At 68.4% G+C, this 42046-nt stretch carries 44 protein-coding genes and 1 pseudogene; 22 read left to right on the top strand and 23 right to left on the bottom strand.

Going from position 1 to position 42046, the window contains the following annotated elements; genetic code table 11:
• Nucleotides 1-283: 283 nt before the first annotated feature.
• The 3 genes from ON27_RS02595 to ON27_RS02585 are packed head-to-tail and all read left to right on the top strand — an operon-like array spanning nt 284 to nt 1866.
• Complete coding sequence (locus ON27_RS02595) at nt 284-1186, top strand: T3SS effector HopA1 family protein (protein ID WP_157227063.1); 903 nt, start codon at nt 284-286, stop codon at nt 1184-1186.
• A 27-nt stretch (nt 1187-1213) separates the two neighbouring features.
• The gene (locus ON27_RS02590; protein ID WP_043718713.1) at nt 1214-1477 is read left to right on the top strand and encodes a hypothetical protein; all 264 of its coding nucleotides are present in this window, start codon (nt 1214-1216) and stop codon (nt 1475-1477) included.
• Nucleotides 1477-1866, top strand: coding sequence for a YbaB/EbfC family nucleoid-associated protein (locus tag ON27_RS02585; protein ID WP_043718710.1), 390 nt, complete (start codon nt 1477-1479; stop codon nt 1864-1866). Before ON27_RS02590 ends, ON27_RS02585 begins: the two co-directional genes overlap by 1 nt.
• Before the next feature lie 62 nt (nt 1867-1928).
• On the opposite strand, the gene ON27_RS02580 is transcribed toward ON27_RS02585, so the two are convergent.
• The gene (locus ON27_RS02580) at nt 1929-2846 is read right to left on the bottom strand and encodes an AraC family transcriptional regulator (protein WP_043718708.1); all 918 of its coding nucleotides are present in this window, start codon (nt 2844-2846) and stop codon (nt 1929-1931) included.
• 96 nt (nt 2847-2942) lie between these two features.
• Between ON27_RS02580 and ON27_RS02575 the strand changes: the two genes are divergently transcribed.
• Entirely contained in the window at nt 2943-3992 is a 1050-nt protein-coding gene (locus tag ON27_RS02575; RefSeq protein ID WP_043718706.1) for a saccharopine dehydrogenase NADP-binding domain-containing protein, read from the top strand.
• A 31-nt stretch (nt 3993-4023) separates the two neighbouring features.
• Nucleotides 4024-4434, top strand: a complete 411-nt coding sequence (locus ON27_RS02570; protein WP_043718703.1) for a cupin domain-containing protein — start codon at nt 4024-4026, stop codon at nt 4432-4434.
• Nucleotides 4435-4440: 6 nt separating this feature from the next.
• On the opposite strand, the gene ON27_RS02565 is transcribed toward ON27_RS02570, so the two are convergent.
• The 3 genes from ON27_RS02565 to ON27_RS02555 all read right to left on the bottom strand — a co-directional run bounded on the left by ON27_RS02565 (nt 4441) and on the right by ON27_RS02555 (nt 7031).
• On the bottom strand, nt 4441-5259 hold the full coding sequence (locus tag ON27_RS02565; protein ID WP_043718743.1) for an MBL fold metallo-hydrolase: 819 nt from the start codon (nt 5257-5259) through the stop codon (nt 4441-4443).
• Between the two features lie 168 nt (nt 5260-5427).
• Nucleotides 5428-5760: a hypothetical protein gene (locus ON27_RS02560; RefSeq protein WP_043718701.1), complete on the bottom strand. Its 333-nt coding sequence runs from the start codon at nt 5758-5760 to the stop codon at nt 5428-5430.
• Nucleotides 5760-7031 (bottom strand): 3-ketosteroid-9-alpha-monooxygenase, oxygenase component, encoded by a 1272-nt coding sequence (locus ON27_RS02555; protein ID WP_245559760.1) that lies wholly within the window; start codon nt 7029-7031, stop codon nt 5760-5762. The genes ON27_RS02560 and ON27_RS02555 overlap by 1 nt, the downstream gene beginning before the upstream one ends.
• 198 nt (nt 7032-7229) lie before the next feature.
• Between ON27_RS02555 and hsaA the strand changes: the two genes are divergently transcribed.
• The 6 genes from hsaA to ON27_RS02525 are packed head-to-tail and all read left to right on the top strand — an operon-like array spanning nt 7230 to nt 11516.
• Nucleotides 7230-8393 carry a 3-hydroxy-9,10-secoandrosta-1,3,5(10)-triene-9,17-dione monooxygenase oxygenase subunit gene (hsaA, locus tag ON27_RS02550; protein ID WP_043718698.1) on the top strand — a complete coding sequence of 388 codons (1164 nt, stop codon included), beginning with the start codon at nt 7230-7232 and terminating at the stop codon, nt 8391-8393.
• Nucleotides 8394-8402: 9 nt separating this feature from the next.
• Complete coding sequence (hsaD, locus tag ON27_RS02545; RefSeq protein ID WP_043718696.1) at nt 8403-9281, top strand: 4,5:9,10-diseco-3-hydroxy-5,9,17-trioxoandrosta-1(10),2-diene-4-oate hydrolase; 879 nt, start codon at nt 8403-8405, stop codon at nt 9279-9281.
• Nucleotides 9281-10186 carry an iron-dependent extradiol dioxygenase HsaC gene (hsaC, locus tag ON27_RS02540; protein ID WP_043718694.1) on the top strand — a complete coding sequence of 302 codons (906 nt, stop codon included), beginning with the start codon at nt 9281-9283 and terminating at the stop codon, nt 10184-10186. The genes hsaD and hsaC overlap by 1 nt, the downstream gene beginning before the upstream one ends.
• A 20-nt stretch (nt 10187-10206) precedes the next feature.
• Nucleotides 10207-10779 carry a 3-hydroxy-9,10-secoandrosta-1,3,5(10)-triene-9,17-dione monooxygenase reductase subunit gene (gene hsaB / locus ON27_RS02535; protein WP_043718739.1) on the top strand — a complete coding sequence of 191 codons (573 nt, stop codon included), beginning with the start codon at nt 10207-10209 and terminating at the stop codon, nt 10777-10779.
• A 60-nt stretch (nt 10780-10839) separates the two neighbouring features.
• Nucleotides 10840-11115, top strand: a complete 276-nt coding sequence (locus ON27_RS02530) for a type II toxin-antitoxin system Phd/YefM family antitoxin (protein WP_043718688.1) — start codon at nt 10840-10842, stop codon at nt 11113-11115.
• Nucleotides 11112-11516, top strand: coding sequence for a type II toxin-antitoxin system VapC family toxin (locus ON27_RS02525; RefSeq protein ID WP_043718686.1), 405 nt, complete (start codon nt 11112-11114; stop codon nt 11514-11516). The genes ON27_RS02530 and ON27_RS02525 overlap by 4 nt, the downstream gene beginning before the upstream one ends.
• Nucleotides 11517-11605: 89 nt before the next feature.
• On the opposite strand, the gene ON27_RS02520 is transcribed toward ON27_RS02525, so the two are convergent.
• Nucleotides 11606-12463, bottom strand: a complete 858-nt coding sequence (locus ON27_RS02520; protein WP_043718684.1) for a 3-hydroxyacyl-CoA dehydrogenase — start codon at nt 12461-12463, stop codon at nt 11606-11608.
• A 201-nt stretch (nt 12464-12664) separates the two neighbouring features.
• Here ON27_RS02520 and ON27_RS02515 point away from each other — a divergent pair, with 201 nt between their 5' ends.
• Together ON27_RS02515 and ON27_RS02510 are read left to right on the top strand one after the other, a co-directional pair.
• On the top strand, nt 12665-13228 hold the full coding sequence (locus tag ON27_RS02515; protein WP_043718682.1) for a YdeI/OmpD-associated family protein: 564 nt from the start codon (nt 12665-12667) through the stop codon (nt 13226-13228).
• Between the two features lie 203 nt (nt 13229-13431).
• Nucleotides 13432-14571: a baeRF10 domain-containing protein gene (locus ON27_RS02510; protein ID WP_043718680.1), complete on the top strand. Its 1140-nt coding sequence runs from the start codon at nt 13432-13434 to the stop codon at nt 14569-14571.
• Between the two features lie 171 nt (nt 14572-14742).
• On the opposite strand, the pseudogene ON27_RS41050 reads toward ON27_RS02510, so the two are convergent.
• Nucleotides 14743-14954 (bottom strand): annotated as a pseudogene (locus tag ON27_RS41050) (4-hydroxy-2-oxovalerate aldolase family protein); the annotation flags it as partial.
• Between the two features lie 194 nt (nt 14955-15148).
• Here ON27_RS41050 and ON27_RS42630 point away from each other — a divergent pair.
• Together ON27_RS42630 and ON27_RS42625 are read left to right on the top strand one after the other, a co-directional pair.
• Nucleotides 15149-15745 carry a hypothetical protein gene (locus ON27_RS42630; protein WP_157227062.1) on the top strand — a complete coding sequence of 199 codons (597 nt, stop codon included), beginning with the start codon at nt 15149-15151 and terminating at the stop codon, nt 15743-15745.
• A gap of 22 nt (nt 15746-15767) precedes the next feature.
• A complete protein-coding gene (locus ON27_RS42625) occupies nt 15768-16175 on the top strand; it encodes a hypothetical protein (RefSeq protein WP_157227061.1) in 408 nt (135 codons plus the stop codon).
• A 101-nt stretch (nt 16176-16276) separates the two neighbouring features.
• Here the strand turns inward: ON27_RS42625 and dmpG are convergent, their stop codons facing one another.
• From dmpG to ON27_RS02485, 4 genes are read right to left on the bottom strand one after another with little or no spacing between them, the layout of a single operon-like run.
• On the bottom strand, nt 16277-17314 hold the full coding sequence (gene dmpG, locus ON27_RS02500) for a 4-hydroxy-2-oxovalerate aldolase (RefSeq protein WP_043718676.1): 1038 nt from the start codon (nt 17312-17314) through the stop codon (nt 16277-16279).
• A gap of 12 nt (nt 17315-17326) precedes the next feature.
• On the bottom strand, nt 17327-18232 hold the full coding sequence (locus tag ON27_RS02495; protein ID WP_043718737.1) for an acetaldehyde dehydrogenase (acetylating): 906 nt from the start codon (nt 18230-18232) through the stop codon (nt 17327-17329).
• 16 nt (nt 18233-18248) lie between these two features.
• Nucleotides 18249-19034 carry a 2-keto-4-pentenoate hydratase gene (locus tag ON27_RS02490; RefSeq protein ID WP_043718672.1) on the bottom strand — a complete coding sequence of 262 codons (786 nt, stop codon included), beginning with the start codon at nt 19032-19034 and terminating at the stop codon, nt 18249-18251.
• Nucleotide 19035: 1 nt separating this feature from the next.
• Nucleotides 19036-20661, bottom strand: a complete 1626-nt coding sequence (locus tag ON27_RS02485; protein WP_043718671.1) for an FAD-binding protein — start codon at nt 20659-20661, stop codon at nt 19036-19038.
• A 105-nt stretch (nt 20662-20766) separates the two neighbouring features.
• Between ON27_RS02485 and kstD the strand changes: the two genes are divergently transcribed.
• Nucleotides 20767-22470 (top strand): 3-oxosteroid 1-dehydrogenase, encoded by a 1704-nt coding sequence (gene kstD / locus ON27_RS02480; protein ID WP_043718730.1) that lies wholly within the window; start codon nt 20767-20769, stop codon nt 22468-22470.
• A gap of 192 nt (nt 22471-22662) precedes the next feature.
• Complete coding sequence (gene chsH3, locus ON27_RS02475) at nt 22663-23529, top strand: enoyl-CoA hydratase ChsH3 (RefSeq protein WP_043718670.1); 867 nt, start codon at nt 22663-22665, stop codon at nt 23527-23529.
• Nucleotides 23530-23642: 113 nt separating this feature from the next.
• Here the strand turns inward: chsH3 and ON27_RS02470 are convergent, their stop codons facing one another.
• The 6 genes from ON27_RS02470 to zapE all read right to left on the bottom strand — a co-directional run bounded on the left by ON27_RS02470 (nt 23643) and on the right by zapE (nt 28996).
• Nucleotides 23643-24104: a hypothetical protein gene (locus tag ON27_RS02470; RefSeq protein ID WP_043718669.1), complete on the bottom strand. Its 462-nt coding sequence runs from the start codon at nt 24102-24104 to the stop codon at nt 23643-23645.
• Nucleotides 24101-25375, bottom strand: a complete 1275-nt coding sequence (locus ON27_RS02465) for a DUF58 domain-containing protein (protein WP_043718667.1) — start codon at nt 25373-25375, stop codon at nt 24101-24103. The genes ON27_RS02470 and ON27_RS02465 overlap by 4 nt, the downstream gene beginning before the upstream one ends.
• The gene (locus tag ON27_RS02460; protein ID WP_043718665.1) at nt 25372-26334 is read right to left on the bottom strand and encodes an AAA family ATPase; all 963 of its coding nucleotides are present in this window, start codon (nt 26332-26334) and stop codon (nt 25372-25374) included. The genes ON27_RS02465 and ON27_RS02460 overlap by 4 nt, the downstream gene beginning before the upstream one ends.
• Nucleotides 26335-26363: 29 nt before the next feature.
• Nucleotides 26364-26852: a hypothetical protein gene (locus tag ON27_RS02455; protein WP_043718656.1), complete on the bottom strand. Its 489-nt coding sequence runs from the start codon at nt 26850-26852 to the stop codon at nt 26364-26366.
• A gap of 34 nt (nt 26853-26886) precedes the next feature.
• Complete coding sequence (locus tag ON27_RS02450; RefSeq protein WP_043718654.1) at nt 26887-27804, bottom strand: DUF4129 domain-containing protein; 918 nt, start codon at nt 27802-27804, stop codon at nt 26887-26889.
• A 178-nt stretch (nt 27805-27982) separates the two neighbouring features.
• On the bottom strand, nt 27983-28996 hold the full coding sequence (zapE, locus tag ON27_RS02445) for a cell division protein ZapE (protein WP_043718651.1): 1014 nt from the start codon (nt 28994-28996) through the stop codon (nt 27983-27985).
• A 62-nt stretch (nt 28997-29058) separates the two neighbouring features.
• On the opposite strand from zapE, the gene ON27_RS02440 reads away from it, so the two are divergent.
• On the top strand, nt 29059-29637 hold the full coding sequence (locus ON27_RS02440; RefSeq protein ID WP_043718728.1) for a TetR/AcrR family transcriptional regulator: 579 nt from the start codon (nt 29059-29061) through the stop codon (nt 29635-29637).
• A gap of 5 nt (nt 29638-29642) precedes the next feature.
• Here ON27_RS02440 and ON27_RS02435 read toward each other — a convergent pair whose 3' ends face one another.
• The 7 genes from ON27_RS02435 to ON27_RS02405 form a co-directional block, all read right to left on the bottom strand.
• Complete coding sequence (locus ON27_RS02435; protein WP_043718649.1) at nt 29643-30080, bottom strand: NUDIX hydrolase; 438 nt, start codon at nt 30078-30080, stop codon at nt 29643-29645.
• Nucleotides 30081-30164: 84 nt separating this feature from the next.
• The gene (locus tag ON27_RS02430) at nt 30165-31343 is read right to left on the bottom strand and encodes a lipid-transfer protein (RefSeq protein ID WP_043718647.1); all 1179 of its coding nucleotides are present in this window, start codon (nt 31341-31343) and stop codon (nt 30165-30167) included.
• Nucleotides 31336-31755: a MaoC family dehydratase gene (locus ON27_RS02425; protein WP_245559758.1), complete on the bottom strand. Its 420-nt coding sequence runs from the start codon at nt 31753-31755 to the stop codon at nt 31336-31338. Before ON27_RS02425 ends, ON27_RS02430 begins: the two co-directional genes overlap by 8 nt.
• Before the next feature lie 70 nt (nt 31756-31825).
• Entirely contained in the window at nt 31826-32761 is a 936-nt protein-coding gene (locus ON27_RS02420; protein ID WP_043718722.1) for a bifunctional MaoC family dehydratase N-terminal/OB-fold nucleic acid binding domain-containing protein, read from the bottom strand.
• Between the two features lie 18 nt (nt 32762-32779).
• On the bottom strand, nt 32780-33940 hold the full coding sequence (locus ON27_RS02415; protein ID WP_043718645.1) for an acyl-CoA dehydrogenase family protein: 1161 nt from the start codon (nt 33938-33940) through the stop codon (nt 32780-32782).
• Nucleotides 33925-34989 (bottom strand): acyl-CoA dehydrogenase family protein, encoded by a 1065-nt coding sequence (locus ON27_RS02410; RefSeq protein WP_043718643.1) that lies wholly within the window; start codon nt 34987-34989, stop codon nt 33925-33927. The genes ON27_RS02415 and ON27_RS02410 overlap by 16 nt, the downstream gene beginning before the upstream one ends.
• Nucleotides 34990-35011: 22 nt before the next feature.
• The gene (locus ON27_RS02405) at nt 35012-37162 is read right to left on the bottom strand and encodes an acyl-CoA dehydrogenase family protein (protein WP_043718641.1); all 2151 of its coding nucleotides are present in this window, start codon (nt 37160-37162) and stop codon (nt 35012-35014) included.
• 145 nt (nt 37163-37307) lie between these two features.
• Here ON27_RS02405 and kstR point away from each other — a divergent pair, with 145 nt between their 5' ends.
• The 4 genes from kstR to ON27_RS02385 all read left to right on the top strand — a co-directional run.
• Nucleotides 37308-37958 carry a cholesterol catabolism transcriptional regulator KstR gene (gene kstR, locus ON27_RS02400; protein WP_043686038.1) on the top strand — a complete coding sequence of 217 codons (651 nt, stop codon included), beginning with the start codon at nt 37308-37310 and terminating at the stop codon, nt 37956-37958.
• A 257-nt stretch (nt 37959-38215) separates the two neighbouring features.
• Nucleotides 38216-40789: a trehalose-phosphatase gene (gene otsB, locus ON27_RS02395; RefSeq protein WP_043718639.1), complete on the top strand. Its 2574-nt coding sequence runs from the start codon at nt 38216-38218 to the stop codon at nt 40787-40789.
• A gap of 158 nt (nt 40790-40947) precedes the next feature.
• Nucleotides 40948-41829, top strand: a complete 882-nt coding sequence (locus ON27_RS02390) for a metal ABC transporter solute-binding protein, Zn/Mn family (protein WP_051046146.1) — start codon at nt 40948-40950, stop codon at nt 41827-41829.
• A gap of 4 nt (nt 41830-41833) precedes the next feature.
• On the top strand, nt 41834-42046 hold a 213-nt coding region (locus ON27_RS02385), incomplete at its 3' end, for an ATP-binding cassette domain-containing protein (RefSeq protein ID WP_043718637.1).

The raw sequence follows: 42046 nt of genomic DNA, 5'->3' as shown, positions 1-42046 counted from the left end.
CACCACACCCAAGCCCAACGAACCCGAACCCACCACACCCAAGCCCAACGAACCCGAACCCACCACACCCAAGCCCAACGAACCCGAACCCACCACACCGAAACTCGACGAGAAGACACCGCCTCCCCAGCATCCGGACAGCGATGGGGACCCGGCGGACCCGAGCAGGTCACCGCGGACCGAGGAGGAAACTTCCCCGTCGGGTGAACAGCGCGGCGTGTCCCCGTTCGCGTGGCATCCGGATGCGGCGGCACTCGATCGTGCCGTCGCGGAGTTCCCCTCGGTGTTCGACCAGCCGCGCACGCTCGCCGAACTGCGGGCGGGATTGAGCCACGACATGTCTTTCGACGACTTGATGGCGGTGCGCGATTTCTCCTATCAGCAGCATGGGCTGGAAGCGCCCGATCTCTCGGTGGAGAACCTGAATGGATTCCTCCAGAACATCTGGGACAACGCGGACATGATGACGAATCAAAACGAGGTGTACCGGGCCTATGGTGCGGCGACCGAGCCGAACACGATATCGAATCCACAGGCCTACATGCGGCAACTTGCGGATATCCTGGCGTCGCGAGCACCGGAGATGCAGATGGCGTACATCCAAGGCATCCGCTTTGGAGACAGCCCCTTGATGCTGGCTCCGAATAATGCGGACCGGGTCGAACCCAAGTTCGTCCATTTCGTCCATTTCGGGCGAGAAAATCCCGATCCGAATGTCGGCTACCGCGTGTACGTGAACGCACGGGCTGCCGCGGTACCCGATCTGATGCGCGGTGTGGTGCACGAGATCGTGGACCGCCCGGACCGTTTCCCCGGTATCTACAGTGCCAAAGTCGTCGGCGCACGGTCCGTCCGATCGGATGCCATGGTCATCTATACGAACGACCTGGCCGACGCTCACCGGGTGGTGGACTGGCTACGCGAATATCAGACGCGAGAACCAGATGCATTTCTGTGGACCGCGCCCGCGATGACACAGCAAGTGATGGAGGGCGTCGGTATCGGAGCCGAGCCGGTGCGCGAGAATTCGAGTTTCGGCTCGGTTCGCGCCGAGGCCATCCATGATGCGCTGCAATCGACCAGGAGCGAGAACGGCGATTTCGCGATGTTCCGTGAACGAGTTCTCGCCCGGCTCGCGGATCTGAGCATCGATCCCGATCATCCGCACCTCAACCAGTCCAGATGAGATACCGGCAGACCATCGGAGGATCCTATGAAGGACCAGGACAAGATCGCGGCAGCGCGGGATGCCGTGACCAGGTTCCTGCGTGGCGAGATCGATCCCGAAAGGCACCCGCAGTGGTTCGAGGACGATATTCTCCTGTTCGCTGTTGTGCGCCTCGATCTGCAGGACCCGCAGTGGCTGCTCGACCAGCTCGGGAACGGCGAGTTCGCCCGGGAATTGCGTGCGTGGCTCATTCCGATGATGCACAAGCACGGCGCTGAAGGCCAGGCGTTACTCGACGGAGAAAGCTGATGGACGAATACGAGCAGCAGCGATCGGAGCTCGCCGAAATCGGCGAACAACTGCAGGACGTGCGCGGCGAGGCCAGTGCGCCCGACGGATTCGTGACAGTGACAGTGGATTCCTCGGGAGTGGTCACCGATGTGCGATTGGACCCGAAGGCGCTGCGCACGCCGCCCGAAGATCTCGCCCGGATCGTGACCGAAACGGCGCGGGCAGCGGCGCGTCTGGCGCATCAGCAGGTGACCGATACGATCAGTCCGATCACGGACATCGTGGGCAGCATGCCGGAACTCGCCGAACTGCTGCCGGGCGCTCCGAGCTTGCGGGAACAGGAGTCCGCCGTTACCACCGAGCCCGAAGACGTCCCCGAAGACGAGTACGACGAGTACGACACCTGAACCTGTCGCGTCGCAGCGCCGGATACGTCGAGGTCCAGGCGCGCCCATTCGGTTGCGAGCGTTCAGACGGCTACCACGGCCGGGCTGTCGGCGGCCCGGCGGTATTGCCCTGGCGCCAGGCCGTATTCGCGTTTGAAGGCTTTCGCGAAGGCGAATTCGGAGGTGTAGCCGACGCGGCGAGCCACGGCGCCGAGGCTGCTGTCGGTGTCGCGGAGCAGGCGGGCGGCGGTCAGCATGCGCCAGCGGGTGACGTAGGCCAGTGGCGGTTCGCCGACCGTCGCGGTGAAGCGGCGGGCGAGGGTGGCGCGGGAGACGCCCGCGATGTCACCGAGATCGGCGACGGTCCAGGCTCGCGCGGGTTCCTCGTGCACGGCGCGCAGCACCGCCGCTACGGCTGGATCCGCGAAAGCGCCTGCCCAACCGGAGGACTGTACGTCGGCCTGCTCGTCGAACCAGGCGCGCAGGATGAACAACAGCAGCGTCTCCAGGATCGCGGGCACGGCCGCGTCACTGCCCGGGCGCGGCTCGGCTATCTCCGCGGCCAGCAGATCGACGGCGCCGCGCAACGCGGGATGACGCCCTGGGCGCGCGGGCAGGTGAATGAACTCGGGCAACTCGTCGAGTATCGGATGGCTGCGGCCGCGGCCGAGCTCGTATGCGCCGCACAGCAACGCGGTCCGAACGCCGGGGCCGACGATTTCCCTCGGCTCCCCGGGCATCGCGCGCTCGGTGACCGGAGAGTCCAAGCTGTCGACCAGGTCGTGATCGGCGCCGCGCGGCATGAGCAACACGTCACCCACGCCGAGCGCCATCGGCCGTCCGTCCGGCGGCACCACCCAGCAGGACCCCTGCAAGACGACGTGGAATCCCGCGCCGGGCACCACGGGATAACGGCGACCCCACGGAGCGTGCCGAATGAACAGACCCGAGGTCGGGCTACCGGTACGGATGGCGGCGATGGCCTCGCTGAGGATGTCCACCGATTAACAGTATCACTCTGCTTGTGAGCGTTTGAGACAAAGTATCGAGATTCATAGGCATTGGTCGACTCACAAACAGGCCGTAGATTTCTTCTCATGACATCAACCGAGAACGCTCCCGCCATCGCCGTCTACGGCGCCACCGGCCACACCGGCGGCTATCTGCTCGCCGAACTGCGCCGCCGCGGTATCACCCCGATCCTGGTGGGCCGCGACGCCGATCGCATCCGGGCCGCCGCCGATGCCGTCGACCTGCCGCACGCCGACATCCGGGTAGCGGAACTGACCGACCACACGGCCCTCGTCACCGCGTTCACCGGCGCGGATGTCGTGATCAGCAGCCTGCCCGCCTACGTCGAACACGGGGCGGCGGTGGTCGCGGCGGCGATCGACGCGCACGCGCACTACACCGACATGTCCGGCGAACAACTGTTCGCGCGGCGGGTTTTCGACGAGTTCGGTCCGCGCGCCGAAGCGGCGGGCGTCACCGTGGTCACCGGCATCACCGACAGCAATCTCCCCGGCGACCTGCTCGCTCACCTCACCACCCGCCGGGTGGCCGGACCGGCCGAGGTGGTGTTGAGCCACCTGAGCAAGAGCGGCGGTCACGGTTCGAAAGGAAGCGCGAAGACGGTGTTCGCCAGCCTGGACTGGTTCCGCACCGGTGGCTGGCACTACGCGGACGGCGAATTCCGCATCGGCGCGACGGCGCGCCACGACAAGATGACCTTTCCCGGCCAGACCGAACCGACCGCCGTCGCGAAGTTCCCGCAGCCGCCGGTTCTCACCATCCCCCGGCACTCGGAGGTCGCCTACGTCGAAGGCGTGCTCGCCACGTCGATCCTCGACGCGCTCAGCGGTTTCACCGCCGAGCTGATCGACGCCCTGCCCGACGAGCCGAGCTCGGATCTGCGCTACGACCTCGTGGTGGACACCTTCGGCGTGGACGGTCGCCAGGTCCGCGGTGTGGTGAGCGGGGTCGACTCCTATCGCGATTCGGCGCTGATGGCGGTGGAGACGGCGGTCCGGCTGACCGAGGGCGCGGCCGCGCCGGGCGCGCTCGCGCCCGCCGAAGCGTTCGACGCCGCCGATTTCCTCGACGCGCTGGCGCCGTTCGGCATCACCTGGCGGATCGAGGAGAGCTGAACGGCCCGCGCGGATGGGGCATAGTCGAACGATGACCGACAACCGACCGCCGCTCGCCGTCGCACTCGATCTCGCGCCACATCCCGAGGGCGGCTGGTATCGCGAAACCTGGCGCAGCGCGGTCGAATTCACGCCGGAGGGCTACCCGGCCCCGCGCGCCGCCGCCACGGCGATCCATTTCCTGCTGCTGCCGGGCGAGCGATCGGCCCCGCACACCGTGCGCTCCGACGAGCTGTGGCTCTGGCATCGCGGCGGCCCGCTGGAGCTGGAGATCGGCGGCGAGGTGGCGCTGCTCGGCCCCGACCTGGAGCGCGGTCAGGCGCTCCAGGTCGTGGTGCCGGGCGGCGTCAGCCAGTCGGCGCGACCGGCGGGCGCGGAATACGTGCTGGTCAGCTGCATCGTCGCGCCTGGATTCGACTTCGCGGACTTCCGGTTGGACTGAGCGGGTTCAGCGCACCGGCACCGCGGCGAACTGGGCGAGTTCGTGCGGATCGTGCGCGCTGAACATGCGCACCCGGTCGCCGTGGTCGGCGTGCAGGGTGCGCAGGCGTTCCAGGTTCTGCACCCGCGCGCGCCCCAGCGTGCTCGCCAGCACCTCGAAGACGCCGAGCCCGACCGGCGGACGCGCCTTCCCCACCGCCAGCTGCCGGTGGTGGAAGTAGGCGTCACCGCAGTGCAGCAGCCACCCGTCGCTCTGGCGGACCGCGACGCCACTGTGCCCACGAGTGTGCCCGATCAGCGGGATCAGCATGATGTCCTCGAGCACCGGCACGGCGTCGAAGCCGAACCAGGTGTCCGCGCCGATCTCGTGGGCCAGCCAGCGGGGCCCGTGCTCCCACTGGCGGGGCTGGTAGCGCAGTCTCTCCCCGACGGTGAGACGCTGGGTGGCCGCGTCGAGCTCGTCGGCGAAGACGTGCACCGTGGCGTCGGGAAAGTCGGCCAGTCCGCCGGCGTGATCGACGTCGAGATGGGTCAGCACGATGTGCCGCACGTCCTCGCGCCGATAGCCGAGCCCGCGGATCTGGTGCAGCGCGGTCAGTTCCGGACGCAGCCGCGGTCGCAGCAGCCGCGCGGTACCGACGCCGAGCCGGCCGCGGTCGAGCACGTCGGCCATGCCGAAACCGGTGTCGACCAGCACCAGCCCGTCGTCGGACTCGACGAGCAGGCAATGGCCGACCAGCCCGCCGGTCAGCAGCCCACCGCTGCCGAGCAGTGCGCGCCCGCCGACCGGGCACATGGTCGCGCAGTCCAGATGCCGCACCAGCATCGCGGAAACTCCCTCCTGCGGCGCCGGATCGGCGTTGATCCGAGTCGGCGCCAAGGTCTTTCTGTTCCCGTCAACGTAGTCCGAGCACGGCGCGCCCGCGACAGCGCGGTCACCGCCGTGGCGACCGGTGAGCGAACCGATCGCCGCGGCACACCGCGCAATGCCCTGTCAGTCAGGTATTTCGAGCAATCCCTCGGTCACGGCCCAGGCGATCGTGCGCTCGAGGTCGGGGCACGAGTCCGGGCGGCCCGGCCCGTGACCGCTCGCGCTCAGCTCGGCGAAAACCGGGCAGCGTTCGGCCGGGTCGCCGGTCCACTGCACCGAGGTCTGATGCGTGCTGCTCTTGCGCACCCGCACCTCGCTCTGGCAGGCCTGACACCGCAGGGGGGTCAGGCCGTCCTCCAGGTACCGCTGTTTGTCGACCACCGTCTGGGCGCGCACTTCGGCTCGCCGCGCGGGCTGGTCGGCGAAATCGGGTGCCTTCGCCCAGGTGGCCGCCATCAGACGCCGGCCTCGGCTTCCTCGGACTCGCGCTTGCGCCGCAGGTTCTCGGCCACCTCGGCCTCCCACGCCTCGTTCGCCTTGGTGGTGTCCACCTCGAACTCGAAGCGCTGCGTCATCTTGTCGGTGACGTCGGCCAGGTCGACGTAGAACTGGTCGTACCAGCGACGCAGCTGGTAGACCGGCCCGTCCTCCTCGCACAGCAGCGGATTCTCGACCTTGGACTTGTGCTTCCAGATCTCGACGTCCTGCAGGAAGCCGACGCTGATGCCCTCGGTCATCTTCTCCGCCAGCCGATCGGCCATCTCGCCCTCGACACCCTGCGGCTTCTCCAGGGTGATGCCCCATTGCAGGACGAAGGAGTCCTGCGTGACCGGGTAGTGGCAGTTGATCAGGACACTCTTGACCTCGTAACCGCTGTAGATGTTGATCAGCGGGTTGATCATGTACGAGGGTCCGAAATACGAGGCCTCGGACTTCAGCAGGGTGTCACCGCCGTACTTGGAGGCCATACCGATGTCCGGCCTGCCCTTGGTCTCCAGGAACTGGGTGGCGATGTGCCCCTCGAAGACGTTCTTGAAGTACGTCGGGAAGGCGAAATGGATGTAGAAGAAGTGGGCCATGTCGACCACGTTGTCGATGATCTCGCGGCAGTTGGCGCCTTCGATCAGCATCGAGTTCCAGGTCCAGTCGGTCCACCCGCTGTCGAGTTGCTCGGTGGGGTTGCCGTCCGCGTCGGTGTAAGGGCCCTTGATGTGCGGAATCGTGATCTCCGGCGGCGGCTGGCTGCCCTCGTGGTCGTGCCAGACGAACAGCTGACCGTTGCGCTCCAGCGTGGTCCACTTCCTGGTGCGGGCCAGCGGCGGCACCCGGCGCGCGTACGGAATCGCGGTGCACTTGCCGTTGGTACCCGACCAGCGCCAGTCGTGGAACGGACAGGCGATGTCGTCGCCCTTGACCTCGCCCATGCTCAGATCGCCGCCCATGTGCCTGCAGTAGGCGTCGAGCACCCGCAGTTCACCGTTGCTGTCGGCCCAGACGACGAGCTTGGTGCCGAAGACGTTCACCGCGTGCGGCTTGCCGTCCCGGAACGTCTTGGCCAGACCCAGGCAATGCCATCCCCGCGCATAGCGGGTCGGTACGGAGCCGACATCCAGCTCGCGGACCTTCGTACCGCCCTGTGTCGATCGAGCCGCCTCCCGGGGCCCGCCGTGGTTACGCACGCTGCCGCCTCCGTGCCCGTCGCTCGGCGGCGGTGGGGTAACTGCCATCGCGTTTCCTCCTCCATCTGTACTAGAACACGTTACAAAACTGGCGCCCTGGACGCCAGCGATTCCCTTCACTTCCTGCATGAGCGCATGTCCAGGCAAGGGTGGACACCGGTTCTCGACAGAAATAGGAACCTGTTCTAGTCTCAGAGGCAAATGAGATTCCCGACATCAACCGACCAGGCAGGAGCAGGTCCCGAGATGACGCAAGAAGTGACCGAACGGGTCGAAGCGCTGTTGCCGACGTTGCGCGAACGCGCACAGGAGGCCGAGGACCTGCGGCGCATCCCCGACGAAAGCATGAAAGCGTTGCAGGAGACCGGCTTCTTCCGGTTGCTCCAGCCCAAGCAGTGGGGCGGTCACGCCGCCGATCCGGTGGTCTTCTACGACACGGTGCGCAAGATCGCCAGCGCGTGCGGCTCCACCGGCTGGGTGGCGGGCATTGTCGGCGTGCACAACTGGCACCTCGCGCTGTTCGCGCAGCAGGCCCAGGAAGACGTCTGGGGCGAGGACACCGAAGTGCGGATCTCCTCCTCCTACGCCCCTATGGGCGCGGGCACGGTGGTCGACGGCGGCTACCTCGTCAACGGCGCGTGGGCCTGGTCCTCCGGCTGCGATCACGCCACCTGGGCGGTGCTCGGCGGCCCCGTGATCAAGGACGGCAAGCCGGTCGACTTCGGCAGCTTCCTCATCCCCCGCGACGACTACCGCATCGACGACGTGTGGAACGTGGTGGGCCTGCGCGGCACCGGCTCCAACACCGTCGTGGTGAAGGACGTCTTCGTGCCGTCGCACCGATTCCTGAGCTTCCGCGCGATGAGCGAGCTGAAATCGCCCGGCCTGGAGCAGAACACCGACCCGGTCTACAAGATGCCTTGGGGCACCATCCATCCCACCACCATCTCCACCCCGATCGTCGGCATGGCCTACGGCGCCTACGAGGCGCACGTGGAGCACCAGGGCAAGCGGGTGCGCGCCGCCTACGCGGGCGAGAAGGCCAAGGACGACCCGTTCGCGAAGGTGCGCATCGCCGAGGCCGCCAGCGACATCGACGCCGCGTGGCGACAGCTGTCGGGCAACGTGGCCGACGAATACGCGCTGCTGGTGGCGGGCGAGGAGATTCCGTTCGACCTGCGCGTGCGGGCGCGGCGCGACCAGGTGCGCGCGACCGGCCGCTCGATCGCCGCGATCGACAAGCTGTTCGAGAGCTCCGGGGCCACCGCGCTGTCGAACGGCACGCCGCTGCAACGCTTCTGGCGCGACGCGCACGCCGGCCGGGTGCACGCTGCCAACGATCCCGAGCGCGCGTACCTGATGTACGGCACGCACGAGTTCGGCCTGCCGGTCACCGACGGCATGGTGTAGGGGGCGACCGTGACATCGACCGTGGAACTCACCGCCGAATCGACCTCCCGCTACGCGCAGGTGCGGCCGGATCTGCGGCTGCACTACCACGAGGCGGGCGTCGGCAACGGGCCGACGATCGTGCTGCTGCACGGCGGCGGGCCCGGCGCGTCCTCGTGGTCGAACTTCGCGCGCAACATACCGGTGCTCGCCGAGCACTTCCACGTGCTCGCGGTGGACCAGCCGGGATACGGCCGCTCGGACAAGCCCACCAAGCATCCGCAGTACTTCGTACACAGCGCCGCGGCGCTGAAGGACCTGCTCGACCATCTGGAGATCACTTCACGTGTGCACCTGCTGGGCAACTCGCTCGGCGGCGGAGCGGCGGTCCGGTTCGCGCTGGACTACCCGGACCGGGCCGGAAAGCTGGTCCTGATGGGACCGGGCGGGCTGAGCACCAACCTGTTCGCGCCGGACCCGACCGAGGGCGTGAAGCTGCTCTCCAAATTCAACTACGAGCCGACCAGGGAGAACCTGGAGGCGTTCCTGCGCATCATGGTCTTCGACCAGTCGCTGGTCACCGACGAGCTGATCGATGAGCGGTTCGCCTCGGCGAGCACGCCGGAGGCGCTGGCCGCGACCCGGGCGATGGGCAAGTCGTTCGCGAGCGCGGACTTCGAGCAGGGCATGCTCTGGCGCGACGCCTACAAGCTGCGTCAACCGGTGCTGTTGATCTGGGGTCGCGAGGACCGGGTCAACCCGCTCGACGGCGCGCTGGTGGCGACCAAACTGATCCCGCGCGCGCAGTTGCACGTCTTCGGCGGGTGCGGACACTGGGCACAGTTGGAGAAGTTCCACGAGTTCAACCGCCTGGCCATCGATTTCCTCGCGGGCGTCAAGGAGAAGTGATGGGAATCCGTTCACTGGGATATCTGCGGATCGAGGCGACCGACATGGCCGCCTGGCGGGAGTACGGCCTGAAAGTCCTCGGCATGGTCGAGGGCAAGGGCGCCGACCCCGAGGCGCTGTATTTGCGCATGGACGAATTTCCGGCCCGGCTGGTGATCGTCCCCGGCGAGAAGGATCGGCTGCAGATCTCGGGCTGGGAAACCGCCAATGCCGAAGAGTTGCAGGACATTCGCAACCGGTTGGACGCGGCGGGCGTGCCCTTCAAAGAGGGCACCGCCGCCGAACTGGCTGATCGCCGGGTGTACGAGCTGATCCGGTTCGACGATCCCTCGGGCAACACGCTCGAGGCGTTCCACGGCGTGGCGCTGGAGCATCGCCGCGTGGTCAGCCCCTACGGGCATCGGTTCGTCACCGAGGAGCAGGGGCTCGGGCACGTGGTGCTCAGCACCAAGGACGACAAGGCGGCGCTGGAGTTCTACCGCGATGTGCTCGGCTTCCGGCTGCGCGACTCGATGCGGCTGCCACCGCAGATGGTCGGCCGCCCGGCCGACGGCGAGCCGGCCTGGCTGCGCTTCTTCGGCTGCAACCCGCGCCACCACTCGCTGGCGTTCCTGCCCATGCCGACGCCGAGCGGCATCGTGCACCTGATGATCGAGGTGGAGAACGCCGACGACGTCGGGCTGGCCCTGGACCGCGCGCTGCGCAAGAAGGTCAAGATGTCGGCTACGCTCGGACGGCACGTCAACGACAAGATGCTCTCCTTCTACATGAAGACGCCGGGCGGATTCGACGTCGAATTCGGCTGTGAGGGCCTGGAAGTGGACGACCACGACTGGATCGCGCGGGAATCCACCGCCGTGAGCCTGTGGGGCCACGACTTCACCGTCGGACAGCGGCAGCAGTGACCGAGAGGGCGAGCGAGACGATGACCGCGGACGGATCCGAGATCGATCCACGGCAGTTCCGGAATGTGCTGGGGCAGTTCTGCACCGGCATCACCGTGATCACCACTTTCGACGGCGAGCAGGCCCCGATCGGCTTCGCCTGCCAATCGTTCGCCGCCCTCTCCCTCGAACCGCCGCTGGTGCTGTTCTGTCCCACCAAGGCGTCCCGATCCTGGGCGGCGATCGAGAAAACCGGGCGCTTCTGCGTGAACGTGCTCGCCGAACAGCAGCGCGAACTGTGCGCCCGCTTCGGCTCCCGTGAACCCGACAAGTTCGCCGGCGCCGCCTGGCACACCTCCGAACTGGAACTACCGGTTCTGGACGACGCCCTGGCCACCATCCAGTGCGAGGTCGACAGAGTCGTGGACGGCGGCGACCACTACATCGTGATCGGCCGCGTCCGAGCCCTCTCCGAGACCACGACCACCGGCCGCCCCCTGCTGTTCTACCGAGGCCAGTACACCGCCATCGAACCGGAGAAGACCACCCCGGCCCCGTGGCGCGCCGACTTGGAGCACTTCCTCACGACGACCACGTTGGACACCTGGTTGTAGCGGCGCTAGCCATGGAGTAGTGCCGTAGCTCCCCGTGCTACGGCACGCTACACTGACGGCATGAAGGTGATCACGCAGCGCGAGTTTCGCAACAACTCAGCGGCGGTCATGGACGCGGTCGAAGCCGGGGAGACCTTCCGGGTAACTCGAAATGGGGTCGAGGTCGCCGAAGTGCGGCCGGTCGACCGTAAGCGCCGCCTGACGACGGAAGAACTCGTTGAACGGCATCGCAAACTTCCGCGTGTCGACTTCGCCCGCATGCGACAAGAGGCCGACGAACTCTTCGGAACAGAAGATCGAATCGGCGACGACGATGCCTGGGACTTTCGTTCATGACCGAGCGACACGCATCGGGCGTATTGAATACCTGCGCCTACATCGATCTGGGCACGCTGGATCCCGCTTCTTTGCCGGAGTTGTGTGAGATAACGGCGATCACGCTCGCCGAATTGCACCAAGGCGTCGCCATGGCGAAAGACACTGTCACCCGAGCCGCACGAACCGAGCAACTCGGTGCCGCCATCGTGGATTTCGATCCGTTGCCCTTCGACGAGGACGCCGCGACACGCTACGGCACCCTGGTGGCACTCACCCTGGCAGCGAAACGCGACCCGCGGCCCCGCCGGATGGACCTGCTCATCGCGGCGATCGCGTCAGCACGTGGGCTACCGCTGTACACCCGCAACAGCGCGGATTTCCGCGGGCTGGAAAGCATGCTCGAGGTCGTCGCGGTGTAGCGCATGAAGTTCTCGACCTCGATCGGCCGCCCCTTGCTCACCCGCTGGTGGATGAGCGCGGCGAAAATCGAGAACACCGGTCTCGCCGGTCAGTACTTGTAGAACCCCTCGCCGGTGGCGATGCCGAGCTTGCCCTTATCGATGTAGTTCTCCTTCAACCACTTGGCCAGCCGTTGGGAGTCCTCGTCCTCGTTGTTGACCAGGATGTTGTACGGCGTGGTCAGACCGATGATGTCGAGGATGCGGAACGGCCCGGCCGGTGCGCCGGTGCCGATCTGCCAGGTCTTGTCCACCGCTTCGGGATCGGCATAGCCACCCGCCGCCAGGCTCATGCCCGCGTTGAGCAACGGCACCAGTAGCGAGTTCAGGACGTAACCGGCCTTCTCCTTGTGGATTTCGATCGGCACCATGCCGATCTTCGAGGCGAAGTCGACCACCGCTCGGTACACCGCCGGGTCGGTGTCGGCTGTGCCCATGATCTCGGCCGTGTTGAAGTGCCACACCTGATTCGCGAAGTGCAGCGCCAGGAACCGGTCCGGGCGGCCGGTGAAGTCCTTCATGGCGCTGGGCAGCAGTGTGGAGGAGTTGGTGGCGAAGATGGTGCGCTCCGGAGCGACCCGGCCGAGTTCCTCATATGTCTGCTGCTTGATGCTCAGCACCTCCGGGATGGCCTCGATGACCAGGTCCGCGTCCTGCACCGCTCGAGCCAGCTCGGAACTGAGCGCGATGCCCGCCGCCGTCCGCTCCGCCTTGCCGTCCCCGCCGCCGGGTACCTGCTCGCGGTAAACCGCCGCGAGCCTGCGCAGTCGCTCCTCGGCGGCGGCCAGCGCCTTGTCGTCGATGTCGTAGGCCGTCACCTCGAAACCTCGAAAGGCGGTCTGGAATGCGATCTGCGACCCGAGCACTCCGGTGCCGAGAACGGTCACCTTGCGAATATCGATGGTCATTCGCCAATCCTCTCGACTGTGTGGCCCGGTCATCGGCCGGGATGCGGCGGCAAAGACACTACGCCGCCGATCGCTCGGCGATCACCGCCGCCACGGACGCGTCCAGTTTCGCGGTAAGTACCGTCGCTAAAAGTGCTCATATGGTGAGTAGTTTCAGTCGGATGATGGTGTGAGACCAGCACCGCGGCACGGGAGATCACCATGGACCAGCTCGAAGGCACCGAAATGCTCGCACTGACCCACGTCACCGAGTGGGAGAGCTGGCTCGCCGCCAACCACGACCGGGCCGCCGCCGTATGGCTGAGGATCGCCAAGAAGGGGGCCAGGGGTACGACGATCAGTATTGCCGAGGCGCTCGACGGGGCGCTGTGCTTCGGCTGGATCGACAGCCATCGGCGCGGCCTCGACGCCGACCACTACCTCCAGCGGTACTCCCCGCGCCGCCCGAACAGCCCGTGGTCGCAGGTCAACGTGGCCAAAGCCGAAGCGCTGATCGCCGCGGGCCGCATGCGCGCACCCGGCTTCGCCGCCATCGCCGCCGCTCGAGCCGACGGCCGCTGGTCGGCCGCCTACGAACGTCAGCGCACGGCCACCTGCCCGGCCGACCTGCGTGACGCGCTCAGCCTGAATCCACGCGCCCAGAACACGTTCGAGCAGCTCGACCGCACCGCGCGGTACGCGTACTTCCTGCGGCTGATGAAGACTCGGACTCCGGCGGGGCGCGCCGATCAGCTGCGGCGGATGATCGCCGAGCTGGCGGTGTAGCGGCCGTTCGCGTCGGCCCGGCCGGGTGATTTCGGGTCACATTCCTGGACCCGGCAGGTCGAGGTGCGCGCACCCGTCGCCGAGAACAATCGAGGTCGAGCAAGACGTCCGGGCCGGACGGAGGTTCCGCATGCCTTCCTGCCAGCGGCACCGTGGCGTGCGAGGCGTCGCCGACCAAGTACAGACGGTGGAAGCGAGGAACGATGATCACAGCCGAGACGATCGGCCGGATCCGCCGGATGGGGGGTGACGGGATTCCTGTCGTATCGATGTACGCGCACGTTCCGGTCGATCCCGGCGAGCGCTCCGGGCTCCTGAGCCGGGTGAACAGCATGGCCGACGAGGTCAATCCGGTGGTGAAGGACAGATCCTCCGATCACGCGGCCCGGCTGTCGGTCCGCGACGACCTCGAGCGCATGCGCGCGACGGTGCAGTCCGACAACTGGCAGCCCGGCGCGGTAGCGATGTTCGCTTGCGGCGGCAAGGACGTGTTCGAGGCGGTGCAGTTGCCGCGCGCCGTCCGGGACCGGGTCGTGGTGGACGCTGTCGCGTGGACGCGCCCGATGCTGGCCGTGCTGGAGGAGTACGCGCGCTGCTGCGTCGCGGTGGTCGACCGGGCGACCGCGGTGGTATGGGAACTGTTCGCCGACGAGATCGAGGAGGCGCGCCAGATCCGGGACCCCGCGCTGCGCGATCCGAACTACGCGGCGAACCGCCTGGAGAACAAGGTGCACCACAAGGTCGAGGAGCTGGTCAAGAAGCACTATCGCCGCACCGCGACGGAGCTGGCCGAGCTGTTCGGCGCCGACGACTACGACCTGCTCGCGGTCGGCGGTCACCGCGACGAGATCCCGCACTTTCTCGACACGCTGCCACGCGAACTCCGCGAGCGCGTAGCGGGCACGTTCACCATCGACACCGGCGCGGCGACGCTGGGCGAGGTGAAGCAGAACGCCGCCGAACTCGTCACCCGCTACGAGCGGGACATCGATGCCCGCCGGGTCGGCGAGGTGCTGGAGCGGATGGCGACCGGCGCCCCCGCCACCCTGGACGTCGCGAACTGCCTGCGCGCCTGCGGCGTCAAGGCGGTGGACACTTTGCTGCTCCAAGACGGCGCGATGGTGCACGGTGTGGTGTGTGACAGCTGCGGCTGGCTCGGCCTCGCCGGTGACGAATGCCCGGTCTCCGGCGATCGGGCCCGGCCGACCGAGGACATCCTCGACGAACTCGCTCAGGAAGTCATCGACCAGAGCGGATCGGTCCGCCACGTCAAGGCCGACACCGAACTCAAGGAACACCTGGCCGCCGCATTACTGCGTTTCCCGCTCCCGCCGCTGCCATAGGCGGCCGTTGTCCACAGTCGTCCACAACCACGCCTGTGAGTTCGAGCAACCCTTACGCGTCGGCGGGGCCTCGCCGGTGTCCGGCAGGCGATGCGCCTCGGTCCCGCGCCGTCGGTCGAAGTGTCGAAACTCCGACCGATCGGCGGCGCGAGACCGGCCATTCAGGAACGGTCAGGCGGTGACGGTCGCCTTCTCTCGCTGCAATTCCAGCGCGATGTCGATGAGCTGGTCCTCCTGACCGCCGACGAGCTTGCGCTTGCCCGCGCGGACCAGCACCTGGGCCTCTGAGACGCCGCAGCGCTCCGCTTGCCGTTCGCGTGCTCGAAGAAGCGGGAGTAACCGCCTTCCCAACCCATCATCAGGGCCTGGCGCTCGAGCGCACAGAGCTTGTACCCACGATTCGACCGCCGTCTGAACGAGAGCCGGTGCGCTCGAGTCCGGCAGGTACCTCGCCGACGATTCCACGCAAGCGTTATGGACGACTCCGAAAGTTCGAGATTGATGGAACCGCGCCCGGGTTCTAAGCGTCAAAACCTCACAGAGAGAGAAGCTTTCGAACTTCAGCAAGGAACACATGATGAGTCACCTATACAAGACTGTTGCTGCGCGGTCGAACCTACGCACCTCCACAACCACTACGCCGGTGGCGGTTGCGCCAGTAGGGGCCGGGCTCAACTCGGGGATCAGCCGCCGCATCAAACCAGCGTCCCGCGACGAAATCGGCAGGACAGGCCTTCGCCAGCGCTGGCGGCCACTGGCAATGTCGGTGATGGCGATTGCCTGCTTTTTCGCCGGTCAGGTCACACTCCCCGCTGTCGCAGAGGCTAGCCCTCCACTGTGTCTCGACTACAAATTGACAACCGAGCATGGAACTCTCAAATCTGAGATCAGGCCATATAACGGCGATCCAATCGGCTACTACACATGGTGGTGGTTCATCAACGATGCAAGTCACCGACCTGGTGAATACGAGTGGCATTTATTCGTCAATAAGTCACCCGTAACCAAAATACAAAAAGCAGAGAAGGACGACATGCTCCATTTTGGACAGGCACGTTATCGAAACGGCAAGAATATCTGGAAGAGCGGCGACGTGCTACACGTGGACGGCCTTCATACGGCGCCGGATGGGACCATCTATATCACACCGCTCAATGAATGCACAGTACCGTAACAGCCGTGGCAGGATAGAGGACGTGGACATAGATGACGCCGTTCGAGGCGCAAGGCTACTCGCCTCCGACATCGAAACTTCGCTCGGATTTGCGGTGGATGTAGAGACCGGAAGTACCGATAAATGGCACAGGTTCGCCGAGCGGACCGGGCGCCCAGAGCCGAAGGCCCTGGTGCGAATTGCTGTGCCTGATGTCGGCACTGCCGCGGCCCTCGACCCCACGGAACCAGGCAGCGCGACCGCAGAGGAGTTCGCGATGGAACTGGCTCTGATTCTGCAGGATGATATCCAGATCCATATTCGGGAGCCGTGGCCCAAGGACCCGACCACGAGTGGCCGGTCATTGGAACCGACCGAACGCGGTTGGCGAAGTTTGACGGACAGGGCCTATCTCGTCCAGTACGGACAGCTGGGACACTCAGCTGATTAGCCCCAGCCGCACGCCGACGTTGCGACGGCACACAACTCGGCTTTGTGGGCAGACCGGGCCGCGAGCGGTATTTTTGTTCGCGGCCCGCTTCGTCTGTCCGGTCAGGCGGTGACGGTCGCCTTCTCTCGCTGCAATTCCAGCGCGATGTCGATGAGCTGGTCCTCCTGACCGCCGACGAGCTTGCGCTTGCCCGCGCGGACCAGCATCTCGGCGGCCGAGACGCCGTAACGCTCGGCTTGGCGTTCGGCGTGCTTGAGGAAGCTGGAGTAGACGCCCGCGTAACCCATCATCAGGGCCTGGCGATCGAGCAGGCATTCCTGCGGCATGGCGGGGCGGACGACGTCTTCGGCCGCGTCGGCGATGGCGAAGAAATCGATGCCCGTCCTGACACCCAGCTTGTCGCACACCCCGACCAGTGCTTCGACGGGCGTGTTGCCCGCGCCCGCGCCGAAACGCCTTGCGCTGCCGTCGATCTGCTTCGCGCCCGCGCGGATGGCGTAGATGGAGTTGGCGACGGCCAGGTCGAGGTTCTCGTGGCCGTGGAAACCGACCTGCGCGTCGTCGCCGAGTTCCGCCACCAGCGCCGCGACCCGGTCGGAAACCTGTTCCAGCACCAAGGCTCCGGCGGAGTCGACGATGTAGACGCACTGGCAGCCCGCGTCCGCCATGATGCGCGCCTGCCCGGCCAGCACCTCCGGCGGCTGGGTGTGCGACATCATCAGGAAGCCGACCGTCTCCAGCCCGAGGTCCCGCGCGAGACCGAAGTGCTGGATCGACACATCGGCCTCGGTGCAGTGCGTCGCGATGCGGCAGATCGACGCGCCGTTGTCCTGCGAGATCTTGATGTCTTCCTTCACCCCGACGCCGGGCAGCATCAGCACGGCGATCTTCGCCCGCTTGGCCGTCTCGGCCGCGATGGTGACCAGTTCCTGCTCGGGCGTCTTGGAGAAGCCGTAGTTGAACGACGAGCCGCCGAGGCCGTCGCCGTGGGTCACCTCGATCACCGGGACGCCCGCGCCGTCCAGCGCGGCCACGATGTCACGGACTTCGGTGGCGGTGAACTGGTGGCGCTTGTGATGGGATCCGTCGCGCAGCGAAGTGTCGGTGACGCGGATGTCGAGTTCTGCTGAGTAGGCCATTCCGATAGCTCCTTACACCCGGGCCGCAGTGATCTGTTCGGCGATGACCTCGCCGACCTGTGTCGCGGCGGCGGTCATGATGTCGAGGTTGCCCGCGTACGGGGGCAGGAAGTCGCCCGCGCCCTCGACCTCGACGAACACCGACACCTTCGCCATGCCGCCGGACACCACCGACGGTTCGTCGAACTGCGGCTCGTTCAGCAGCCGGTAGCCGGGCACGTACTGCTGGATGTCGGCGACCATCCGGTGGATGGAGTCGGCGATCGCGTCGGTGTCGGCGTCCTCGGGGATGGCGCAGAAAATGGTGTCGCGCATGATCATCGGCGGCTCGGCCGGATTCAGGATGATGATCGCCTTGCCGCGCTGCGCTCCGCCGATGGTCTCGACGCCGCGGCTGGTGGTCTTGGTGAACTCGTCGATGTTCGCCCGCGTGCCGGGGCCCGCCGAGACCGACGACACCGACGCGACGATCTCCGCGTACGGCACCGGGACCACCCGCGAGACCGCGGCGACGATCGGGATGGTCGCCTGGCCGCCGCAAGTGATCATGTTGACGTTCGGCGCGTCCAGATTCGCGCCCAGGTTCACCGGCGGCACGACGGCGGGGCCGACGGCGGCGGGTGTCAGGTCGACGGCGCGGATGCCCGCTTCGGCGTAGCGCGGCGCGGCGGCGCGATGCACGTACGCCGAAGTCGCCTCGAAGATCAGGTCGGGCAGTTCGGACTGCCCGAGCAGCCAGTCCACGCCCTCGTGCGAGGTTTCCAACCCGAGCCCGCGCGCCCGCTTCAGGCCCTCGCTGTCCGGGTCGATTCCGATCATCCAGCGCGGCTGGATCTTCTGCGAGCGCAGCAGTTTGTAGAGCAGGTCGGTGCTGATGTTGCCGGACCCGACGATCGCGGCGGTGACGGTCCCGTTCACGGACACGACAGCCTCCCTAGGTGAATTGCAGACGGACAGAACCGAGTCCGGCGAACTCGGCGTGGAACGCGTCGCCCGGACGGGCGTCGATGGCGCGGGTGCAGGAACCGGGCAGCACGATGTCACCGGCCTTCAACCGGACGCCGAAGCTCGCGACCTTGCGCGCGAGCCAGGCCACCGCGATCACCGGATCGCCCAGCACGGCGTCGCTGCGGCCTTCGGCGACCACTTCGCCGTTGCGGGTGAGCACCGCGTCGATGGCCTTGACGTCGATGTCCTTCGGCGCGACGCGCTCGGCGCCGAGCACGAAACCGGCGGAGGACGCGTTGTCGGAGATGGTGTCCGCCAGGCCGATGTTCCAGTCCTTGATCCGCGAGTCGATCAGTTCGATCGCGGGTGCGAAGGCGACCGTGGCGTCGAGCACGTCCGCTTCGGTGCACTCCGCGCCGGGCAGGTCGGCGCCGAGCACGAACCCGACCTCCACCTCGACGCGGGGGAACAGGTAGCGGCCCGCCTCCACCGGAACGTCCTCGTAGACTTCCATTTCCGCGAGCAGGTGCCCGTAGTCCGGCTCGTCCACGCCCATCATCTGCTGCATGGCCTTCGAGGACAGGCCCACCTTGTGCCCGACCACGCGCGCGCCCGCGTCGAGCCTGCGCCGGATGTTGATCAGCTGGATCTCGTAGGCGTCGACCACGTCGATGTCGGGGTGGCGGGCGATCAGCGGATCGATCGCCACCCGTTCGCGCTCCGCGCGCTCGAGTTCGTCGGCCAGTTCGGTTCGTACCGCGTCGGACAGCACGCTAGTTCCCTTCCACAGTTGCGTTTTCCAGTGCCGAGACCTGCTCGCCCGCGGCGGACCGGCCTGCCCTGCGGCCGGAGAAGATGCAGTCCGACAGCGACAGCCCGCTGACGTAGGACTCGGAGCAGACGCCGAGCGCGGTGCGCCCGGCCGCGAAAAGCCCGGGGATGTCCTCGCCCTCGGCCGTCTTGACCGCGCCGGTGCGCTCGTCCACGACGACGCCGCCGAGGGTGAGCATGGGGCACGGGTTGGTCAGGCTCGGTTTGATGCCCACATCCAACAGCCAGAACGGGCCGGTGCGGACCGGTTCGGTGAACTCCGCGGGCTTGCCGACCGGATCGGGCGCTCCGGTCTCGATCGCGGTGTTGTGCGCGTCGACCGTCGCGCGCAGCCCGGCGGGGTCGATGCCCGCCTTCGTCGCGGCCTCCTCCAGGGTGGCGCCGCGGATCGCGGTGCGCCGCATGGTCTCGAACTGCCCCCGCTGGAACCATGCGCCCTGCTTGCCGATCTGGCCGACCGCGGTGCGCATGAGCGGGTCGTCGGCCAGCAGCCAGCCCTTGCCGTCGCGCTCGGTGATCAGCGCGTGGCCCACCGCGGCGCCGTAGCGCGTCTCGTCGATGACCCGGCGACCGGCGGCGTCCACCAGCAGCGCGCCGGTGAAAGCGCTGGGCGGGAGCAGGAAGCGCCACGCGGAGACGTTGTCCATGCGGTCGACGGCCGCGCCGACCTGCTGGGCCATCAGGATGCCGCTGCCGTCGTCGGCGGTGGTGCCCAGCGCGAGACCACCATGGAAGGCCGGCGCGTACTGCTGGATCATCTCGCGATTGGCGATGAACCCGCCCGCGCACAGCACCACCCCGCGCCGCGCGAGCACGCGAATCGTGCTGCCGTATCGGCGTTCCAGCCGCTCCAGCCGCTGTTCCAGCGCACGCCGCAGCGGGGGATAGTAGATGCCCGGCTTGGCCGCGACCTTCGCCATGCGCGTGTAGCGGTCCCGGACCCGGCCCGGGGCGTCGCGCAGCGTGTGGCACTCCACGCCGATCACCGCGCCCGCGCCGTCGGTGATCAAGCGTGTTACCCGGGTGAGGGTTTCGACCCGTACTCCGGCCCGCGACGCCGCGGCGGCCAGCGGGCCGGTGAGTTTCTTGCCGGACGTGCCCCTGCCCTTCACCCGATGGCCGCGCTGCGCGGCCGGGATGTCGCGGAACGCGCCGGAGATCTCGCTACCGGAGTAGTACAGGTAGTAGCGGTCGTTGGGGTAGGAAGTCTTGTACGGGCACAGCGAGGCTTCGAACGGGACGCCGTGCGCCTTCAGCCACTCGATCAGCTGCGGGCTCTCGTCGACGAACCTGCGCAGCGTCTCGGGGGTGACCGCGTCGCCGACCTCACGCTCGAGATAGGCGTACATCGCCTCCGGGGTGTCCTGCACCCCCGCCTCTCGCTGCACCGAGGTGCCGCCGCCCGCGTAGATGATGCCGCCGGACAGCGCCGACGTGCCGCCTCCGGCGAAGCGTTCCAGCACGAGCACCTGCGCGCCCGCCGCGGTCGCTTCCAGCGCGGCGGCCGCACCCGCGGCGCCGTATCCGACCACGACAACGTCGGTGGCCAGGTCCCATTCGAGGCCCATGTTCTTAACTCCGGTCCGAAACTGAAACAAGTTTCCTCGACAAATGGAACGTCGAGCAAGTCTTCTGCCACACAACATAGACCAATGGCGCGTCCATTCTATAACGTGTTCTACATGACTGATCGGGAATACGACGTGGTGGTGGTCGGCAGCGGCGCCGCCGGCATGACCGCCGCCCTCACCGCGGCCCAGCACGGGCTGAGCGTGGTGGTCATCGAAAAGGCCGCGCACTACGGCGGGTCGACCGCGCGCTCCGGCGGCGGCGTGTGGATCCCGGGCAACAAGGCGCTGCGCGCGTCCGGTCGGCCCGACGACCGCGAGGACGCGCGGACCTACCTGCACAGCATCATCGGCGACGTCGTGCCCAAGGAACGGATCGACACCTACATCGATCGCGGCGCCGAAGCGCTGGACTTCGTGCTCGATCATTCGCCGCTGAAGATGACGTGGGTGCCGGGCTACTCCGACTACCATCCGGAGGCGCCGGGCGGTCGGCCCGAGGGCCGCTCGTGCGAGCCCAAGCCGTTCGACACGAAGATTCTGGGCGACGAACGGTTCAACCTGGAGCCGCCGTACGCCAAGGCCCCGCTGAACGTCGTGGTCATGCAGGCCGACTTCGTCCGGCTCAATCTGATCCGGCGTCATCCGAAGGGCATGCTCCGGGCGATGCGCGTCGGCGCGCGCACCTACTGGGCCAAATTCACCCGCAAACACATCGTCGGCATGGGGCAGGCCATCATCGCGGGCATGCGCAAGGGGCTCATGGACGCGAACGTGCCGCTGTTGCTGAACACACCGATGACCGACCTCGTCGTGACGGACGGCGTCGTCACCGGCGTCCGTGCGCTGCACGAGGGCGAGCCGGTCACGTTCACCGCCCGCTACGGCGTCGTCCTCGGCAGCGGCGGTTTCGAGCACAACGCGGAAATGCGCAGCAAATACCAGCGCGAGCCCATCACCACCGAGTGGACCACGGGCGCGGCCGCCAATACCGGCGACGGCATCCAAGCGGGCATGGCGGCGGGCGCGGCCATCGGTTTCATGGAGGACGCGTGGTGGGGACCGACCATCTTCAAAGGCGGCAAACCGTGGTTCGCGCTGGCCGAGCGGAACCTGCCCGGCAGCATCATGGTGAACGCCGACGGCAAGCGATTCGGAAATGAGTCCGCTCCTTACGTCGAGGCAGTGCACACCATGTACGGCGGCGAGTACGGGCAGGGTGAGGGGCCGGGCGAGAACATCCCCGCGTGGCTGGTGTTCGACCAGCGCTACCGGAACCGCTACATCTTCGCCGGACTACAGCCCGGTCAGCGCTTTCCGTCCCGGTGGATGGAAAACGACTTCATCGTCAAGGCCGACAGCATCGAGGAACTGGCGGGCAAGATCGGCGTACCCGCGGGCGATCTGGCCGCGACCGTCGCCCGGTTCAACGGCTTCGCCGAGACCGGCAAGGACGAGGACTTCGGCCGCGGCGACAGCCACTACGACCGGTACTACGGCGATCCCACCGTGCGGCCCAACCCCTGCCTGGCCGCGCTGGTGCAGGGTCCGTACTACGCCGCCAAGATCGTCCCGGGCGATCTGGGAACCAAGGGCGGGCTGGTGGCCGACACCGCAGGACGGGTACTGCGCGAGGACGGCAGCGTCATCGAGGGGTTGTACGCCTCCGGCAACTGCTCCACACCGGTGATGGGCCACACCTACGCCGGGCCCGGAGCCACCATCGGCCCCGCGATCACCTTCGGTTACCTCGCGGTGCTGGACATCGTCGAGCGCAAGAAGGAGCAGCCCGCCACCGCGGGAGCGTGAGACGAGATCGCGGTGCGGGCCACGTCGCAGGCGAGCACCGGCGGGCACCGCGATCCATCCACAGGCCGATGACCAGCCGTGGAACGATCCCGCGGAGCGGACGACACACTGGCGAGCCGGTGTCCGGACGCGCAGGATCGAACCGGCGCTGCCGAGTCCGGATCGATCCACAATCATGCACAAGGAGAACTGATGCCCATCGACCCGAAGATCGCGCTCGGAGCGGAACTGCCGAGCCGGGAGTTCGCCTGGACACCCTCGGACGTGCAGCTCTACCAATTGGGCCTGGGCGCGGGTACGCGCTGGACCGACCCGGCCGAGCTGCGCTATCTCGATGATCGGCAACCCCAGGTGCTGCCCAGCTTCGCCACCGTGGCGGCGACGGTGCACGAGACCGAGCCGCCGAAGGTGAGCTTTCCCGGCATCGAGATCGACTTGGCGAAGGTGGTGCACGGTCATCAGGAGGTGGAGGTGCACCGGCCGATTCCGGCCGCGGGCAAGGCGACCAAGGTGAGCCGAATCGCCGAGGTCTGGGACAAGGGCTCGGCAGCGGTCATCGTCCAGGAGCACATCGTCACCGGCTCCGACGGAGCCCCGCTGTGGACCGAGCGCTCATCGATCTTCGCCAAGGGCGAGGGCGGCTTCGGCGGCGAGCGCGGCCCCAGCAACAAGTCCACATTGCCCGATCGGGCTCCGGACTTCGAGGTCACCACGCCGACGCTGCCGCAGCAGGCGCTGCTCTACCGGTTGTCCGGCGACCGCAACCCGCTGCACTCCGACCCCGAATTCGCGCGCGCGGCGGGCTTTCCCGCGCCCATCCTGCACGGGCTGTGCACCTACGGCATCGTGTGCAAGACCGCGACCGATACCGTGCTCGACTCCGACGCGAGCCGCGTCACCGGTTTCCGCGCCCGATTCGCCGGCGTGCTCTACCCGGGCGAGACGATCCGCACCCGGATCTGGCGGCAGGACGACGAATTGACCATCGCCGCGACCGTGGTCGAACGCGACGACGCACCGGTTCTCAGCGACGTCACGCTGCGCTTCCGGCCCGCCTGAGGCGGCTGTCGGCGATTACCCGACCGTTCCCGGATCGCCGCCGATGGCCACTGTGCGGCCGGACCTCGTCCGGCCCGGTGCCGTCGGGGCGGTCACGCCCAGAAGCGGCGGTCTCAGACTCTGCCCGACACGGGAAGTTCGCGGTCGCCGCGCCCGCGGCGCGCGGCGACGCCCTGGATCACCAGCGCGTACAGCACCACGACCACTATCGGCGCGGCCAACGGCGCCCAGGCCAGGCGAACCGGGACGAGGGCCGCGCAGACGGCGACCGCGGCGAAGCCGACGGCTCCGGTCACCGAGGGGATCGTGGTGGGCACCACGCCGTGCGGTGCGGTCACCGTCGCGGCGTTGAGCAGATAGGTGGTGGCCACCAATCCCGTCGCGGCGGAGGCGAGCACCCCGGCGTCGGCGATCGCCAGCACACCGAGTGCCAGCAGCACGGCGCAGACCGCGAGCGGACGGAACCACCAGCCGAGCGCGACGAGCAGCAGCGCGGCAATACCGATCCACGGCTCCAGCAGCGCCACCGACGCCACCAGCAGCACCCCGGAGAGCACGGCGAGAAATCTGGTCATCGGCGCACCCGTACCGTTCTGCGGTGCTCGGGCAGCACCCGCATGATCTGGTCGAGGCGGGCGTCTTGCGGCCACGCCACGATGTCGACGCCGACGGTGCCCATGTCCCGGTACATCGCCGCGCGCTCGAGCTGCCACATCTTGGCCAGGGTCGGGTCGAGGTCCGCGTGGAACGGCGTGCCGCGCAGGACGTCCACCACGACCACGACGTGCCCGCGCTTGCGCAGATCGATCAGCGCGAGCGCGAACTGGGTGTCCAGCAGCGTGGAGAACGCCACCACGATCGCGCCGAGCGGCACGGCCGCGTGCGGCGCGAGCGTGCCGGTGGTCGGAATGTGCTCGTCGCCGACGTCGAGCACGGTGTCCACGATGCGGTAGAACTGGCGGCGTCCGATGTCCGGCCGCAGCCAGCGCGGCGCCTGGCCGAGGCAGACGACCGCGGTCCGGTCGCCCGCCTGCAAGGTGGACTGCACCACCTGCGCGGCGCCGCGCACCGACAGCTCCAGCGAGTCGGTGGCCGGTCCCGGCGCCTGCTGGGAGGTGTCCACCAGGACCACGACGTCCGCGGAGCGGTTGGTCAGCCGCTCGGTGACGTACAGCCGCCCGCGCCGCGCGCTCACCGGCCAGTTCACGATGCGCAACTGGTCGCCGGGCGCGTAGGCGCGGATGTCGGCGTACTCCACGCCCGGACCGTGCCTGCGGGTCAGGTGGGTGCCGAGCCGCTCGGGAAGTTCGGTGCGCGGCAGGCGCATGCGCTGCGGATCGGTGATGGGGTACACGAACAGCTGGCCGGCGGGCAGCACCGCGGTGGCGACCGCCAGCCCGGCCGGGCTCAGCGCCGAGACCCGCACCGACACGGGATAGCGCCCCCACCGGCCCGCCGAGAGCGCGAGCCGCAAACCGGCGGGCGCCGCACCGGAATCGCTGGCCTCTTCGACCTCGATGCCCAGCCCCGTCGTGCTCTGCGGTTTCAGGCGCAGCAGCGCGTGCCCCTTCTCCACGAAGGCGGCCACGGTGAGCACCACCTCCTCGGTCTCGAAACAGCGCAGCGTGCCGCCGCCGTCGACCTGGATCCTGGTCGAGGAGTGCTGCCACGGCGCGGTGGCCAGCACGCCGAGCAGCGGAGCGGCGAACACGACCAGCTGCCACCTGCCCAGGATCACCGCCAGCACCAGGGCCGCCGCGGCGCAGCCCGCGAGCATGAAGACCAGCGGCGCGGGCCGCCACCGCAATTCGGCGTCGACCGCGGAGCTGGCGTCGCGGTGCCTCATGTCACGGTGGCGCGCGGGACCGGCAGACGGCGCAGCAGTTCGGTGATCACGTCCTCGCCTCGGATGCGGCGCACCCACATCTCCGGCCGCAGCGTGATCCGGTGCGCCATGGCGGGCACGGCCAGCGCCTTGACGTCCTCGGGAATCACGTAGTCGCGGCCGAGCAGCAGTGCCCGCGCCCGGGACATCTGCACCAGGTCCAGTTCCGCGCGGGGGCTCGCGCCGACCTCGACCTGCGGATGCCCCCTGGTCGCCGACGCCAGCGCGACGACATAGCTGACCACGTCGGGGTGCACGGTCACGTATTCGACGGATTGCCGCATCTCCAGCAGTCCATTGGCGTCGACGACCTGGTTGACCTGCGGTTGTTGCGCGCCGCGCTCCAGCCTGCGGCGGATCATCTGCGTCTCGTCCTGCTCGGACAGGTACCCCAGCCGCAGCTGGATGGCGAACCGGTCGAGCTGGGCTTCGGGCAGCGGATAGGTGCCTTCGTACTCGATCGGGTTGTCGGTGGCCAGCACGACGAACGGCTGCGGCAGCACGAACGTCTCGCCGTCCATGCTGACCTGGCCCTCCGCCATCGCCTCCAGCAGTGCGGCCTGCGTCTTCGGCGGGGTGCGGTTCACCTCGTCGGCCAGCAGCAGGTTGGTGAACACCGGCCCGCGGCGGAAGGTGAACCGGCCGGAGGACATGTCGTAGATCGTCGACCCCAGCAGATCCGCGGGCAGCAGGTCGGGAGTGAACTGCACGCGGTTGAACTGCAACCCGAGCGCGGCCGCGAACGATCGCGCGATGAGCGTCTTGCCGAGGCCGGGTAAGTCCTCGATCAGCACATGCCCACCGGACAACACGGCGATCATGATCAACTGCAACTCGTCCTGCTTGCCGACCACGACCCGGGACAGCTCCCGGAGCACGGCCTCGCTGCGCTGGATGGTCACGTCCATCGGCATGGTCATTTGTGTACCCGCACTTGCCTCAACCCATTTCACATTCTCTGCAGGCGGCTCAGGATCTCGTCCAGCGCCGCACGTCCCGGTGCCCTGCTGGTCTGATCTCGAAGGGCCGAATTGGCCGGATCCACCCACCGCCACAGTTCCGGCCCGAACTGGTGGATACCCGCCGTCTCGACCGCTCTGCGGTTCTTCGCCACCCGCTGGCCGCTGGACAGCTCGAACTCCTTGGCGAGCAGCGGACGCAGGTGCCGGTCCCAGTCGGCGCGGGTGCCGTCCGCGCGGTCGGCGAGCATCTGCGCCCTGGCGTGCCAGCGTCGCAACATCTCCGCAGGGCCGTTGTCCATATCGTCGATCTCGTCGCCGTCCCCGGCCTCGGCGCGCTCCAGCAGCGACCAGATCAGCCAGCCCAGCGCCACCGCCACCGGAATCCCGGCGACGACCAGCACTAGCCCGCGGGCGCGCTCGACGGCCGCCAGCTCGATCACCCCGACGACGAGCACGCAGGTGATCACCACCCCCATCCGGTTCACGCCGTGTCCTCTCTCGCCCCACCGGTCATGCGGGCACCTCCCCTTGCAGGTCGGCGAGCACGATGCGCAGCAGTTGCTCGGCCCGCATGCGCTGCCATTCGAGCATGGCGTGCGGACTGAACCTGGCCTCCTCGAACAGGGCGACCAGCTCGCGGGCGGACGCGTCGTGCAGCGCACCGCGTTCGAACGCGCGGGCCAGCACCTCCATCGGGGTGTCCGAGATCAGGGGGGCGGCGGCGCGGTCGGAGGCCAAGCCACGCTCCATCGCGACGTAGCAGGCGATGATCGCGGTGCGCGGGTCCTGACCGGGCGCGCTCATCGCGGCCAGGCCCATCTCGGCCGCGCGTGCCAGCGAATCCGCCACCGTGGGCGCCGCCGCCACCGCGGGCGCCTGCGTGGGCACGGGCTTGCGCCGGGCGGACACCGCGACCACGACCAATCCGCTCAGCGCCACCGTCACCAGGCCCGCGGCCGCGATCCCGGCCAGCACCAGCGCCGTCCCGGTCAGCTTCGCCGACTCGGGATCGTATTCGGCGGGCGGTTGGGTTCCCGGCTCCGGCACGGCGCCCGTGGTGGTGGCGGGCGCCGCAGGGCGCGCCGGTTCGCTCGGCCCGCGCCCGCCGACGAAGTAGATCGCCGACGCCGCCGCGATCAGCAACGCCAGCAGAGCCAGCGCGCCGAGCACCGCCAGACCGGCCCGCCCGAGACTCCATTGCTCGCGCTCGTCCTCGCGTTCCGGTTCGGGCATGGCCAGCGGCAACCGGTGCTGGCTCGCGATCACGCCCGCCAGCAGGATCACGATCGACACCGAGAGCAGCACCGGCATGAGTGCGACCGACAAGGCGGACGGGGCGTGCCTGCGCGGCTCGGATTCGGTGATTCCTGGGATGTATCCATGCAGGGTGATGGCGGCAAAAGCCAGCAGCGTGATCAGCACGATCACGCGCGATATCGGCGCTCGCGCCCAGGCCACTGCATACCACCAAATCTGAGTACTGCACAAAACAGCCACATAGTTACATGCCGGGTGGTCCGCTCGGGATGGAATGGAATACTTCGGAGTCCCTCCTCTTAAACCGCGACTGTGCCCGGCCGTCACCTGGCGGCTGTCCCGACGGCGGCTACCGGGCGATTTCGGGCGAGGATTGGGACAATTCACAAAGCCGACTGGCTAAACGTGAGATATCCGGCACCTCGTCAACGCCCTGTATCAGCTCGCCGAGCGAGGTAGACGCGACGACGGTGAGTTCCCGATCGGCGTCATAGAGGACATCCACGAGGTTCACCAAACGCATGGCCCAGTCGGGCGGAACTCTGTACAGCGGCGGCACATCTCGGATTTCCCAACGGTGAAAATATTGGGCCAGCACAACATAATCCGCGGCGGAGGTTGGGACACCGCACAATGCGAAGAAGTCGATGACGAGCCTGCCGCCGTCCGTCGCAATGGCGCGCAAACTTCGAGCGCCGACGGATATCTCGACAGCTGATTCGTTCTCGCTCTGTGCCGCATCGGTATTGCGCGTGCCGACCACCGAAATCGAAGGGGCGTGCCGCTGCGGCGCGACGACGTATCGCCCTGCCGCGAATCCCGTTCGGACGCCGCGGGAACCGAGGGTTCGATAGTCGACAACGCCGTCGACCGCCACCACGTCCAGGTGCGCGAGGATGCGCTCGATCGTCGGCACGAAGCGTTCGTGGAACAGCGGATTGGGCAGTAACTCGGCCGGCGGGTAGTTCGAGGTCACCACGAGCAGGACGCGGCGGGCGAACAGCGCGTCGAGCAGGCGCGCGATCAGCATCGCGTCGCCGATGTCGTGCACGTGGAACTCGTCGAAGCACACCAGCCGGGCGTCACCGAGCAGCGCGTCCACGGCGGCATCGATCGAGCCGGATTCGTGCGCGGCGGCGTGCAGGCCGGTGAAGAACTGGTGGAAGTGATACCGCCGTTTGCGTTCCGTGGCCACCGCCGCGAAGAACCGGTTCAGCAGCATGGTCTTGCCGCGCCCCGGCCTGCCGTAGAGGTAGACGCCCCGATGACGCCGCACCGGCCGCCCGCGCCGGTCGACCAACTCCCGCAAGCGCGCCGCCGCCCGCAGCTGAGCGGAATCCCACCGCACGACATCGGGTTCCATGACACCTCCTCGTCCTCTACATTTGTAGAGGACGGGCCGCGCTGCGGCCAGGAAGGGTGATCATGTCCACAGGCGACCGGCGCGCGCTCCTCGTCGACACGGCCATCGAACTGATCGCGGCGCGCGGACTGCGGGCGCTCACGCACCGGGCGCTGGATACCGAGCTGGGACTGCCCGCCGGATCGGCCTCCTACTACTTCCGCACCAAACGCGCGCTGATCGAGGCCGTCGTTGACCGGATCACCGCCCGCTCACGCGACGATTTCGCCGTCGCCGAGTTCGGACCGACCGACGGCGCGGAGACCGAGGCGATCGCGCGGTCCATCGCCGCCTGGCTCGACCGGCTGCTGGCCGAGCGCCGCGCGCACCTGATCGCCCGCCACGCCTTGCTGCTGGATCTCTTGGACGATCACGACCTGCGTTCCCGGCTGGCGCGCAGCCTGTTTTCCACCGAGCGCGCCCGAGACCTCTTCCGTGCCATGCGGGCACCCGATCCGGACACCCGGGCGGCCGACTTCGTCGCGGTCGTCGAAGGAGCCGTCTTCGACCGCTTCGCGGGCAACCGCGCCGCACTGCGCCCGGACACGCCGGAAAGCGTGCGGCAACTCGCCCGGCTACTCGTGCCCTATCTGAGCGTGTGACCGGCTCAGCTCGGCCAACCCCGCTGGCTATAGGTCACGCCGGTGAGATGACCGCGGATACCCGCCGCCGCATACGGGATCAGCGTTTCCGGCAGATCCCCGATCGGAAACCAGCGCAGCTCGTAGGACTTGTCGGGTTCGCGGTTGACCGGCTCGCCCGACCAGCGGCGCGTCTCGAAGAACAAACCGACCCGGGCCTCCCGCCCGGAACCCACCACGTGGGCGGTGTGGACATGCAGCAGATCGGCCTGGTCGATCGCCACCCCGATCTCCTCGCCGGCCTCGCGGACCGCCGCGGCGAGCGCCGACTCCCCCGCCTCCAGCTTCCCGGCCGGCAGGTGCCACAGCCCGTCGAACTCGTCCGCGCTGCGCCGCCTGCTCAGCAACAGCTCCGCGCCGCGCAGCAACAAAACGTGCACGTCCACCACATGCCGGTCCACCACCGCCCCAACCTACGCGCCGACCCGTTCACCCGAAGCGGCCGACCGGTCCGCGCGCCCCGCGTGAAGCACCGCGTGGAAAGCGGCTCAGCCGGCGGTGAGGACGAGGCCGGAGGTGGGGACGCCCGTGCCCGCGGTGACCAAGATGTTGGTCAGATCGGGCACCGGATTGACCGAGGTGCCGCGAATCTGGCGCACGGCTTCCGCGATGCCGTTCATGCCGTGGATGTACGCCTCGCCGAGCTGCCCGCCATGGGTGTTCAGCGGCAGGCGGCCCCCGACTTCGATCGCCCCGTCGGCGATGAAATCCTTCGCCTCGCCCCGGCCACAGAAGCCGAGTTCCTCCAGCTGCATGAGCACGAACGGGGTGAAGTGGTCATAGAGGATGGCCGCCTGCATGTCGTCCGGACGCAGGTCGCTCTGTGCCCACAGCTGGTCACCGACCAAGCCCATCTCCGGCAGGCCGGTCATGGCGTCGCGGTAGTAGCTGGTCATCACGTACTGGTCGGCGCCGGAGCCCTGGGCGGCCGCGGCGATGACCGCGGGCCGCTGCGGCAGGTCCCGGGCGCGCTCGACGCTGGTGACCACGATGGCGACGCCGCCGTCGGACTCCTGGCAGCAGTCCAGCAGGTGCAGCGGCTCGGCGATCCAGCGGGAATTCTGATGGTCCGCCAGGGTGATCGGCTTGCCGTAGAAGAAAGCCGCCGGATTCACCGCCGCGTGTTTGCGATCGGCGACCGCCACCCGGCCGAAGTCCTCGCTGGTGGCGCCGTAGACGTGCATGTAGCGCCGGGCGACCATCGCCACCTGCGCGGCCGGGGTGCCCAGCCCCTGCGGATAGGACCAGCCCGCGTCGATGCCCGAGGAGGTGGGCGCGGTGGCCAGCGCCGTGGAGAACTGCCCGAACCGCGACACCGACCGCTCGTTGAACGCGCGGTAGGCCACCACGACGTCGGCGATGCCGGTGGCCACCGCCATGGCGGCCTGCTGGATGGTGGCGCAGGCCGCGCCGCCGCCGTAGCCGATGTGGCTGAAGAACTTCAGCTGCGGAATGCCGACCGCCCTGGCCACGGCGGCCTGCGTGTTGGTGTCCATGGTGAAGGTGGTCAGGCCGTCCACGTCGGCGGGCGTCAGGCCCGCGTCGGCCAGCGCGGCGGTGACCGCCTCCGCGGCCAGCCGCAGTTCACTGCGACCGGAGTCCTTGGAGAAATCGGTGGCGCCGATGCCGACGACGGCCGCGCGGCCGGAGATTGCCTGCTCAGTCATCGGACCTCCGCAACGCGATGACGGCCGTGGCCGTGATGTGGTCGCCGAGACTGTCTCTGCCGACCACGTCGATGTGTATGTCGTCGCCCTCCAGCGCGGTCACCGTGCCGGTCAGCGTCAGCGTGTCCCCGGCGTACAGCGGCACGCCCAAGCGCAACGCGACCGACTTGACCACGGCGCGCGGGCCCGCCCAGTCGGTGACGAAGCGCTGCACCAGGCCGGTGTCGGTGAGGATGTTGACGAAGATGTCCTTGGACCCGCGGGCGACGGCCTTGTCCCGGTCGTGATGCACGTCCTGGAAATCCCGGGTGGCCAGCGCGGTGCTGATCACGAACGTGGGATCGACCTCGATCACCAATTCCGGCAGCGCCGTGCCGACCCGCACGTCCACCGGTTCCACGGCGGTGCTCACACCGCCTCCTCTCTCATATGGGCGGCGCCCTGCGTGGTCACACTCCGCTGCCTACTCCAGGCCCGACCGCTCACGCGACCACCTGCCACACCGGCAAGGTCGCCTCGTCGTCGAGCTTCTCGAAGCCCACCTCGACCGGCAGGCCGACCCGCACCTCGGCCGGGTCGATGCCGCGCAATTCGCCGAGCATGCGCACGCCCTCCTCCAATTCGACCAGCGCCACCACGAACGGCAGTTGCCGCCCGGGCACCTTCGGCGCGTGGTGCACGACGTAGCTGAACACGGTGCCGCGCCCGGAGGCCACGACGTAGTCGGTCGGTTTCGCCTTGTCCTGCCAGATGGCCGGGATGGGCGGATGCCGCAGCGATCCGTCCGGCAGCCGCTGGATGCGCAACTCGCCCGCTTTGGTCCCCTCCCAGAAGAATTCGGTGTCCCAGGAGACCAGCGGCTTCACCCGCTCGCCCGCGGCCGGTTCCGGCGCCGCGGCGGCGGGCGCGAACTTCAGCAGCCGGAACAGCATCTCGGCGACCACCTCGTCGCCGACCCGCCAGGTGGTCTGGAAGGTGACGAACCATCCCTCGCCCAGCGCGGTGCGTTTCGGGCCGCGGATGTCCGAGAGCGTGCTGGTGACCGAGATCTGCTCGCCGACATTGAGGTAGCGGTGGTAGGTCTGCTGACAGTCCGTGGCGACGACGGAGGTGTAACCCGCGGCGTCGAGCAGCTCGGTGGCCGCCCCCATCGGATCGTCGGCGGGCCGCGAGCCGTTCAGCCCGAACATGGTCCACACCTGGGCCATCGCGGGCGGCGCGACGACACCGGGATGTCCGGCGGCGCGCGCCGCCTGCTCGTCCACGTAGATCGGGTTGGCGTCGCCGAGCGCCTCGACCCAGTTGTTGATCATCGGCTGGTTCACCGGGTCACGCCCGAAACGGGGCGCGCTCTCGCCCGCCGCCCGAATCGCTTCGGCGGCGGCGATGATCGCTTCCGGAGTAGTGGTGTTCGGCACGCGCGGCTCCTTCACTCGTTATCGGGGTACTCGCGGCAACCGCAGACCGGCCGAGGCGACCAGTTCGCGCATCACCTCGTTGACGCCACCGCCGAAGGTGACCACCAGGTTCTGCTTGGTCCTGCGGTCCAGCCAGGTCAGCAGTTCGCCGGTGGCCGGGTCGGCCGGGTCGCCGTAGCGGCCGACGATCTCCTCGGCGAGCCTGCCCGCCTCCTGCAACGATTCGGTGGAGTAGACCTTGGTGGCCGACGCGTCGGCGATCACCTGGGACTGGTCGCCGTCCGCCGTCCCGGCCACCTGCCAGTTCAGCAATTCGTTCAGCCGGACCATGGCGTGGATGCGCCCCAGCGCGCGCCGCACGTCGGGTTCGGCGAGCACGCCGCGCGGTTGCGCCCAGTCCCGCACGCGGTCGTAGAGCTGCTCGATCTTGCCGGAGGGGCCCAGGCTCACCCGCTCGTGGTTGAGCTGTGTGGTGATCAGCTTCCAGCCCCGATTCTCCTCGCCGACCAGCATGCTCGCCGGGACGCGCACATTGTCGAAATAGGTCGCGTTGGTGTGGTGAGCCCCATCGCAGGTGATGATCGGCGTCCACGAGTAGCCGGGGTCGGCGGTGTCCACGATCAGGATGGTGATCCCGCGGTGACGCGATTCGGTCGAGCCGGTGCGGCAGGCCAGCCAGACGTAGTCGGCTTCGTGCGCGCCCGTGGTGAAGATCTTCTGCCCGTTCACGATCCAATCCCCGGACTCGTCGCGCACCGCCGAGGTGCGCAGCGCGGCGAGGTCGGTGCCCGCCTCCGGCTCGGAGTAGCCGATCGCGAAGTGGATGTCCCCGGCGAGGATTCCGGGCAGGAACCGCTGCTTCTGCTCCGCGGTGCCGAACTGCTGCAGGGTGGGGCCGACGGTCAGCAATGTCACCAGCGGAAGCGGGACGTCGGCCCGGACCGCCTCGTTGAAGAAGATCTGCTGCTCGACCGGCCCGAAGCCCTGACCGCCGTATTCCTTGGGCCACCCGACGCCGAGCCAGCCGTCGCGTCCCATCCTGCGCACCACGGCGCGGTAGGCGTCGCCGTGCCGGTTCACCGCCATCTCGGCCTCCTCCTCGGGAGTCACGAGGTCGGCGAAGTAGGCCCGCAGTTCGTCGCGCAGCCGCCGTTGCTCGGTGGTCAGGTCGATGAACATCTGGCCCCCAATCGATCGAGTCGGAACGACGCGCCGCCGAGCCAGCGAGCGATGTCCTTGGCTTGTGAGTAGTAGCGGTGCATCGGGTGGGTCACGTCCACGCCGAGGCCGCCGTGCAGGTGATGACACTTCTGCATGGCCGCGGGCAGTTGTTCGGCGACGGTGTAGGCCAGGACCTCCAGGTCGTCGTCGGTGCGCTCGCGGTGCTCCTGACTCGTGTCGTCCTGTGCAAGCGCCCAGTTCGCCGAGACCGCGGCCACGTGCAGGGTCCGCGAGACGACGTACAGGTCCGCGATCTGCTGGGCGACGGCCTGGAACTCTGCCAGCGGCCTGCCGAACTGACGCCGGGTGCGCAAGTGCTCCGCGGTGAGCGTGATCGCCCCCTTGAGCAACCCGTCGGCCACCGCGCCGATGGACGCGAGCGCCAGACGGTGCAGATCCGCCAAGCCGGTCGGCCACAGCTGTTCGGCGGGGATCTCCACGTCGTCCAACTGCACGGTGCATTCGGGGATGCCGCCGGAGACCGGCGTGGGCGTCAGCGTCAGCCCTTCGGCCTGCGCGTCGACCAGGGCGATCCCGGAACTGGTCGGCACGAGCAGCCAACTCGCCTGCTCGGCGTAGGGTACGGCGACCTTGCGCCCGCTGATGCGCACGGTGTTTCCGCTGGTGACCGCGATGGTCTCCGGTTTGACGGTCCACGGCGCCGCCGCTTCGCTCAGCGCCGCGGTGACCACCGTTCCCTTGGCGATGTCGGGCAGCACCCGCGCCCCGACGGTCTCCGGCGCGCTCGCCACCAGCGGCAGCACGCCGAAGCCCAGCGTCGGCAGGACGGGTACCGCCACGGCGTCCGTCGCCAGCTCGGTCAGTAGGGCCGCCACCTCGAGCAGGCCCATGCCGTCACCGCCGTGCCGCTCGGGCACCGCGACGACGAGCAGTCCGGAGTCGACCAGTCTCGGCCACAGCTCCATATCACGAGCGGGTTCTCGCTCCAGCAAGCTCACGACGACCTCGGCTACCGCGTCCTGGCCCTCGTCCCTGGTGAAATCCACGTTTTCTCCCGGTTGTCGGCGACTAGCTGTTCGCGTCGCGAGGCAGCCCGAGAATCCGCTCACCAGCCACGGTGAGCAAGATCTGCTCAGTTCCACCAGCGATCGATAGACAGCGTGTGAGCAGGAATTCCTTCACTGCTTCGGAATCCTGCGCGCCGGAAGGCCCTGCCGTCTCGACAGCGAATTCCGCGACCGCTTGGCGGTGGCGCACCCCGACCAATTTGCGAACACTACTCTGCGCACCCGGGTCTCCCCCCTTAAGCAACTTCACTGCCGCGCGTTGCTCGAGCAAAAGCCCGGCGACGGCCTCGGCCACGAATCCGCCGAGCCGGTCGTTCACCAGTTCGGCGCCGGGCCCGGTGGCGGGTGATTTCGCTATGAGTTCTTCGAGTACCGGACCGATACCATTGCCGCCCATCGCGACCCGTTCGGTGGCCAGCGTGGAGCGGGCGATCTTCCATCCGTTGTTCAGTGCGCCGACCACGCAATCGTCGGGCACGAACACGTCGTCGAGGAACACTTCGCTGAAACGCGCCTCGCCGGTTATCTGCACCAGCGGGCGAATTTCGAGACCGGCGGCGTGCATGTCCACCAAGAAGTACGTGATGCCGCGATGCTTGGGCGCGTCCGGATCGGTGCGAGCCAGACAGATCGCCCAATTCGCCTTGTCGCCCAGTGAAGTCCAGACTTTCTGTCCGCGCAGCACCCAGCCGCCATCGGCCTTTTTCGCGGTCGTGCGCAACGCGGCCAGATCGGAGCCCGCTTCGGGTTCGCTGAACAGCTGGCACCAGACCACCTCGCCGCGCAGGGTCGGCCAGGCGAACCGCTCGATCTGCTCCGGTGTGCCGTGTTGCAGCAGCGTGGGGACCGCCCAGCCGCCGATGGCCAGGTCCGGCGCGGCGAGCCCGGCGCGCCGCAGCTCCTCGGAGATCACCAGGCCGGTCATCGGGTCCGCGGCGCGCCCGTAGGGCCGCGGCCAATGCGGCATGACCAATCCCGCCTCGACCAGCGCGGCGCGCCGGGCGTCGGCGGGCAGGGCCGCGATCCGGGCGACTTCTGCGGCCAGTTCGTCCGCGCTGCCGCCGTCCGCTTCCACGCCCTCGGCCGCGAAGACCCGGTCCGCGCCGGTGGTGCGCCGCAGGCCCCGTCTGGTCGACTCGGCTACCCGGGCCCGCCAGCGCGCCGAACCGCCGAGCAGCTGCCGCAGCGCCGTCGCCCGGCGCAGGTACAGGTGCGCGTCGTGCTCCCAGGTGAAGCCGATGCCGCCGAGCACCTGGATGCAGTCCTTGGCGGTATCCACCGCGGCGTCCAGGGCGCTGGCGGCCGCGATGGCGGCGGCGATCGGCAGTTCCGCGCCGCCGTCGTCCACGGCGGCCGCGGTGTCGGCCGCGACGGCACGGATCAGCTCGGTGCGGCACAGCATCCAGGCGCAGATGTGCTTGACCGCTTGGAAGGAACCGATCTTGCGGCCGAACTGCTCGCGCACCTTCGCGTATTCGACCGCGGTCTCCAGGCACCAGCCCGCCACGCCCGCCAGCTCGGCGGCGACCAGCGCGACCAGGAGATCCTCGGCGGCGTGCGGCGCGACGAACACCTGATCGGGCGGCACGCGCAGATCGGCGCAGTGCACCCGGGCCAGCGGCGTGCTCGGGTCCAGCGGCGCGAGCGCCTCCACCCGCAGGCCGGCGGCGCCGGGCGGGACCAGGCACCAGCGCTGCCCGCGCGGGTGGTCCACGGGCAGCAGCACGGCGGTGCCCGGTGCGGCGCCGAGCACGGAATCCCAGGTACCCGTGAGCAACACGCCGTCGCTTGCGGCGGGTACGCTCACCGTCGCGCCGACGACGAAGTCGAGCGCGACACCGCAGGGCAGGTCCTCGTCCAGCTTTCCCGCGGTGATCAAGTTGGCCAAAGCCGTTGCCAGCACGGGGCCGCCGACCAGGTCGTGCGCCGCCTGCTCCACCAGTACGGCGAGATCGGCGACCGATCCGCCCGCACCGCCCGCGTCCTCGGCCACCGCGACCCGGAAGATCCCGATCTCCGCGAGTGCGGGCCAGTAGGCGCGCCAGAAGTCGGCCGCGCCGGTTCGCATTGTTGCAATCGGACGGACCGACGAGGCCCATCCGCGCATCGACTCCTGAACGGCTTTATGCTCGTCAGTGGTGGCGATGGTCACACTCCATACCGCCTTTCCGGCGTGACTCCCACACCTAGAACATGTTCTAATATCCTAGCCGGGCGGAAGTCAAGACACCATCGCCGCCGCGGCGAGACCGCGCACGCAGCCGACGAAACGACGTTTCCGGAAAGGACTTTCATCAATGGCCAGTCCGTCCCGATCGCAGCCAGCCGACCCGAGCGCGGCCCGGCCCGCCGCCACGGTCACCACGCTCAGTGAGGACGAGCTGAGTTCGGCGGCGCAGCGCGAACGGCGCAAGCGGATCCTGGACGCTACCCTGGCACTCGCGTCGAAGGGCGGTTACGACGCGGTCCAGATGCGCGCGGTCGCCGAGCGCGCCGACGTGGCGGTCGGCACGCTCTACCGCTACTTCCCGTCGAAGGTGCACCTGCTGGTCTCGGCCCTGTCGCGCGAGTTCGAGCAGATCGAGGGCAAACGCAAGCCGCTTGCCGGGCAGTCTCCGCAGGAGCGCATGCACCTGCTGCTCACCCAGATCACCCGGATGATGCAGCGCGACCCGCTGCTCACCGAGGCGATGACCCGGGCGTTCATGTTCGCCGACGCCTCCGCCGCCGCCGAGGTCGATCGCGTGGGCAAGGTGATGGACCGCGTCTTCGCACGGGCCATGAACGACGGCGAGCCCACCGAACGTCAGCTCGCCATCGCGCGGGTGATCAGCGACGTGTGGCTGTCCAATCTGGTCGCCTGGCTGACTCGGCGCGCATCGGCCACCGACGTCACCGAACGCCTCGAACTGACCGTCGACCTCCTGCTCGGCGAACGCAACCAGTAGGCTCTAGCGGGATCTCTCAGCGCACATCGAGCTAATTCGGCGCCCGGTCACCCATCGGGCCCGAAAGGCCCCCTGTGCTGCGACGAAGCTCACCCGCTCGGATCCCGTTGCCGTTAGCTGGGCAGATCTACCGGACACCGGTTCAGCAGCTGCGTTATCGTGCGCACGCGGACCGGCGCGTTTCTGTGCGGCAAATTCAACACAGTATTGTTTTGCCCGCCCCCTGAAAAAACTCCTCCGATCACTAGGTTGGATGCGTGAGCGCACAGGATCTGCCACTGGAACTTCGCCGTGCACTGTCGACGGTCGCGCGCGTGCCACGGCTGCTGGTCGCATCGGACTACGACGGGACACTCGCGCCCATCGTGTCCGACCCGGCCAAAGCCTTCCCCCATCGGGAATCGGTGAGCGCGTTACGAGCCCTCGCCGGCCTGACCGGGACCACCGCCGCCGTGATCTCCGGCCGCGCGCTGCGAGATCTCGCGGCGCTGTCGCGCCTGCCCGTCGAGGTGCAACTGATCGGCAGCCACGGCTCGGAATTCGACGTCGGCTTCGTGCACGCGATCGACAACGACGCCAAGCACCTGCTCCAAGAGGTGCAGACGGCGCTGAACCAGATCGCCTCGGACAATCCCGGCGTCACCGTCGAGATCAAGCCGGCCAGTGTCGCGCTGCACGTGCGCAACGCCAGCCCGGAGATCGGCCATCGCGCGCTGTCGCAGGTCCGGCTCGGCCCGGCGTGCTGGTTCGGCGTGCAGGTCACCGAGGGCAAGGCCGTCATCGAACTGGCCGTGGTGCAGACCGACAAGGGCACGGCACTGGACACCGTCCGGCATCAGGCGGGGGCCTCGGCCGCGGTGTTCTTCGGTGACGACGTCACCGACGAGAAGGCTTTCCGGGTGCTCGCGGGTCCGGACGTCGGCATCAAGGTCGGCGACGGCGATAGCCTGGCCAAGTTCCGGGTGGACAGCACCGAGGCCGTGGCCTGGGCGCTGGCCTTCCTGCTGGAGGAGCGCCGGACCTGGCTGGCGGGGGCGAGCGCGCCGCGCATCGAGCGGCTGACCATGCTGGCCAGCCCGCGCTCGGTCGCGCTGCTCACCCCGGACGCCACAGTGACCTGGTTCTGCCACCCGGAACCGGATTCCGCCGCGGTGTTCGCGCACCTGCTCGGCGGCCCGCAGGGCGGTCACTTCACCATCGAGCCCGAGCGGCCCGGACTGCCGCTGTCGCAGCGCTATGTCGACGGCACGATGACCGTCGAAACCCGTTGGGCCAGCTTGCAGGTCACCGACTACCTGCCGCACGACGTCGCGCCCACCCGGACCGACCTGACCCGGGTGATCACCGGCGACGCGAAAGCCGTGGTCACCTTCGCGCCCCGGCCCGAGTTCGGCCAGGTGCCGGTGAACCTCGAAGCGCAGGAGGGCGGGCTGCGGGTGCACGGCACCAACGACCCGATCGTGCTGCGCTCCCCCGGCGTGCGCTGGGAGATCGTCTTCGACGGGACGCACGAGTCGGCGCGGGCGGTGGTGGACCCGTCCAAGGGCGAGGTCGTGCTCGAACTGCGCTGCGGCACCACCGATCTGGATTCCGCCGCCAGCAGCGAGACGCAGCGGCGACGGGAAGCGGAGCGGTACTGGTCGGAGTGGGCCTCGAAGCTCACGCTGCCGCCGCTGAAGCCCGACCTGATGAAGCGTTCCGCGCTGACCCTGCGCGGCTTGGTGCACGCGCCGAGCGGTTCGATCCTCGCGGCCGCCACCACGTCGCTGCCCGAGGACATCGGCGGCGTGCGCAACTGGGACTACCGCTACTGCTGGCTGCGCGACGCGGCGCTGACCGCGCAGGCATTGGTCTCGCTCGGCTCGCTCACCGAGGCCGAGGACTACCTCGGCTGGGTGCACCGAGTGCTGGAGACGCTGCCCGGCCCCGAGCGCCTGCACCCGCTGTACACGCTCTACGGCGAGACGCTGCCGCCGGAGGCCTCGATCGACCAGCTGCCCGGTTACGCGGGCTCCCGCCCGGTGCGCGTCGGCAACGCGGCCAACATGCAGGTCCAGCTGGACGTCTTCGGTCCGATCGTCGACCTCATCGCCGCCCTGGCGCACGCGAGGGAACTACGCGGCGTCACCGATCCGGCAGACGTGCTGCCGGACGCCGACTGGGAGCTGGTGTGCGCCATGGTCTCGGCCGTGCAGCGGCGCTGGCAGGAGCCCGACCACGGCATCTGGGAGATCCGCGGCAACCCCCGCCACCACGTGTACTCGAAGGTGATGGGCTGGCTGACCGTCGACCGGGCGCTCACCCTGGCGCAGAAGTTCGACCGCGAGGCCGACCCGGCCTGGCCGGTGTTGCGCGACACCATCGCCGACGAGGTCAAGGCCAAGGGCTGGAACGACGATGTGCAGTCCTACACCGCGGCCTACGACGGCACCGACCTGGACGCGGCGACGCTGCACATCGGGTTGAGCGGCCTGATCGACCCGTCCGACCCGCGCTTCGCGGCGACCGTCGTGGCGACCGAGGCCGAGCTGCGCAGCGGTTCGACCGTCTACCGCTACCACCACGACGACGGCCTGCCCGGCGGCGAGGGCGGATTCCACCTGTGCGCGGCCTGGCTGGTAGAGGCGTACCTGCTGATCGGGAAGCGCTCGGACGCCGAGGCGCTGTTCGCCCAGCTGGTCGACGTCGCCGGTCCCACCGGGCTGCTCAGCGAGGAATACGACCCGGTAGCCGAACGCTCGCTCGGTAATCATCCCCAGGCGTACAGCCATCTCGGTCTGCTGCGCTGCGCGCAACTGCTCGGGCAGCCGGTGGAGGCCGCGCTGGTCTGACGTCCGAGTTCACCAGGGGCCCGCGCACGACGAATCGCGCACGGGCCCTTGGTTTTCCCGTCTTACGTGGGCATCGAGCACTACCGTCCGATCGGATTTGCTAGAGTTAAACGGGAACGATTTCCATTTTGATCTGCCGGACTGCCAGGAGTACCCACGTGAAGACCAGATTCGCCGTGAAATGTGTAGGCATCGCCGTGGGATTGGCCTCCGTAGCCACACTCGTCGCCTGCGGCGACTCCACCGACTCCGACCAGCCGACCATCGTCACCTCCACCGACGTCTGGGGTGACATCGCCGCCGCAGTCGCCGGCCCCGATGCCACCATCCGGTCGCTGATCACCGATCCCAACGCCGATCCGCACTCGCACGAGACCTCCGCCGTCGAGTCGGCCGCGCTCACCGACGCCGACCTGGTGGTCTACAACGGCGGCGGTTACGACGAATTCGCCGAGAAGGCGGTCGCGGGCACGGACAAGCGCACGGTGAACGCGTTCTCCCTGCGGGTGGACCAGAGCGACGAGAACGAGCACGTCTGGTACGACGTGCGCACCGTCGGCGTGGTCGCCGACCGGATCGCCGCCCAGCTCGGCGAGATCGACCCCGGCAAGGCCGCGGCCTATGCCGAGCGCGCGACGACGTTCAAGAACGAACTCGGCGCGGTCACCGCCATCACCGGCAAACTCGCCGCCGAGCACCCGAAAACGCCGGTGCTGCAAACCGAACCCCTCGCGCACTACCTCGTGGCCGCCGCCGGTGCCGACGACCTGACTCCGCACGAGTTCCAGGAAGCCATCGAGCAGGAGACCGATCCGGCGCCCGCGGCCGTCGCGGCGACCCAGGATCTGCTCAGCGGCAAGCGGGTTCGCGCGCTGATCTACAACGTGCAGACCGAGGACAAGATCACCAAGGACCTGCGGGGCACCGCCCAGAACGCGGGCATCGCCATCGTCGAGGTGACCGAGACCCTCCCCGAGGGCCAGGACTACATTCAGTGGCAGACCAAGAACGCGCAGGCGCTGGCCGCCGCACTGGGTTGAGCAGATGAACGAGGGAGCCGCGCTGACCGAGCACACCGACCGGGTGGAGCGGCGACCGGGCATCGGCGCCGACTCGGCCGCGGTACGCCTGGAGGCGGCGCGATTGTCGTTCGGCGACCGGACCCTCTGGGGAGGGTTGGATCTCACCGTCGCCCCAGGAGAATTCATCGCCGTTCTCGGGCCGAACGGGTCGGGTAAGACCTCGCTGCTGAAGGTG

The organism is Nocardia asiatica NBRC 100129 (assembly GCF_000308415.1).
Taxonomy (GTDB): Bacteria; Actinomycetota; Actinomycetes; order Mycobacteriales; family Mycobacteriaceae; genus Nocardia; species Nocardia asiatica.
The sequence above is the reverse complement of the archived record's forward strand: the minus strand, read 5'-3'. Positions and strand labels throughout refer to the sequence as shown.

Coding starts and splice junctions, on each gene's coding strand:
- ON27_RS02470 (WP_043718669.1), bottom strand. CDS start 24,104: ATGACCAGATTTCTCGCCGTGCTCTCCGGGGTGCTGCTGGTGGCGTCG.
- ON27_RS02515 (WP_043718682.1), top strand. CDS start 12,665: ATGGACCAGCTCGAAGGCACCGAAATGCTCGCACTGACCCACGTCACC.
- dmpG (WP_043718676.1), bottom strand. CDS start 17,314: ATGGCCTACTCAGCAGAACTCGACATCCGCGTCACCGACACTTCGCTG.
- chsH3 (WP_043718670.1), top strand. CDS start 22,663: ATGCCCATCGACCCGAAGATCGCGCTCGGAGCGGAACTGCCGAGCCGG.
- ON27_RS02520 (WP_043718684.1), bottom strand. CDS start 12,463: ATGACCATCGATATTCGCAAGGTGACCGTTCTCGGCACCGGAGTGCTC.
- ON27_RS02575 (WP_043718706.1), top strand. CDS start 2,943: ATGACATCAACCGAGAACGCTCCCGCCATCGCCGTCTACGGCGCCACC.
- ON27_RS02465 (WP_043718667.1), bottom strand. CDS start 25,375: ATGAGGCACCGCGACGCCAGCTCCGCGGTCGACGCCGAATTGCGGTGG.
- hsaC (WP_043718694.1), top strand. CDS start 9,281: ATGGGAATCCGTTCACTGGGATATCTGCGGATCGAGGCGACCGACATG.
- ON27_RS02510 (WP_043718680.1), top strand. CDS start 13,432: ATGATCACAGCCGAGACGATCGGCCGGATCCGCCGGATGGGGGGTGAC.
- ON27_RS02560 (WP_043718701.1), bottom strand. CDS start 5,760: ATGGCGGCCACCTGGGCGAAGGCACCCGATTTCGCCGACCAGCCCGCG.
- ON27_RS02455 (WP_043718656.1), bottom strand. CDS start 26,852: ATGGGGGTGGTGATCACCTGCGTGCTCGTCGTCGGGGTGATCGAGCTG.
- ON27_RS02530 (WP_043718688.1), top strand. CDS start 10,840: ATGAAGGTGATCACGCAGCGCGAGTTTCGCAACAACTCAGCGGCGGTC.
- ON27_RS02485 (WP_043718671.1), bottom strand. CDS start 20,661: ATGGGCCTCGAATGGGACCTGGCCACCGACGTTGTCGTGGTCGGATAC.
- ON27_RS02585 (WP_043718710.1), top strand. CDS start 1,477: ATGGACGAATACGAGCAGCAGCGATCGGAGCTCGCCGAAATCGGCGAA.
- ON27_RS02570 (WP_043718703.1), top strand. CDS start 4,024: ATGACCGACAACCGACCGCCGCTCGCCGTCGCACTCGATCTCGCGCCA.
- ON27_RS02590 (WP_043718713.1), top strand. CDS start 1,214: ATGAAGGACCAGGACAAGATCGCGGCAGCGCGGGATGCCGTGACCAGG.
- ON27_RS02565 (WP_043718743.1), bottom strand. CDS start 5,259: ATGCTGGTGCGGCATCTGGACTGCGCGACCATGTGCCCGGTCGGCGGG.
- hsaA (WP_043718698.1), top strand. CDS start 7,230: ATGACGCAAGAAGTGACCGAACGGGTCGAAGCGCTGTTGCCGACGTTG.
- ON27_RS02415 (WP_043718645.1), bottom strand. CDS start 33,940: ATGTTCATCGACCTGACCACCGAGCAACGGCGGCTGCGCGACGAACTG.
- hsaB (WP_043718739.1), top strand. CDS start 10,207: ATGACCGCGGACGGATCCGAGATCGATCCACGGCAGTTCCGGAATGTG.
- ON27_RS02440 (WP_043718728.1), top strand. CDS start 29,059: ATGTCCACAGGCGACCGGCGCGCGCTCCTCGTCGACACGGCCATCGAA.
- ON27_RS42630 (WP_157227062.1), top strand. CDS start 15,149: ATGAGTCACCTATACAAGACTGTTGCTGCGCGGTCGAACCTACGCACC.
- kstR (WP_043686038.1), top strand. CDS start 37,308: ATGGCCAGTCCGTCCCGATCGCAGCCAGCCGACCCGAGCGCGGCCCGG.
- ON27_RS02525 (WP_043718686.1), top strand. CDS start 11,112: ATGACCGAGCGACACGCATCGGGCGTATTGAATACCTGCGCCTACATC.
- zapE (WP_043718651.1), bottom strand. CDS start 28,996: ATGGAACCCGATGTCGTGCGGTGGGATTCCGCTCAGCTGCGGGCGGCG.
- ON27_RS02555 (WP_245559760.1), bottom strand. CDS start 7,031: ATGGCAGTTACCCCACCGCCGCCGAGCGACGGGCACGGAGGCGGCAGC.
- ON27_RS02430 (WP_043718647.1), bottom strand. CDS start 31,343: ATGACTGAGCAGGCAATCTCCGGCCGCGCGGCCGTCGTCGGCATCGGC.
- ON27_RS02460 (WP_043718665.1), bottom strand. CDS start 26,334: ATGACCATGCCGATGGACGTGACCATCCAGCGCAGCGAGGCCGTGCTC.